The organism is Streptomyces sp. NPDC058246 (assembly GCF_042881985.1).
Taxonomy (GTDB): domain Bacteria; phylum Actinomycetota; class Actinomycetes; order Streptomycetales; family Streptomycetaceae; genus Streptomyces.
Genome location: NZ_JBHVWZ010000015.1, coordinates 154234 through 199843, shown reverse-complemented (window position 1 = coordinate 199843; position 45610 = coordinate 154234). Strand labels below are relative to the sequence as shown.

At 70.5% G+C, this 45610-nt stretch carries 42 protein-coding genes and 1 pseudogene (1 of these 43 cut by a window edge); 21 read left to right on the top strand and 22 right to left on the bottom strand.

Features of this window, described 5'->3' with window-relative positions; genetic code table 11:
* Window positions 1–61 precede the first annotated feature (61 nt).
* From ACFVXA_RS23020 to ACFVXA_RS23005, 4 genes are all read right to left on the bottom strand, one after another.
* Window positions 62–370 (bottom strand): SCO5918 family protein, encoded by a 309-nt coding sequence (locus ACFVXA_RS23020; protein WP_390026263.1) that lies wholly within the window; start codon window positions 368–370, stop codon window positions 62–64.
* A gap of 49 nt (window positions 371–419) precedes the next feature.
* Complete coding sequence (locus ACFVXA_RS23015) at window positions 420–824, bottom strand: CBS domain-containing protein (protein WP_362032047.1); 405 nt, start codon at window positions 822–824, stop codon at window positions 420–422.
* A 45-nt stretch (window positions 825–869) separates the two neighbouring features.
* Complete coding sequence (locus tag ACFVXA_RS23010; protein WP_383740995.1) at window positions 870–2363, bottom strand: DEAD/DEAH box helicase; 1494 nt, start codon at window positions 2361–2363, stop codon at window positions 870–872.
* 338 nt (window positions 2364–2701) lie between these two features.
* On the bottom strand, window positions 2702–2905 hold the full coding sequence (locus tag ACFVXA_RS23005) for a cold-shock protein (RefSeq protein ID WP_181650999.1): 204 nt from the start codon (window positions 2903–2905) through the stop codon (window positions 2702–2704).
* A 474-nt stretch (window positions 2906–3379) separates the two neighbouring features.
* Here ACFVXA_RS23005 and ACFVXA_RS23000 point away from each other — a divergent pair, with 474 nt between their 5' ends.
* Window positions 3380–4159 carry an SDR family NAD(P)-dependent oxidoreductase gene (locus tag ACFVXA_RS23000; RefSeq protein ID WP_383740992.1) on the top strand — a complete coding sequence of 260 codons (780 nt, stop codon included), beginning with the start codon at window positions 3380–3382 and terminating at the stop codon, window positions 4157–4159.
* Window positions 4160–4265: 106 nt separating this feature from the next.
* Here ACFVXA_RS23000 and ACFVXA_RS22995 read toward each other — a convergent pair whose 3' ends face one another.
* From ACFVXA_RS22995 to ACFVXA_RS22980, 4 genes are all read right to left on the bottom strand, one after another.
* Window positions 4266–4823, bottom strand: a complete 558-nt coding sequence (locus tag ACFVXA_RS22995; protein ID WP_383740989.1) for a cysteine hydrolase family protein — start codon at window positions 4821–4823, stop codon at window positions 4266–4268.
* Window positions 4799–6451, bottom strand: a complete 1653-nt coding sequence (locus ACFVXA_RS22990; RefSeq protein ID WP_390026279.1) for an MFS transporter — start codon at window positions 6449–6451, stop codon at window positions 4799–4801. The genes ACFVXA_RS22995 and ACFVXA_RS22990 overlap by 25 nt, the downstream gene beginning before the upstream one ends.
* Window positions 6452–6549: 98 nt before the next feature.
* Window positions 6550–6999, bottom strand: a complete 450-nt coding sequence (locus tag ACFVXA_RS22985) for a MarR family transcriptional regulator (RefSeq protein WP_362032056.1) — start codon at window positions 6997–6999, stop codon at window positions 6550–6552.
* A 160-nt stretch (window positions 7000–7159) separates the two neighbouring features.
* Entirely contained in the window at window positions 7160–7774 is a 615-nt protein-coding gene (locus tag ACFVXA_RS22980; RefSeq protein WP_383740985.1) for a TetR/AcrR family transcriptional regulator, read from the bottom strand.
* A 157-nt stretch (window positions 7775–7931) separates the two neighbouring features.
* Here ACFVXA_RS22980 and ACFVXA_RS22975 point away from each other — a divergent pair, with 157 nt between their 5' ends.
* Genes ACFVXA_RS22975 through ACFVXA_RS22965 form a run of 3 tightly spaced genes read left to right on the top strand, consistent with a single transcriptional unit; the run spans window position 7932 to window position 10640 of the window.
* Window positions 7932–8390: a cupin domain-containing protein gene (locus ACFVXA_RS22975; protein WP_383740982.1), complete on the top strand. Its 459-nt coding sequence runs from the start codon at window positions 7932–7934 to the stop codon at window positions 8388–8390.
* Window positions 8391–8416: 26 nt separating this feature from the next.
* Window positions 8417–9217 carry an alpha/beta fold hydrolase gene (locus tag ACFVXA_RS22970; protein WP_390026260.1) on the top strand — a complete coding sequence of 267 codons (801 nt, stop codon included), beginning with the start codon at window positions 8417–8419 and terminating at the stop codon, window positions 9215–9217.
* Between the two features lie 13 nt (window positions 9218–9230).
* Window positions 9231–10640: a DHA2 family efflux MFS transporter permease subunit gene (locus tag ACFVXA_RS22965; RefSeq protein WP_390026257.1), complete on the top strand. Its 1410-nt coding sequence runs from the start codon at window positions 9231–9233 to the stop codon at window positions 10638–10640.
* On the opposite strand, the gene ACFVXA_RS22960 is transcribed toward ACFVXA_RS22965, so the two are convergent.
* Window positions 10577–11389 carry a hypothetical protein gene (locus ACFVXA_RS22960; protein WP_383905660.1) on the bottom strand — a complete coding sequence of 271 codons (813 nt, stop codon included), beginning with the start codon at window positions 11387–11389 and terminating at the stop codon, window positions 10577–10579. The two genes, ACFVXA_RS22965 and ACFVXA_RS22960, sit on opposite strands and share 64 nt — an antisense overlap.
* Before the next feature lie 479 nt (window positions 11390–11868).
* On the opposite strand from ACFVXA_RS22960, the gene ACFVXA_RS22955 reads away from it, so the two are divergent.
* A complete protein-coding gene (locus ACFVXA_RS22955; protein WP_390026254.1) occupies window positions 11869–12663 on the top strand; it encodes an RNA polymerase sigma factor SigF in 795 nt (264 codons plus the stop codon).
* 195 nt (window positions 12664–12858) lie between these two features.
* Here ACFVXA_RS22955 and ACFVXA_RS22950 read toward each other — a convergent pair whose 3' ends face one another.
* The 3 genes from ACFVXA_RS22950 to ACFVXA_RS22940 form a co-directional block, all read right to left on the bottom strand.
* Window positions 12859–13185, bottom strand: coding sequence for an ANTAR domain-containing protein (locus ACFVXA_RS22950; RefSeq protein ID WP_383740970.1), 327 nt, complete (start codon window positions 13183–13185; stop codon window positions 12859–12861).
* Window positions 13186–13314: 129 nt separating this feature from the next.
* Complete coding sequence (locus ACFVXA_RS22945) at window positions 13315–14625, bottom strand: FtsX-like permease family protein (RefSeq protein WP_390026252.1); 1311 nt, start codon at window positions 14623–14625, stop codon at window positions 13315–13317.
* Window positions 14626–14628: 3 nt separating this feature from the next.
* A complete protein-coding gene (locus ACFVXA_RS22940; RefSeq protein ID WP_383740964.1) occupies window positions 14629–15411 on the bottom strand; it encodes an ABC transporter ATP-binding protein in 783 nt (260 codons plus the stop codon).
* A gap of 186 nt (window positions 15412–15597) precedes the next feature.
* Between ACFVXA_RS22940 and ACFVXA_RS22935 the strand changes: the two genes are divergently transcribed.
* Genes ACFVXA_RS22935 through ACFVXA_RS22925 form a run of 3 tightly spaced genes read left to right on the top strand, consistent with a single transcriptional unit; the run spans window position 15598 to window position 17881 of the window.
* Window positions 15598–16278 (top strand): ABC transporter permease, encoded by a 681-nt coding sequence (locus ACFVXA_RS22935; protein WP_383905651.1) that lies wholly within the window; start codon window positions 15598–15600, stop codon window positions 16276–16278.
* A complete protein-coding gene (locus ACFVXA_RS22930) occupies window positions 16275–16946 on the top strand; it encodes an ABC transporter permease (protein ID WP_384021808.1) in 672 nt (223 codons plus the stop codon). The genes ACFVXA_RS22935 and ACFVXA_RS22930 overlap by 4 nt, the downstream gene beginning before the upstream one ends.
* Entirely contained in the window at window positions 16943–17881 is a 939-nt protein-coding gene (locus tag ACFVXA_RS22925) for an ABC transporter substrate-binding protein (RefSeq protein WP_384021811.1), read from the top strand. The genes ACFVXA_RS22930 and ACFVXA_RS22925 overlap by 4 nt, the downstream gene beginning before the upstream one ends.
* 375 nt (window positions 17882–18256) lie before the next feature.
* Here the strand turns inward: ACFVXA_RS22925 and ACFVXA_RS22920 are convergent, their stop codons facing one another.
* The gene (locus tag ACFVXA_RS22920) at window positions 18257–19411 is read right to left on the bottom strand and encodes an ABC transporter ATP-binding protein (RefSeq protein ID WP_383740955.1); all 1155 of its coding nucleotides are present in this window, start codon (window positions 19409–19411) and stop codon (window positions 18257–18259) included.
* A 363-nt stretch (window positions 19412–19774) separates the two neighbouring features.
* On the opposite strand from ACFVXA_RS22920, the gene ACFVXA_RS22915 reads away from it, so the two are divergent.
* Window positions 19775–22795 (top strand): family 78 glycoside hydrolase catalytic domain, encoded by a 3021-nt coding sequence (locus ACFVXA_RS22915; RefSeq protein ID WP_390026277.1) that lies wholly within the window; start codon window positions 19775–19777, stop codon window positions 22793–22795.
* Here ACFVXA_RS22915 and ACFVXA_RS22910 read toward each other — a convergent pair.
* The 6 genes from ACFVXA_RS22910 to rhaI all read right to left on the bottom strand — a co-directional run bounded on the left by ACFVXA_RS22910 (window position 22768) and on the right by rhaI (window position 30749).
* The gene (locus ACFVXA_RS22910) at window positions 22768–23436 is read right to left on the bottom strand and encodes a lactate utilization protein C (RefSeq protein ID WP_383740952.1); all 669 of its coding nucleotides are present in this window, start codon (window positions 23434–23436) and stop codon (window positions 22768–22770) included. The two genes, ACFVXA_RS22915 and ACFVXA_RS22910, sit on opposite strands and share 28 nt — an antisense overlap.
* Window positions 23433–24908: a LutB/LldF family L-lactate oxidation iron-sulfur protein gene (locus ACFVXA_RS22905; RefSeq protein WP_362032089.1), complete on the bottom strand. Its 1476-nt coding sequence runs from the start codon at window positions 24906–24908 to the stop codon at window positions 23433–23435. Before ACFVXA_RS22905 ends, ACFVXA_RS22910 begins: the two co-directional genes overlap by 4 nt.
* Before the next feature lie 60 nt (window positions 24909–24968).
* Window positions 24969–25724, bottom strand: a complete 756-nt coding sequence (locus ACFVXA_RS22900; RefSeq protein WP_362032091.1) for a (Fe-S)-binding protein — start codon at window positions 25722–25724, stop codon at window positions 24969–24971.
* A 71-nt stretch (window positions 25725–25795) separates the two neighbouring features.
* Window positions 25796–27244, bottom strand: a complete 1449-nt coding sequence (locus ACFVXA_RS22895) for a rhamnulokinase family protein (protein WP_389935825.1) — start codon at window positions 27242–27244, stop codon at window positions 25796–25798.
* Window positions 27241–29280, bottom strand: coding sequence for a bifunctional aldolase/short-chain dehydrogenase (locus ACFVXA_RS22890; RefSeq protein WP_390026248.1), 2040 nt, complete (start codon window positions 29278–29280; stop codon window positions 27241–27243). Before ACFVXA_RS22890 ends, ACFVXA_RS22895 begins: the two co-directional genes overlap by 4 nt.
* A gap of 308 nt (window positions 29281–29588) precedes the next feature.
* Complete coding sequence (gene rhaI, locus ACFVXA_RS22885) at window positions 29589–30749, bottom strand: L-rhamnose isomerase (RefSeq protein ID WP_390026246.1); 1161 nt, start codon at window positions 30747–30749, stop codon at window positions 29589–29591.
* A 317-nt stretch (window positions 30750–31066) separates the two neighbouring features.
* Here rhaI and ACFVXA_RS22880 point away from each other — a divergent pair, with 317 nt between their 5' ends.
* The 9 genes and pseudogenes from ACFVXA_RS22880 (at window position 31067) to sigJ (ending at window position 40490) form a co-directional block, all read left to right on the top strand.
* On the top strand, window positions 31067–32584 hold the full coding sequence (locus ACFVXA_RS22880; RefSeq protein WP_362032099.1) for a sugar ABC transporter ATP-binding protein: 1518 nt from the start codon (window positions 31067–31069) through the stop codon (window positions 32582–32584).
* Window positions 32581–33621, top strand: a complete 1041-nt coding sequence (locus tag ACFVXA_RS22875; RefSeq protein WP_390026243.1) for an ABC transporter permease — start codon at window positions 32581–32583, stop codon at window positions 33619–33621. The genes ACFVXA_RS22880 and ACFVXA_RS22875 overlap by 4 nt, the downstream gene beginning before the upstream one ends.
* Entirely contained in the window at window positions 33614–34591 is a 978-nt protein-coding gene (locus tag ACFVXA_RS22870) for an ABC transporter permease (RefSeq protein ID WP_362032103.1), read from the top strand. Before ACFVXA_RS22875 ends, ACFVXA_RS22870 begins: the two co-directional genes overlap by 8 nt.
* A 134-nt stretch (window positions 34592–34725) precedes the next feature.
* On the top strand, window positions 34726–35808 hold the full coding sequence (gene rhaS / locus ACFVXA_RS22865) for a rhamnose ABC transporter substrate-binding protein (RefSeq protein ID WP_384021829.1): 1083 nt from the start codon (window positions 34726–34728) through the stop codon (window positions 35806–35808).
* 46 nt (window positions 35809–35854) lie between these two features.
* A pseudogene (locus tag ACFVXA_RS22860) lies at window positions 35855–36172 on the top strand (L-rhamnose mutarotase); the annotation flags it as partial.
* Between the two features lie 84 nt (window positions 36173–36256).
* Window positions 36257–37534: a BNR repeat-containing protein gene (locus ACFVXA_RS22855; protein ID WP_390026275.1), complete on the top strand. Its 1278-nt coding sequence runs from the start codon at window positions 36257–36259 to the stop codon at window positions 37532–37534.
* A 76-nt stretch (window positions 37535–37610) separates the two neighbouring features.
* The gene (locus tag ACFVXA_RS22850) at window positions 37611–38636 is read left to right on the top strand and encodes a LacI family DNA-binding transcriptional regulator (RefSeq protein ID WP_362032107.1); all 1026 of its coding nucleotides are present in this window, start codon (window positions 37611–37613) and stop codon (window positions 38634–38636) included.
* 78 nt (window positions 38637–38714) lie between these two features.
* Window positions 38715–39548, top strand: coding sequence for an enoyl-CoA hydratase/isomerase family protein (locus ACFVXA_RS22845; protein ID WP_390026241.1), 834 nt, complete (start codon window positions 38715–38717; stop codon window positions 39546–39548).
* 51 nt (window positions 39549–39599) lie between these two features.
* Window positions 39600–40490: an RNA polymerase sigma factor SigJ gene (sigJ, locus tag ACFVXA_RS22840; protein ID WP_390026239.1), complete on the top strand. Its 891-nt coding sequence runs from the start codon at window positions 39600–39602 to the stop codon at window positions 40488–40490.
* 30 nt (window positions 40491–40520) lie between these two features.
* Here sigJ and ACFVXA_RS22835 read toward each other — a convergent pair whose 3' ends face one another.
* Window positions 40521–41399 (bottom strand): SDR family oxidoreductase, encoded by an 879-nt coding sequence (locus ACFVXA_RS22835; RefSeq protein ID WP_390026237.1) that lies wholly within the window; start codon window positions 41397–41399, stop codon window positions 40521–40523.
* A 195-nt stretch (window positions 41400–41594) separates the two neighbouring features.
* On the opposite strand from ACFVXA_RS22835, the gene ACFVXA_RS22830 reads away from it, so the two are divergent.
* The gene (locus ACFVXA_RS22830) at window positions 41595–42440 is read left to right on the top strand and encodes a pentapeptide repeat-containing protein (RefSeq protein ID WP_390026234.1); all 846 of its coding nucleotides are present in this window, start codon (window positions 41595–41597) and stop codon (window positions 42438–42440) included.
* On the opposite strand, the gene ACFVXA_RS22825 is transcribed toward ACFVXA_RS22830, so the two are convergent.
* On the bottom strand, window positions 42402–43886 hold the full coding sequence (locus ACFVXA_RS22825; protein ID WP_390026232.1) for a cytochrome P450: 1485 nt from the start codon (window positions 43884–43886) through the stop codon (window positions 42402–42404). The two genes, ACFVXA_RS22830 and ACFVXA_RS22825, sit on opposite strands and share 39 nt — an antisense overlap.
* A 108-nt stretch (window positions 43887–43994) precedes the next feature.
* Between ACFVXA_RS22825 and ACFVXA_RS22820 the strand changes: the two genes are divergently transcribed.
* Both ACFVXA_RS22820 and ACFVXA_RS22815 read left to right on the top strand, forming a co-directional pair.
* Window positions 43995–44603, top strand: a complete 609-nt coding sequence (locus tag ACFVXA_RS22820) for a TetR/AcrR family transcriptional regulator (RefSeq protein ID WP_383740915.1) — start codon at window positions 43995–43997, stop codon at window positions 44601–44603.
* Window positions 44604–44720: 117 nt separating this feature from the next.
* Window positions 44721–45446, top strand: a complete 726-nt coding sequence (locus tag ACFVXA_RS22815) for a DUF2470 domain-containing protein (protein WP_389469002.1) — start codon at window positions 44721–44723, stop codon at window positions 45444–45446.
* Here the strand turns inward: ACFVXA_RS22815 and ACFVXA_RS22810 are convergent.
* On the bottom strand, window positions 45414–45610 hold the 3' portion of the coding sequence (locus ACFVXA_RS22810; protein ID WP_389753648.1) for a lactonase family protein. The gene runs 1042 nt beyond the window's last position; 197 of the gene's 1239 nt are visible here — the last part of the coding sequence; the start codon falls outside the window, past its right edge; its stop codon occupies window positions 45414–45416. The two genes, ACFVXA_RS22815 and ACFVXA_RS22810, sit on opposite strands and share 33 nt — an antisense overlap.

Below are 45610 nucleotides of genomic sequence, written 5' to 3'. Positions count from 1 at the left end.
CCCGCCCGCCGCCGGCCCCCACCCTGCTGTTCAGGTGTCGGCTCGTTGCCTGTCCCGTCGGTCAGACAGGCATGGGGGAGCCGAGCATCGCGGAAGCGTGCTGGAGCGAGCTGAGGATGCGTACGGGTGCGGCCTTGGGGAGGGTGCGGCAGGTGAAGCCGAGCTGCGTCATGGCCCGGAGGACTTCGGCGGCGCTGAAGTCACGGCGGTCCTGGCGGGTGATGACCTGGCCGACTTGCTTGACGGGGTAGTGGCGGCGGCCGATGATCACCGATTCGCCGGTGACCGGCTCGGGCTTGATGCCCTTCATCGATTCCAGCACGCCGCTCTTGGTGAGCTCGAAGGGGAAGCGGGCGATGACGCAGCGCATGTGGCCTCACAGAGAGAAGGGGAGAACGGTCCGGCCAGGGTGAGGCGGTTCAGCGGGAGAGGGCGAGGACGCCCAGGGCGCTGCCTTGCTCGTCGACCACCGGCAGGGCACCGAGCCGGCGGGAGCGCATCGCGTGCCCGGCTTCGGCCATCGTGGTCACGGGTGAGGTGAACGACCCGTGGTCGCCGAGGATGTCGCGCAGGCGGACGCGGTCCGTGTAGGCGGAGCTGGCGCGGACGGCGGTGAGTTCGGCCTGGGTGACCAGTCCGGTGCACTGGCCGTCCTGGTCGCAGACGACCAGCCGGCCCGTGCGGGCGGCGGCCATGACGGACAGCGCCACCTCGACGCTCATGTCGTCACAGACCTGCGGTCCGGCCGCGTCCATGACCTCAGCCACCGTCCCGTGCACGGGGTTGGCGACCGCCGGGCGGGGCTGCATCTGAACCAGTGTCAAAGGTGCCTCCTGCAGAGATGGGTCAGCTTCCTGATCACGAAGGTTCTAGGCCGCCGCATCGAAGACGGACTGGCGACCCTGCGCGCGCCGGGTCACCGAAGAGGGGCGACGTCGGCCTCGGGAGGAGGCGCTGCGCTGGGGGCGTTCGACGACCGGTGCGGTGATGACGACCGGGATGCCGGACGGGGCCTGGGCGCCGGTGATCCGGTGCAGGGCCTCGTCGCCCGAGTGGATCTGGGTGGTCTGCGGCCGGATCCCGGCGTCCGACATGAGGCGGACCATGTCGCGGCGCTGGTTCGGTGTGACGAGGGTGACGACGCTGCCGGACTCGCCGGCGCGGGCGGTACGGCCGCCGCGGTGGAGGTAGTCCTTGTGGTCCGTCGGCGGGTCGACGTTGACGACGAGGTCGAGGTTGTCGACGTGGATGCCGCGCGCCGCGACATTGGTCGCCACCAGCACGCTGACGTGCCCCGTCTTGAACTGCGCCAGCGTGCGGGTGCGCTGCGGCTGCGACTTGCCGCCGTGCAGCGCGGCGGCCCGTACCCCGCTGTTGAGCAGGTCCTGGGTGAGCCGGTCGACGGCGTGCTTGGTGTCCAGGAACATGATCACGCGGCCGTCGCGGGCGGCGATCTCGGTCGTGGCGGCGTGCTTGTCGGCGCCGTGAACGTGCAGGACGTGGTGCTCCATCGTCGTGACCGCACCGGCCGACGGGTCGACCGAATGCACGACAGGGTCGGTCAGATAGCGGCGCACCAACAGGTCGACGTTACGGTCCAAGGTGGCGGAGAACAGCATCCGCTGCCCCTCCGGACGCACCTGGTCGAGCAGCGCGGTGACCTGCGGCATGAACCCCATGTCGGCCATCTGGTCGGCCTCGTCCAGCACCGTGACGCTCACCTGGTTCAGCCGGCAGTCGCCACGGTCGATGAGGTCCTTGAGCCGGCCCGGGGTCGCGACGACGACCTCGGCCCCGCCTCGCAGCGCGCCGGCCTGCTTGCCGATCGACATCCCGCCCACCACCGTGGCCAGCCGCAGCCTGACGGAGCGGGCGTACGGAGTGAGCGCATCGGTCACCTGCTGCGCCAGCTCACGCGTCGGTACGAGGATCAGCCCCAGCGGCTGGCGGGGCTCAGCACGCTGTCCGGCGGTCCGGGCGAGCAGAGCGAGGCCGAAGGCGAGGGTCTTGCCGGAACCGGTGCGCCCGCGGCCCAGGACGTCACGGCCTGCCAGGGAGTTCGGCAGCGTCGCGCCCTGGATCGGGAACGGCGCGCTCACGCCCTGCCTGCCGAGTTCGGCCAGCAGCTGCTCGGGCATGGCGAGATCGGCGAAGCCCTCCACGGCAGGCAGCGCGGGGGTGATCGTCCTGGGGAGCGCGAACTCACCCTGCACTGTGGCGGGTCGGCGGCCGTAACCGCCGGAACGGGCCGGGCCGCCGGAACGGCGCGGTGCCGGCGAGCCGAAGCGGCTGCCGACCTTTCCGGCGGCGGTACTGCCATTACGGGTGCGGGTGGAGCGGTCGTTCGTGCGTGTGCGGTTCATGCGGAACCTTCCTCGATGCGGCGCATATCAAGGAATTCCCGCAAGCGATGAGCAGCACGGAATTACAAGTATGGACCGATGTCAAAGCACATCCGGCCGACGGAAATCCGCACGGGCGTAAATGCTGAAATAGGTGATGCAGGGGGAACGTGGAATCCGGGCGTCGAGTCCGGTGCAGCTCTTCAGGATGCGCCTGCATCCCCGAAGGAGGAGTAGCGTGTGATGAGACTGCGGATTCCTCCGAGCCGTCCCGCGGGTGAAACCACTGCGGGAAATGCGTGTAGCTGGGGCCCGCACCCCGAAGGATGCGGGCCCCAGCTACAAAGCGTGCGTCAGCGTCAGGCCGGAACGATATTCTCGGCCGTCAGGCCCTTCAGGCCCTGCGCGATGTCGAAGTTCACCTTCTGGCCTTCGAGCAGCTCACGGAAACCCTGAGCGGCGATGTTCGAGAAGTGGGCGAAAACGTCAGCGCCGCCACCGTCCTGCTCGATGAAGCCGAAACCCTTTTCCGCGTTGAACCACTTCACGGTACCAGCAGCCATGTCATATCTCCTTTGGGGCAGTACACCGGCGCCTGCATTGTGCGAACACCGTGTCGCCGCGATGATTACCCCGCCCGGAAATGACCGGAAATACAAAAGCGTTCCCCACCGGCAAGAGCCGAGTGGAGCCACTTCAAGTTTTGGGAACCACGACTGCAACTGAGATCGACAGTAGCATGCCGCAACGGCCCGCGTCGGTTGAATAATTCCACTCCGCTCATTACGGCAGAAACTCTCTCTGCATCGTCCGTCAAACTCTCACGGAGTGGTCCGTCAAACTCTCACCTCAAGAGCACAGATATTGACTCACTCGCAGTGCAACATTCCAGAAAGGGCGGCATGCAACCCCAGCCGGCAGGGTGCTATGACGTGCGCGGGCGTCCTGAAGATCGCCTTCAACAACGGCTGACACCATGACTCTCTCCCCTTGCGCGCGCAGCCGGTCCCTCGGAATCGATCATCTAGGGTGCGGGCATGACCTCGCGCACCTACCTCTCCGAACTCTTCTCGCTGGACGGCCGGGTCGCCGTGGTGACGGGCGGCAGTTCCGGCATCGGCCGAGCCGTCGCCGGGGCTCTCGCGCGAGCGGGGGCGAGCGTGGTGATCGTGGCACGCAAGGAGTCGGAACTGGCGGCCACGGTCGACGAACTGACGGCGGACGGCTGCCGGGCGGCGTGGGTGAGCGCCGACCTCGGTACCCGCGCCGGGGTGCGCGCGGCGGCTGAGCGGGCAGCCGAGGTGTTCGGCGAGCCCGACATCCTCGTCAACAGCGCCGGGATCAACCTGCGGCCACCGATGGGCGAGCTGGGCGACGACGTGTGGGACGCCACGATGGCGGTGAACCTGGAGGCGCCGTACCTGCTGGGCCAGCGGTTCGGGCCCGGCATGGCCGAGCGGGGCTTCGGGCGGATCATCCACGTCACTTCCCAGCAGGCGCACCGAGCCTTCGTCCAAAGTGGCGCCTACGGTGTCTCCAAGGGGGCGCTGGAGTCGCTGGCCCGCTCTCAGGCCGAGGCCTGGTCGCCGTACGGCGTCACCTGCAACACGCTGGTGCCCGGCTTCGTCATGACCCCGCTCAACGCGCGGTTGTCGTCCGACCCGGAGCGGGTGGCGGCACTGGCCGCGCGCACGATGGTCGGGCGCAACGGCCTGGCCGAGGACTTCGCCGGAGCGGCGGTGTTCCTGGCCGGCCGCGCCTCCGCCTACGTAACCGGGCAGGCGATCTTCGTCGACGGCGGGTTGTCCGTGCACTGAGTCCGACACCGTAGGGAACCGGACCGATCGGGGACCGCGCACACCCCTATCGTGGCCGGCCGCCAGGGCTGCGCGACGGGGGTGTTGAGGTCGCTGCCCGTGGCTCCTACGCCGCGACCGTCTTGACCCATGCCTCGACCGTCAGGACGTCGGCCTGGCGGGGGAACACCTTCTCGGTGAGCACCTGGTGCACCTCGGGGTCCCCGTCCAGGCAGCCGTCGGACAGGACCGTGAGGCCGAAGTCCAGGTCGGCCGCCTGCCGCAGCGTGGACAGGACGACACCGCTGGTGGCGATGCCGGTGAGGACCAGGCTGTCGATGTCGCCCGCCCGGAGGACCATGTCGAGGTCGCTGCCCGCGAACGCGCTGACCCGCTTCTTCGTGACGACGAGATCACCGGGCCGGGGCGCGACGTCCGGGTGGATCTCCGCGTCGCGGTCGCCGTCGGCGAACGCTCCGCCCCGCGAGACCGCGCTGAAGGTCTTGTTGCGGGCGCTGATCTCCGGATGTCCGGTGCGGAATCCGATGACCACATAGATCACCGGGACGCCGGCCGCCCGGGCCGCGTCGACGGCACCGGACAGGCGCGGCAGATAGTCCGGGTCCGGGAAGCGCTCCACGATGCCGCGCTGGACGTCCATCACGAGGAGGGCGCTTTTCGACATGAGCGCTGTCCTTTCGTCGAGCCGGCCGGCTTGTCCGGTCCGGCGGTGTGGTGGCGGCCGCGCAGCGCCGAGGCGAGCGCGGCGACCAGGGCCATCGCCGTGGCCACCCCGAAGACGGTGACGAGCCCGTGGTGGAACGGCCCGGAGACCAGCTCGGGGAAGAAACGCGTCCCGGTCAGGGTCCGCACACTCGACGCGGGCAGGGTGTGCAGGACGCCGCTCGGGCCGAGCAGGTTGCTGATCGGGTTGTTGCCCAGGAAGGTCGCGAACAGCGTGCTCACCGGCGGCAGTCCGGCCACCTGGGCGGCCGTTCCCGCGGGCACCCCCTGTGCCTGCAGACCGCTGTTCAGGGCAGTCGGCAGCGAGCTGGAGAGACCGGAGATCATCAGGGAGAACGACAGCCCGATCGACAGCGCGGTGCCGGAGTTCTGGAACGTGGCACGCATCCCCGACGCCGCCCCGCGCTGCTCCGGCGGCACACTGCCCATGATCGCCGAGGTGTTAGGGGCGGAGAACATCCCTTGTCCGATGCCGCTCAGCAGCAAGAGAGCCGCGAACGCGGGGTACGAGAAGTTCACCGGCAGCACAAGCAGCCCGACGAAGGCGGCGGCCACCAGGACCAGCCCGCCCGTCGAGAAGAGCCGCGCGCCGAAGCGGTCGGACAGATAGCCCGACACCGGCCCGGCCAGCAGGAATCCGACCGTCAGCGGCAGCATGAAGATGCCGGCCCACAGCGGGGTGCGCTCGAAGTCGTACCCGTGCAGCGGCAGCCAGATGCCCTGGAGCCAGATGATCAGCATGAACTGCAGCCCGCCCCGGGCGATCGAGGTGAGCAGCGCCGCCAGGTTCCCCGCGGCGAAGGCCCGTATGCGGAACAGCCCCAGCTGGAACATCGGCTCGGCGATCCGTGTCTCCGCGAGACAGAACACGACGAGCAGCAGCGCCCCCGCGCTCAGACCGCCCAGCACCCAGGGGTTGGTCCAGCCCGTCGGATGGCCGCCGTAGGGCTGGATTCCGTAGGTGATGGCGGCGAGGAGCGCGCCGGCGCCCACGGTGAAGGTGAGGTTGCCGACCCAGTCGATACGTCCCGGCTTGCGGGAGCCGGTCTCGCGCAGACTGCGGTACGACCAGATCGTGCCGACCACTCCCACCGGCACGCTGACCCAGAACACCGCACGCCAGTCGATGCCGGCCAGCAGCCCACCGGCGAGCAGTCCGAGGAACTGGCCCGCCAGTGCGGTGATCTGGTTGACGCCGAGCGCCATTCCGCGTTGCCGGGCGGGGAAGGCGTCCGTGAGTATCGCTGCCGAGTTCGCCGTCAGCATGGACCCGCCGAAGGCCTGCACGACCCGGAAGCCGATCAGCCACAGCGCGCCCGAGCCGCCCTTCAGCGGATCGAGCGAGAGGGCGAGCGAGGCGCAGGCGAAGATCGCGAAGCCCATGTTGTACATCCGGACCCGCCCGAACATGTCGCCGAGCCGGCCCAGCGTGACCACGAGGACCGCGGAGACGAGCAGGTAGCCCAGGATCATCCAGAGCAGATAGCCGATGTTGCCCGGGGCCAGTGGGTCCAGATGGATGCCGCGGAAGATCGCGGGCAGGGAGATGATCACGATGGAGCTGTCCATGGTCGCGATCAGTACGCCCAGCGTCGTGTTGGACAGCGCGATCCACTTGTAGCGCCCGTCCTGCCCGGGCTCCACGGCGGCTGTCGGTGGCCGGGGGGTCACAGTCGCTCCGCGAGGCGGTCGAGCAGCGGCAGCAGCTCGAGCAGTTTCTCCCGCTCGGCGGGGGTGAAATCCCCTTCGAGTACGGCGGCCAGATTCTGTACCGACTCCGAGCGCCGGTCGGCGAGCACCTTGCGGCCCGCGTCCGTCAGCGTCATCACCGCGCGGCGGCGGTCGGCGGGGTCCGGCCGACGGCTCACCAGACCGCGCTCCTCCAGCGAGGCCAGGGTGGTCGCCATCGCCTGCGGCCGTACCCGCTCCAACTCGGCCAATACCCCAGGGGATTCCGCGCCGTCCAGGTCCAGCCGCGCCAGGACGGACCTCTCCGAGAGGGTCAGATCACCCACGGCATGCGCCTGCCGCATCCTCCGGGCGATACGGCCCACGGCGAGCCTGAGTGCCTCCGCGACGTCGGCGGGGTCGTCTGCGGGTCTGCTGAGGTCGCCCATAGATACTTACTATAGGTTAATCAACCAGATGTAACTACCTCGGGCCTGCGCCGGGGGTCACCGACGGGGCGTCGGTCGCTCGCCGGCGAGGTGAGGCGCGGGTGCGCGACCGCGCCTCACCTCGCCGGCGCGGGTGCGCGGCCGTGCGTCCGGTCCCGATTCATCCCCGCCCGGCCGCGCGCACCGCCGCCTCCGTCAGCGTGGTCGCCGTCCGTACGGCACTGGCGACGGCCGTGTCGGCGTCGAGCCCGCACAAGTCGGTGAGTGTGAACAGCGCCTCCGCGCTGACGACCACCGCGAGGTCCCGCTTGAGCTGGGCGAACGCCTCAGGGTCCGCCGCCCCCAGGGTGTGCTCCAGCGGTACGAGCGCGTGGTCGATGAGCCCGAAGCGGATGCCGGGTCTCATGGTCACCGTCTCGGGCCGGGTGATGGTGGCCGCGATCATCGCCCGCACCGCACCCTGGCGCTCGAGTATGCCGCGGAGCAGGAACTCGCAGGCGAAGGCCGTGCGTTCGACGGGGTCGGCGGAGTCCTCGACCGGCCGGAGCGCGTCGGCGGGGGCCGCCCAGACGCCGGCCAGGGCCTCGCCGATCAGTGACGGGAGGTCGGGGAAGTACCGGTAGGCGGTCGCCTCGGAGACCAGGGCCGCGCGGGCGATAGCGGGCATGGTCACCTCGTCGCCGGTGCCGATGAGCTCGCGGGCGGCCTCGACGATCGCCGTACGCGTGCGCTTCTTCTGATTGCTGCGGCCGGTGTCCGTCTGTGCCGTCGTCATCGGTGCGTCCTCATTCCTGCGGGCCGTCCTCCATCCGCCTGCACTTTACCACTGTCAGCTCTCGTTATGAGAGTCCACTTGCATAACGAGAGTCGTCCCCCTAATCTCCTGAGAGCGAGCTCTCACGAAGGGCGCCAAGGACATGAAGGAGGCAGCGGTGAACGAGGTATCCGTGGTCGGCCCGGACGGCGGCGAGACGATCCGGCTCGGCCCGGCCCAGGTGCGCATCCTCGAAGACGGCAGCACCACCGGGCACCGGATCGGGATCGGCGAGATCACCCTCGCCCCGCACACCGAAGGCCCGCCGCAGCACCGGCACGCCCAGCACGACGAGGGCTTCTACGTCGTGTCCGGCACCGTGCACTTCACCATCGGGGAGACCACGCACGTCGCCCCGGCCGGCACCCTCGCGATGATCCCGCCCGGTGCCCCGCACACCTTCGCCAACCCCGGTGACGAGCCCGCAGTGATGCTCAACACCTTCACGCCCGACCTGTATGTGCAGTACTTCCGCGACCTGCGGGACATGATCGCCGGCGGTCAGGAGATGACCGCCGAGTCGACGATCAAGGTCATGAGCCGCTACGCGACCGTTCCCGCCACCGACTTCGCCTGACCGGCCAACTCCCTGAAGGAATCACCATGACCAGCAGCGTCCACACCCTCTCCCTCCCCTTTGGCGACCTCGACGTCACCGTCGACGACCAGGGGCAGGGCCGTCCCTTCCTGCTGCTGCACGGCGGCGGCGGCCCACAGACGGTCGCGCCGTTCGCGGGGCTCCTCGCCGAGCGGCGCAACGCCCGGGTCGTCACCCCCGTCCACCCCGGTTTCGGCGGCACCGTCCGGCCCGACCGGCTGGCCGACGTCGGCACCCTCGCCCAGGCCTACCTGCGGCTGCTCGACGAACTCGGCCTGACGGACGTCACCGTCGTCGGCAACTCCATAGGCGGCTGGATCGCCGCCGAACTGGCCCTGCTGGGCAGCGACCGGATCAGCGGCGTGGTCCTCGTCAACGCCGCCGGCATCCTCGTCCCCGGCCACCCCATCGCGGACACCTTCTCCATCACACCCGCCGAACTCTCGAGGCTCGCCTTCCACGACCCCGCGAAGTTCGCGATCGACCCCGCCGCCCTCCCGGAGGCCGCCCGTGCGGTCATGGCCGCCAACCGGGCCGCCCTCCAGGTCTACTCCGGGCCGTACGTCATGGAAGACCCCACCCTGCGCGAGCGGCTGGCCAAGGTCACGCACCCGGCGCTCGTGGTCTGGGGCGAGAGCGACGAGGTCGTCGACGCCGAGTACGGGCGCGCGTACGCGGCGGCGATACCGGAGGCCCGGTTCGAGCTGCTTCCCCGCGCAGGGCACATGCCCCAGCTGGAGACGCCCGAGCAACTCCTCGCGGTGGTAGGGGACTTCGCCGAAGCGCACACCTCGAACCGGCCATGAAGGGAAGCGTCCCGTGTACCGACCCGACGGCGCACGACGGTCGTTGGTCCTGGCCGTCTGCTGTCTGAGCGTCCTGCTCGTCAGCCTCGACACCACCATCCTCAATGTCGCCCTGCCCGCCATGCGGCGGGACCTCGGCTCCTCGGTCGCCGGCCTGCAGTGGACCCTGGACGCGTACACGATCGTCCTTGCCTCGCTGCTCACGGCGGCCGGTTCCACCGCCGACCGGGTCGGGCGACGACGGATCTTCCAGCTCGGCCTGGTGCTCTTCACCGGCGCCTCGGCACTGTGCGGTCTGGCGCCGAGCACCGGGTGGCTGGTGCTCTTCCGCATGGTGCAGGCCGTCGGCGGCTCCATGCTCACCCCGGTCGCCATGGCCATCCTCGCCAACACCTTCCCGGACCCCCGGGAGCGGGCCCGGGTGATCGGCGTGTGGGGCGGGGTGGTCGGCGTCAGCATGGCGGCCGGCCCGGTCCTCGGCGGCGCCCTGGTGCAGTCGGTCGGATGGCGGTCGGTGTTCTGCCTGAACGTGCCGATCGGCCTTGCCGCACTCGTCCTCACCGCGCTGTTCGTCCCGGAGTCCCGCGCGACACGGGCCCGCCGGGCCGACCCGGTCGGGCAGGTGCTGGTCGTCGTCCTGCTCGGCGCGCTGACGTACGCCATCATCGAGGCGCCCGGAGCGGGCTGGACCTCACCACTGATCGTGGTCTGCCTGATCGCCGCGGCGGGCGCGCTGGGCGGGCTCGTGCCGTACGAGATCCGGCGCGCCGAACCGCTGATCGACCCGCGGCTCTTCCGCAGCGCGTCCTTCAGCGGTGCCACCCTGACCGCGGTCTTCGCGTTCGCCGCCCTCGCCGGTTTCCTCTTCGCCAACGCCCTCTATCTACAAGGGGAGTTGGGCCTGAGTCCGCTGTCGGCCGGGCTGCGCCTGCTGCCGATGGCGGTGCTGTGCCTGGTGTGCCCGCCGCTGTCCGGGCGGCTCGTCGGCAGCCGAGGCCCACGGATCCCGCTGTTGCTCGCCGGGACCGGTATCACCGCCAGCGGCGCACTGACCGTCCTCACCACCCACTCCACCCACCCCTCGTACGCCCAACTGTCGCTGACGTACGCGCTGTTCGGCCTCGGCTTCGGCTTCGTCAACGCACCGATCACCGACACGGCGGTCGCCGGCCTCCCACGCGCCCAGGCCGGGCTGGCCGCCGCCCTCGCCGCGACCAGCCGCCAGGTCGGCTCAGCGCTCGGCGTCGCGGTGATCGGCGCCGCGGTCGCCACCGGGACCAGGGCGACGGCGTGGTGGATCATCACCGGGTGCGGGCTGGCCGTCCTGGTCCTGGCGACGACGACCACCGGCCGCCGCCCCTATACGGCGCCGGGTGTCGAGCCCGCCGTCTCCCGGACGTCGCCCCGGGAGACCGCCAGGTAGGCGACGAAGCCGACGATGGCGACGGTCCAGGAGAGGGTGACGGGGCCCAGCCCCAGCGCGAGGCCGCCGCGGGCGTGGCTGAGCGCCATCCAGTCGGCGACCGACGCGCCGAGCGGGCGCGTGATCACGTACGCCGACCAGAAGGCGGCCACAGCGTTGAGGCCGCCCCAGCGATGCATGACGGCGGGGACGGCGATGGCGACGGCGTACAGGACTGCCGATCCCAGGTAGCCGAGGCCGATCGTGGCGGAGAGGTCCCCGGCGGCCGTGCCGAGCGCGAAGGTGGCCAGCACCGTGGCCCAGTAGAAGATCTCGCGGCGCCGGGTGCGGATGCTGTGGATGGACAGCGTCCGCTCGCACGCGTACCAGATGGTGAACACGACGGCCAGCGCCAGCATGAAGAACGGCGTCGAGATCGCGTACGGGACGCCGAGACCCACGTGCAGGACGTCGGCGGCCATCGTGCCGAACACGCTCACCATGACGATCGCCGTCCAGTAGATCCAGGCGACATAGCGGCGTACGGCGAACTGGACGGCCAGAGAGAGCGCCAGAGCCACCCCGCCGAGGCCGACGGCGGGGACCGGGCCGAGCTTTTGGGCGAGGAAATCCGAGGCCGTCTCGCCCATCCCGGTGGTCAGCACCTTGATCACCCAGAAATAGACGGTGACTTCCGGAACCTTGCTCGCCAGGGCGGTGGCGGAGGGGGCCGCGACGCGGCGGTGACGGGTGAGGTGCTCTGTGCTCATGCCCGCACGATGACATGGCGAACTGGCCTTTCCACAGGGGTCTTTGCCATCGCTTTGGTGCTTCTGGTGCAGGAATTGCCAGGTGCCGCGACGGGCCTGAACGCAACCTGAACGCTTGAACGGAACCCCTGGTCACGGCGTGATCCTGGTGATACGGAGGGCGGTCACTCCGATCACGCCCGGTCGTCTCCCGGCTCGGGGCCGGGCGCGCCGGCGGCTCGCTCCGTGCGTAAATGAAGAAGGTGAATTCCTGGATTTCCGGTCACATTCCAGGATCGACTGATTGCCGAGCGTCACACTGTCTGCGAATTTGTTTTGTGGGGCTCCGGCGAGGGGAATTCAACTTTAGTTAGTGCTTCGGACAGGAGGCACGTCCGTGGGAGCTGGTACGCCAGGCACGGGTGTCGCCGAAAGGTCCGCGCGCGCACTCTCCCATGGTGACTGTCCACTCAGTACCCCTGAGGGAAGTTGTGAGCACCATGCGCGCCACTGTCAAAACGAAGCAACATCCGCATGACGACGCCCCGGACACCGCCGACGCCTTCGCCCGGCTCTCCGCCCTGCCCGTCGGCCCCGAGCGGCAGGCACTGCGTGACGAGATCGTCAGATCCTGGCTGCCCATGGCGGAACGCATAGCGAGCCGGTTCCGCGGCCGGGGCGAGTCCATCGAGGATCTGAGCCAGGTCGCGGCACTGGGCCTGGTCAAGGCCGTGGACCGGTACGACCCGGCGCGGGGAAACGCCTTCGAGAGCTACGCGATCCCGACCATCACGGGCGAGATCAAGCGTCACTTCCGCGACCACATGTGGATTCTGCACGTGCCGCGCCGCGTCCAGGACCTGCGCAACCGGGTGCGTGCCGCCCTGAGGGAGCTGTCCCAGACCATCCCGGGCCGTCGGCCCACCGTCGCCGAGATCGCCGCGTGCGCGCACCTCAGCGAGGATGACGTACGCACCGCCCTGGAGGCGCTGGACAGCTTCGCCGCCCTCTCCCTGGACGCCGAGCTGCCGGGCAGCGACGACGGATACGCGCTGGCGGACGCCCTGGGCGAACTGGATGCCGGCTTCGACCTGGTCGTCGACCGTGAGGCCGTCAAGCCGCTGCTGAGCGCGCTGCCCGAGCGCGAGCGGACCATCCTCTACCTGCGGTTCTTCCGCGGTATGACGCAGAGCTGCATCGCGGAGCAGCTCGGCGTCTCGCAGATGCACGTGTCCCGGCTGATCAGCAATTCCTGCGCCATGGTGCGGGAACAGGCGCTCGCCGACGCGGCGTAGCTGCCGGAACGGCCGGAGGGTGGACCCGGACGCCCGGTCGAGTGTCCTCGGTCCGGGCGGCCGGAGGCGAGCTCACTGCCGAACCCTCCCGGGAAGGGTTGGCCAGCTTCCCGCCTCTTCTCGGCTACCGAAGCCCACCCGATCCAAACCCTTTCGACGCCGCGGAGTGCGGCGAGTGTGCCCAGATGACCGGGGCTACGGAGTGGGCGGAGCGTCATCCGGGATCTGCGCGGGCCCGTATGCGTCGAGGGTTTCCTCGAGGACCGCGCGAATATCGGGCGGCAGATCGTCGTTCTGCCCCCACACAACGATCATCTCGGCGATGGTGCGCAACTTGATGTTCGTGTGCTGGGAAATCTCCCGGAGAACTGTCCACCCTTGATCGGGTGTGACCCGCCCGAGGGCGACCATCATGCCGATCGCCTGGTCCACCACGGCGTGTGAGGTGACGGCTTCCTTCAACTGGTCTATTTCTTCCCGCAACTCGACGATCCGGTCCGGCTCCTGGGCGTCCTCGTTCATCGTCCCCTCCGGGCTCGGGCCGTACCTGCGCGTACATCGTCCGAGTCCATCGTCGCCATTCGAGGGCACGAGTGCCAGCGCGGGCGAAGGGGCACCCGCCCGGGCGGGTGCCCCTGGGTCGCGCGGTCCTCACGCGGCGAGCGTCACCGCCGCCACGGCGGGCGTCCGCAGGGTGCGCCGGGCGGTGACCAGGCTGGTGCCCAGCGTCACCGCCGCCGCCACCGCGACGACGCCGAACCAGATGCCGAGTCCCTGCTCCGGCCACGCCGTGTCCACACGGACCAGGGTGAACGGGACGATTCCCGCGAGACCGGCCACGCTGCCGAGGAACACACCGGTGACCGTCAGGATCACGCCTTCGGCGCCGACCATGCCGAGCACCTGGCCGGGTGTCGCGCCGGCCAGCCGCTGCTGGCCGAACTCCCGGCTGCGGTAGGTCGTCGCCGCGTACAGGGAGTTGATCAGCATGACGCAGCAGAAGACCACGATGATCCCGACGACCACGAGGTTGAGGGTCTCCAGGTTCTTGGCGTCGACGGACTTGGGCACGCCCGAGGCGTCGATCGCGTCGTTCTCGACCGCCTGCATGGACAGCGTCGCCGTCGCCATGCAGGTGAACAGGGTCAGCGACATCAGCACACCGGACAGCTCGTCGGCGCGCCGCCGCAGGTTCCGTACGGCCAGAAACCCGCTCGGGCCCGCCAGCGGGAGCCGGTCCAGCAGGCCTTTCAGCAGCCTGGGGGCGAGCAGCGCGCCCCCCACCGACAGCAGGATCGCGCCGTACGCGGGAGGCGCCATCAGCGCGGCGTCGTCCGCCGAGAACGCGAACGTCGAGCAGACGGCCGCGCCGCCGACGCCGAGGGCCGCGTAGGTGAGGAACTTCCGGGCTCCGCCGTGAGGTCGACGCCGCCGCGTCGCCCGCCGTACCGCGAGGAACGCCGCGCCCGCCGCCGCCGGCACGGTGATCCCGACACCGGACATGAGGGCGATGGGACCGAAGCAGTAGTCCACGGACCGAGCCACCTGACCGCTGTCCTGGAAGACGCTCAGCAGGGCCCGCCCGCCGAGCACGGCCGGGCCGATCGCCAGCACCGAACCCATCAGCGCGACCGCCACCGCCTCGCCGACGACCATCCGCTTCAGCTGCGCCGGAGTCGCTCCGGAGCAGCGCAACAGCTCGATCTCGGCGCCGCGTTGACGGACGTTCACCGTCAGCGTCGAGGCGACCGCGAAGAACACCAGCAGGGTGCCGTAGCCGCCGACGACGCTCGCCGCCGTGGACAGCGACTCCGCGCTCACCGAGTCGACACCGGGCCGTCCGGCCGTGTCGTGCATCGAGTTGAACGTCATGATGATCGCCGCGCCCAGGAACGCGGACAACAGTGTCGCCATGAAGCGCCCGGGGCGCTTGCGAAGAGAACGCAGGGCCAGAGCCAGCATCGCTCACACCCCCAGCAGCGCGTCGTCGCCCAGGTGCGCCAGGCGCTCCGCCACGGCGTCCACCGTCGGCGCCTGCATCCGGCCCGCGAGCCGGCCGTCCGCGAGGAACACGACGGAGTCGGCGTACGAGGCGGCGACCGGGTCGTGCGTCACCATGACCACCGTCCTGCCGTGCACCCGTACCGCCTCCTGGAGCAGGCGCAGCACCTCCCGCGCGCTGCGCGTGTCCAGCGCCCCGGTCGGCTCGTCCGCGAAGATCACCCGTGGTTCGGTGACCAGCGCACGGGCGATCGCCACCCGCTGCCGCTGTCCTCCCGAGAGCTGGTCGGGCAGCTGGCCGAGCCGGTCGCCGAGACCGACGGCCGTCAGGATCTCCCGGGCCCGCGCACGGTCGACGCGCCGCCGGGCGAGCCGGAGCGGCAGCACCGTGTTCTGGGCGACCGTCAGCGTCGGCAGCAGGTTGTACTGCTGGAAGACGAAGCCGATCCGGCTGCGTCGGAACTTCGTCAACTCGGCCTCGTCGCCGCCCGTCATCTCCGTACCGTCCACCATCACGATGCCGCTGTCGGGCCGGTCGAGCCCGGCCGCGCACTGCAGCAGCGTCGACTTGCCGGACCCCGAGGGCCCCATCACCGCGGTGAACGTGCCCCGCGCCAGACTGAGCGTCACCCCGTCCAAAGCGGTCACGGCACTCTCCTTCGTCCCGAACGTCTTGCTGACCTTGACCAGCCGCAGAGCCTCGGGGGCGGGCCCCGTGTCGTGCGTACGTCGCGTTCGGTGAAACATCGTCATCACTCTCCGTCCGGCACGCCCTGTGCCATGGAGACGAAGCTACGGAGACCGGGCCGGGACCACAGGAGGCGCAGAACCCGTATTCCAGGGTGTACTCAACGACACCCCGCTCCTGCGGCAACCGCCCGTACGGGTCATCAGAACGCGCCGACCTGCGGACACTTCCGGTGCAATGGACGGGTGACCGCGCCCCCGGACGACTGCCTCGCGCGCAACGAGTGGATCTGCGGTGAGTATCTGAGCAGCCGCCGCCAGATCCTCCTCGACGCGGTGGTCCAGCACCTTCAGCTGACCGCGGTCTCCGTCCTCATCGGACTGGTCGTCGCCCTGCCGCTGGCGGTCCTGGCGCGCCGCTGGGGCTGGGCCGCCGGACCCGTGCTCGGTGTGACCACGATCCTCTACACCATCCCCTCCCTCGCGATGTTCTCGCTGCTCCTGCCCGTGTACGGACTGTCGGCCGCCCTGGTCGTCGCGGGTCTCGTCCTCTACTCGCTGACCCTCCTGGTACGGAACATCCTTGCGGGGCTGCGCGCCGTCCCCGAGGAGACCCGGCAGGCCGCACGCGGCATGGGGTACGGGCCCGTCCGGCTGCTGCTCACCGTGGAACTGCCGCTCGCCGTGCCCGCCGCCATGGCCGGGCTGCGCATCGCCACCGTCTCCGCCGTCTCCCTGGTCACGGTCGGCGCGATCGTCGGATTCGGAGGGCTCGGCAACCTCATCTACGCGGGAATGAACACCTACTTCAAGGCCCAGGTGCTCACCGCGTCCGTGCTGTGCGTCGTCATCGCCATCGCCGCGGACCTCCTCCTGCTGGGCGTGCAGCGGCTCATCACGCCCTGGACCAGGGCAGCCCGCGGATGAACACCCTGGCCGGCGCCTGGGCCTGGCTCACCGACCCCGCGCACTGGTCGGGCGACGACGGCATCCGGCACCGCCTGGCCCAGCATCTCGTCCTGACCGTCGTCTGCCTGATCATCAGCTGTCTGATCGCCCTGCCCGTCGCCCTCGTCCTCGGCCACCTCGGCAAGGGCGGCGCGCTCGCCGTCAACATCTCCAACATCGGCCGCGCCGTCCCCACCTTCGCCGTCCTGGTCCTGCTGCTCCTGACCCCGCTCGGGAAGTACGGAGAGGGTCCGACCGTCGTCGCCCTGGTCCTGTTCGCCGTGCCACCCCTGCTCACCAACGCGTATGTCGGGATGCGCGAGGTCGACCGCGATGTGGTGCGGGCGGCACGCGGGATGGGGATGACCGGGCGGCAGATGCTGTTTCACGTAGAACTGCCCCTTTCGCTCCCGATGGTGCTGAACGGGGTGCGGATCGCCGCCGTACAGCTCGTCGCGACCGCGACCATCGCCGCGCTCGCGGGCGGCGGCGGACTCGGCCGGATCATCACCGCGGGGTTCAATCTGGCGAGTACGCCCCAGGTCGTCGCCGGGGCCGTGCTGGTCGCCGTGTTCGCGCTGATCGTCGAGGGAGTCTTCGAGATCGTGGAACGGCTGGCCCCGCACTGGACGAGGGCCTCGCGGTGAGCCGGCGTGGTGTCCTCGTGGGCCTGCTGCTGTCGCTCACCGGCTGCACCACCGGCCCGTCTCTGGAGAACCAGGGCGCGGTCACCGCCCCGCCCGGCGACAGCAAGCACCTGACCATCGGCTCGGCCGGTTTCACCGAGAGCGACCTGCTGGCGCAGATGTACGCGCAGCTGCTGAACCAGGCCGGCTACAAGACGTCCATGCTCACCGTGGCCAACCGCGAACTGTACGAACCCGCCCTGGAATCGGGCCAGATCGACGTGGTCCCCGAATACGCGGCCACCTTCGCGGACTGGCTCAACGCCAAGACCAACGGCTCCGTCGCGCCGCCCGTCGGTTCGCCCGACCTGAACGCCACGATGGCCGCCCTGCGCAAACTGGCCACGCCTCGCGGCCTCACCGTCCTCGCCCCCGGCCGGGCCGTCGACCAGAACGCGTTCGCCGTGACCGGGGCGTACGCACGCGAGCATCACCTCAAGACGCTCAGCGACCTGGGACGGTCCGGCCTGAAGGTGCGGCTCGCGGCGGGCGACGAGTGCGTGCAGCGGCCGTACTGCGAACCGGGGCTGAAGAAGACGTACGGCATCGACATCACCGCCGTCGACCCGAAGGGCGTCGGCACCACCCAGGCGAAGCGGGCCGTGCAGCGCGGCCAGGACCAGATGGTGCTGACCACCACGACGGACGCGACCCTGGACGGCTTCGGCCTGGTCCTGCTCGCCGACGACAAGCACCTGCAGAACGCCGACTACATCGTCCCCGTCGTCAACCGGGGCCGTGCGGGCGGCGCGGGCGTCACCAAGGCGCTCGGCAAGCTCAACGACGTACTGACCACCGCCGATCTGGCGTCGATGAACCAGCAGGTGGACAGCTGGCGACGGCTGCCGGCGGACGTGGCGCGGACCTATCTGAAGGAAAAAGGCCTGCTGAAGTGAACGTCCGGTCTGAAGGACAAAGGCCTGCTGAAGTGAACGTCCGGCGCGACCGAGACGTCGTGACCGGACTGATGCGGTGGGGCGGTTCCCACGTCCTCCTGGCGGGCTTCGACGAACGCCGGCCTTCCGACCGCTGGACCGCTCGAACCGGCCCGGAGCGCACCGCACGCTCGAACCGGCCCGGAGCGCACCGCACGCGTGAACCGGCCCGGAGCGCACCGCACGCGTGAACCGGCCCGGAGCGCACCGCACGCGTGAACCGGCCCGGAGCGCACCGCACGCGCGAACCGGCCCGGAGCGCACCGCACGCTCGAACCGGCCCGGAGCGCACCGCACGCGCGAACCGGCCCGGAGCGTGCCGCACGGTCTCACGGATCAGGCGTCCGCCACCGAGTCGAACTCCACCTGACCCCGCGACACCCCGAGCGCGTCCGCGTCCACCGACCGGCGCAGCGCCTCGTGCAGCTTCGCCGGGGTGAGGACGCCGAGGAAGCGCGCCCCGTCCAGCACCGCGACCCAGCCCGCGTCGTGCTGGAGCATCACACCGAAGGCCTGTTTCAGCGGGGCGCCCACGGGCACCCAGGAGTTCATCCGGTGGGCGAGGTCGCCGACACTGCCGCCCGGCGCGAGTTCGTCGACCCCGACCCATCCGTGCAGATCGCCCTGCGTGTCGAGCACGACGGCCCAGCGGGCGCCCTCCGTGTGCAGCCGCGCGGTGGCCTGCGCCGCGGGCTCGTCGAGGCGCGCGATCGGCGGCTGCTCCAGGTCGTCGACCTCGATCGCGGTGACCGACAGCCGTTTCAGGCCGCGGTCGGCGCCCACGAACTCGGCGACGTAGGGCGTGGCGGGCATGCCGAGGACAGCCCCGGGCGTGTCGAACTGCTCGATGCGTCCCTGCCCGTACACCGCGATCCGGTCGCCGAGCCGCACGGCTTCCTCGATGTCGTGCGTGACCAGCAGCACCGTCTTGCGCACGGCCTGCTGCATCCGCAGGAACTCGTCCTGCAACTGCTCCCGCACCACCGGGTCGACGGCCCCGAACGGCTCGTCCATCAGCAGCACCGGCGGGTCGGCGGCCAGCGCCCGCGCCACGCCGACCCGCTGACGCTGGCCGCCCGACAGCTGGTCCGGATAGCGCGAGCCGTACGTCGTCGGATCCAGGCCCACCAGATCGAGCAGCTCGGCGGCGCGCGCCCGGGCCTTCGCCTTCTTCCAGCCGACCAGTGTCGGCACGGTCGCCGTGTTGTCGAGGATCGTGCGGTGCGGGAACAGTCCGACCTGCTGGATGACGTATCCGATGCGCCGCCGCAACTGCACCGGGTCGACGCCGGCGATGTCCTCGCCGTTCACGAAGATCCGGCCCGACGTCGGCTCGATCAGCCGGTTCACCATCATCATGGTCGTCGTCTTGCCGCAGCCCGACGGGCCGACGAGCGTGACGAGTTCGCCCTCGGCGGCCTCGAAGGACAGGCCGTCCACGGCGGTCGTGCCGTCCGGGTAGCGCTTGGTGACCTGCTCGAACCGGATCATCCCCTCACGCTAACCGCGCCGCCGGATCCCCGCTCACCAGCCGCGTCCGCCCTAGCAGGAAGTACGAGCTCCGCTTTTGAAAAGTTTCAATTCGGATGAGGAGGGTGCCGAGATCCGGCTGCTGGATGGTGGCTGCTCGACGGGAAGTTCTGTCTGATTCTGTCTGAGAGTCGCGTTGTTGGGGTGGTGGACATGAGCCCCAGCCGCCACTACCTTCGCAGCCAGTCGGAGTGAAACGTTACAACTCACCTCTCCGGAAGCCGAAGGGATGACGGCGTGAACGAAGCGACACACGGCGAAGGAACCACCAACGTCCGGCGCAGAACGGTGCTCGGCACGGCCTTGGGCGTCGGCGCCGCCGCGATGGCCGCAGGACTCGGCACGGGAGGCACGGCATGGGCGGCGCCGGCCTCCGGCCGGACCTCCGTGACGGGGCTGACGGTGGAACACCGCACGAACCCGCTCGGCGTGGACGCGGACCGGCCGCGCTTCGGCTGGCGCATGACGTCCCCGGTCCGCGGCCGGCGGCAGACGGCGTATCAGATCCTGGTGGCCACCTCGCCCGAACGGCTGACCCGCGCCCGCGCCGACCTGTGGAACAGCGGCCGCGTCGCGTCACCGGACTCGGTGGCGGTGCGCTACGACGGCACCGGGCTGCGCGCCTCGACGCGCTACTTCTGGACCGTGAGCGTGTGGGACGAGGACGGCCACGCCGTCACCGGCGCGCCGGTCGCCCACTTCGAGACCGGTCTGCGCGGCACCGACGGCATCGCGGGCTGGGACGGCGCGAAGTGGATCAGCATGGCCGGCAAGGCCCCGAACAGCGCGGGGGCACCGCTGCTGCGACGACAGGCCGCGCTGAAGGGGACGGTGCGCGAGGCACGGCTCTACCTCTCGGCCCTCGGCGTGTACGACGCCTACGTCAACGGCCACCGGGTGTCGGTGCCCCAGGCGGGCGGCACCACCCAGGAACTGCTCACCCCGGGCTGGACGAACTACGACAGCACGGTCAGCTACCTGAGTTACGACGTCACGGACCTGGTCGCCGGAGAGCGGCGGGTCACTCTCGCCGCCGTGCTGGGCAACGGCTGGTACAACAGCCGGATCTCCGACGGAAGCACCTACTACTCCAAGGACGGCAACCGGCTCGCCCTGAAGGCCAAGCTCCTCGTGCGGTACGCCGACGGAACCTCGCAGTCGGTGGTGACCGAGCCCGGCGACGGCTGGAAGGCGACGGACACGGGCCCCTACCGGGCCGACGACATCTACGACGGGCAGACCTACGACGCCCGCGAGGAGATACCCGGCTGGACGGCGGACGGCTTCGACGACGGAGCCTGGCAGGGAGTCGAGGAGAACGACTTCGTCACCCGGTTCCCCGGCGCGAAGCTGGTGGCCTACCCGGGTGAGACCGCCCGGCTGATGCCCCAGTGGGACCGGACACCGCGGTCCGTCACCGTGTACACCGGGGTGGCCGGGGAGTCGGGCAGCGCCAACGGCAGGGGGCACATCGTCGTCGACGACGCCCGGTCGGTCACCGACCCCGCACGGGCCGCCGGCGCCGCGGTGACGATCGGCGGCGGCGACACCGCCGTCTTCGACCTGGGCCAGAACATGGTCGGCGTGCCCCGCTACTCGGTGCGCGGCCCCGAAGGCGCCCGCGTCACCTTCGCGTTCGGCGAGATGCTCAACGACACGAGCAAGGGCGCCGACGGCCCCGAGGGCTCGGTGTACCGGGCCAATCTGCGCGGCGCCAAGGCGACCAGCACGTACACGCTCAGAGGCGACCCCGCCGGCGAGACCCACCAGGACTCGCTGGCCTTCTACGGATTCCGGTACGTCTCCGTCACGACGTCCGGGCCGGAGGTCACGGTCACCGCCCTGACCGGCAAGGTCGCCACCTCCGCGATCCGCGAGACCGGCACCGTCACGACGAACGACCCCCAGGTCAACCAGCTCATCAGCAACGTGCACTGGGGCCAGCGCGGCAACTACCTGTGGGTGCCCACCGACTGCCCGCAGCGCGACGAGCGCCTCGGCTGGACCGGCGACACCCAGCTGTTCTCCCACACGGGCCTCTACAACGTCGACGCGGTCAACTTCCTCAGCCACTTCGAGGAGAACCTGATCGACTCGCAGCGGATCTACGGTCTGGACGGCGCCCAGTTCACCGCCGTCTCCCCGGGCAACCGCTACAACGCCGCCGCCCCGGTGAGCGGCTGGGCCGACTGCGGCGTGATCGTCCCGTGGACGGTGTGGCAGATGAGCGGGGACCGTACGGTCGTCGACCGGAGCTGGGAGGCGATGACCAAGTACCTGGACTGGATCCACCGGAAGACGGGGGAGACCTACGCAGGTCAGGGCGCCCTCTTCGCCGACTGGCTGGCGCCGCAGAGCACCGGCACCCAACTCGTCAGCGACGTCTACTACGGCTACAGCACCCGGTTGATGGCCCAGATGGCCAAAGCCACCGGACGCACGACAGAGGCCGAGAAGTACGACGAGCTCTTCGCCGGCATCAAGCGTGCCTTCATCGCCAAGTACCTCAGCACCGAAGGCGGAAAGGTGACCGTGCGATCCAGCCTCGGCGGGTCCCCCATCATGGGCGCGGCACCCGAGGACAACAGCCAGACCGCCCTGGTGTGGGTCCTCAAGCTCGGCCTGTACGACACCGAAGCCCAGCGCCGCCAGATCGTCGACCTGCTCGCCGAGAACATCGGGAACGACGCGGCCTACAAGGCGGCCCACCCCGACAGCACCCGCGTGCGGTACGCCGAGAACACCCTGTCCGTCGGCTTCCTCGGCGTGAACGTGCTCGCCCCCGTGCTCACCGACCAGGGCCGCGCCGACCTCGCGTACAAGCTGCTGCTCCAGGACGCCATGCCCTCATGGCTGTACTCGGTGAGGAACGGCGCCACCACCATCTGGGAGCGCTGGAACTCGTACTCGACGGAGGACGGCTTCGGACCGGTCGAGATGAACTCGTTCAACCACTACTCCTATGGCGCGATCATGGAGTGGATGTACGAGGACATGGCCGGCATCGCCAACGACCCGGACCATCCCGGGTTCAGGCAGTTCCTGCTCAAGCCGCACATCGATCCGACGAGGAGGATCACGCATGTGGCCGGTTCGCATGTCTCGCCCTACGGCGAGATCGTCAGCGAATGGACGGTGCAGGGCCGGACGCTGACCTACCGGGCCGTGGTCCCCGCCAACAGCGAAGCGACCCTGCGCCTCCCGGCCACCGATCCCTCCACCGTCCGGGCCGGCCGGACCCCGCTGGCCCAGGTACCCGGCGTCGAGTTCCTGGGCTTCGACGACGGGGCGGCCTCCTACCGGCTCCCGTCCGGCGCTTACGAGGTGACGTCCGCGCTGGACTGATCGCTCACCAGCACCACTTCCAGGGTGCGCGGACCGTGCACCCCCTCGACCCGGTCCAGCTCGATGTCGCTGGTCGCCGACGGCCCGGAGATCCAGGTCAACGGCCGGGTCGGGTCGAGGCGTTCCAGAGCCTGGGGGACGGAGGAGACGACCTGGTCGGGAACGCGGACGACACAGATGTGATGGTCGGGGACGAGGGTGATGCGGCGGCGGCCCTGGTCGGGGCCGCCGTCCAGCACCAGGGTGCCGGTCTCGGCGATGGCCACCGCGCAGCCGGTGACGACGCTCTCCACCTCGTCCAGCTCCTGAGGGGTGCTCAGCGCGCGGTCGTGGACGCGGGTGGGATCGGCAGCCGACATCCACTCCGGTGGCAGCCCTGGCGGAACCAGGACGTACCGCGGGCCACGCTCGGCCAGCAACCGCATGATCAGATACGGCAGTTCCTCGGCATCGGTGCGATGCACGATCGCCCGGTAGTCCGCCAGATTCTCGGCGAGCAGCTCCACCGTCTCCGCGACACCGCGCGCACCGTGCTCGCGCAGATAACTCCGGTCGACGGCCTGCTCGTACGGCGTGTCGTCCTGTCGTACGTCCGCGATCGCGCGCCGCACCCGGCCGAGGACCACATCCCTGCTGCTCACTTCGCGTCCCTTCCACCCTGCGTACGCTGCCACCAGTCGCGGAACGGCTCCGCGGGCACTGTCGGCAGATCACGGCTCTCGCTCCACGCCCTGCCGGGGCCCGGCAGCGTCCGCGGATGGAACCGGCGCGTCCGCGAGGCCAGCCGCTGGCCGGTGCGCAGCGCGCCGGGACGGCTGAACGCCCAGCGCGCGGCACGCATCGCCGCCCGCTCGGCGGCATGTCCCTTGGCGGGCTTGAGCACGACCTTGTTGCCGTCCTTCGTCACCTGACCGCCCTCGGCGACCCGCTCGCGCAGATGGACGAGGACTTCGGGGATGTCGATGGCGACCGGACAGACCTCGTAGCAGGCGCCGCACAGCGAGGAGGCGTAGGGGAGGGAGGCGTCGATCTCGCTCGCGGTGCCCCGGAGCTGGGGGCTGAGGATGGCGCCGATCGGGCCCGGGTAGACCGAGCCGTACGCGTGGCCGCCCGCCCGCTCGTACACCGGGCAGACGTTGAGGCAGGCCGAGCAGCGGATGCAGCGCAGCGCCTGGCGGCCGACCTCGTCGGCGAGCGTGTCGGTGCGGCCGTTGTCGAGGAGGACCAGATGGAAGGTCCGGGGTCCGTCCTCGTCCGTGGTGCCCGTCCACATCGAGGTGTACGGGTTCATGCGCTCGGCCGTCGAGGAGCGGGGGAGGGTCTGGAGGAACACCTCCAGGTCCCGCCAGGTCGGCACGATCTTCTCGATGCCGACGACCGAGATCAGGGTCTCGGGGAGCGTCAGGCACATGCGCCCGTTGCCCTCGGACTCGACGACGACGAGCGTGCCGGTCTCGGCGACCATGAAGTTGGCGCCGGAGACGCCGACCTTGGCGCGCAGGAACTTCTCGCGCAGGTGCAGACGGGCGGCCTCGGCCAGTTCGGCGGGCGTGTCGGTCAGGCCCTCGGGGGCCGGGCGGCCCCACTCGCTCATCTCGCGGACGAAGATGTCGCGGATCTCGCCGCGGTTGCGATGGATCGCGGGGACGAGGATGTGCGACGGGCGGTCCTTGCCCAACTGCACGATGAGTTCGGCGAGATCGGTCTCGTAGGCGTGGATGCCCTCCGCTTCGAGGGCTTCGTTGAGGCCGATCTCCTGCGTGGCCATCGACTTGACCTTGACGACCTCCCTCTCGCCGGTCGCCTCGACCAGTTCCGTGACGATCCGGTTGGCCTCTTCGGCGTCGGCGGCCCAGTGCACGATGCCGCCGGCGGCGGTGACGGACGCCTCCAACTGCACCAGATAGTCGTCCAGATGACGGAGGGTGTGGTCCTTGATCTGCTTCCCGGCCTCGCGCAGCGCCGCCCAGTCGGACACCTCCGCGACCGCCGTGGCGCGCTTGGCGCGGATGGTGTGGGTGGCGTGGCGCAGGTTGCCGCGCAGCGTGGCGTTGTGCACGGCTTCATGCGCCGCTACCGGGAAGGCCGGCATGCCGACGAAGGTCCCGCTCATGTGCTCGGCTCCTCCACTGTGCTTTCGTTCATGCCGACGGCTCCTCCGCTGTGCTTCCGTTCATGCCGACGGCTCCTCTTCCGTGCTCGCCAGGATCTCCGCGATGTGGACGGGCCGCATGCCCGTGTGAAGGCGGCTCATGGTGCCGCCGATGTGCATCAGGCAGGAGTTGTCGGCGGCGCACAGCACCTCGGCGCCCGTCGACTCCGCGTTGCGCACCTTGTCGGCGCCCATCGCCGCCGAGACGTCGGCGTTCTTCACGGCGAAGGTCCCGCCGAAGCCGCAGCACTCGTCGGCTCCGGGCAGCTCGCGCAGCTCAAGACCCTTGACGGCCTGAAGCAGTCGGCGCGGCCGGTCGCCCAGGCCCAGGCTGCGCAGGCCGTGGCAGGTGGGGTGGTAGGTCACCGTGTGCGGGTAGTACGCGCCGACATCGGTCACCCCGAGCACATCCACCAGGAACTCGGTGAGCTCGTACGTCTTCGGTACGACCGGCGCCAGCGTGCGGGCCAGGGTGTCGCCCCGCCCCTCGGCGCGCGCCCGCTCACCCATCCGCGGATACAGCTCCCGCACCATCGCCCCACAGGATCCGGACGGCGTCACGATCGCCTCGTACTCCCCGAATACATCGGAGAAATGCCGGGCGAGCGGCTCGGCCTCATGGCGATACCCGGTGTTGTAGTGCGCCTGCCCGCAGCACGTCTGCCCCATCGGGAAGTCGACGTCCACGCCCAGCCTGGTCAGCAGTTTCACCACGGCACGGCCGGTGTCCGGATACAGCGTGTCGTTGACACAGGTCAGGAACAGAGCGACACGCATCGCAGCTCCTCGTTCTCGATCATCGGATGAGTGCAGCGTACGCGGCGAGGGCGCGCCAGGGGAGTCCCCGCTTACGGACGGGCGAGCCGGTCCTCGGCGGCGCGCCAGGCCGCCGTGTCACCCCGGGGCTCGTACCGCCGCGACGGCTGCGTACGCGCGAGGAGCCGGCGCATCGACGCACGGTCGCCGACCAGCCCGTGGGCGCGGGCCTGGACGAGGACGTTGCCGAGTGCGGCGGCCTCCGCGGGACCCGCCAGGACCGGCAGGCCGCAGGCGTCCGCGGTGAGCTGGCACAGCAGGGGGTTGCGCGTGCCCCCGCCGACGATGTGCACGACGTCGACCGGGTGTTCGGCGAGGGACTGGGCCTCGCCGATCGCCCGGCGATGGGCGAGCGCGAGGGAGTCGAGGATGCAGCGCGTCATCTCGGCCGGCGACTCGGGCACCGGCTGCCCCGACTCCCGGCAGGCGTCGGCGATCCGGGCGGGCATCCGGTCCGGCGCCAGGAACACCGCGTCGCCCGCGTCCACGACGGACCGCAGCGGCGCCACCTCGGCGGCGGCCGTCAGCAGTTCCCCCAGATCGGGACGGCCCCACTCCCGTAGGCACTCCTGGAGCAGCCACAGTCCCATGATGTTGCGGAGATAGCGGACCGTGCCGTCCAGGCCCAGCTCATTGGTGAAGTTGGCCGCCCGGCTCGCCTCGGTCAGTACGGGCGCGTCCAGCTCCAGGCCCGCCAGGGACCAGGTGCCGGTGCAGATGTAGGCGAACCGTTCCCCGGTGGCGGGCACGGCGGCGACCGCGGAGGCGGTGTCGTGCGAACCGACCGTGGTCACGGGGACCGGGCCGGTCAGCCCGGTCTGCGCCAGTACGTGCGGCAGGAGGAGACCGGCCGGGTCCCCGGGCCGCCGCAGCGGCGCGAACAGCCGCAGATCGATGCCGAGCCGCTCGGCGATGTCGTACGACCAGTCGCGGGTGCGCGGGTCGATCAACTGGGTGGTCGAGGCGTTGGTGAGCTCGGTGCCCGGCTCGCCCGTGAGCCAGTACGTCAGCAGATCGGGGATGAGCAACAGCCGTTCGGCCTGGTCGAGTTGGCGCGCGGCGCGGGCCGCCGTCACCTGGTACAGCGTGTTGAACGGCGCGTACTGGATCCCGGTCGCCGCGTACAGCTCGGCGGCGGGCACGGTGGCCCACACCTTCTCCGCGACGCCCACCGTACGGGCGTCGCGGTAGTGCACCGGGTTGCCGAGCAGCGCCCCGTCCGCGTCCAGCAGCCCGTAGTCCACGGCCCAGCTGTCGATGCCGACCGAGTCGACCTGCCCGGCCGCGCGCAGTCCGTCGAGGACGCCCGCGTACAGGGAGAGAATGTCCCAGCGCAGCCCCTCGGGGACGCGGACCGGCCGGTTCTGGAAGCGGTGTGCCTCGGCGAGTTCCAGGGTGTCGGGTCCCACCCGGCCGACCATGACACGTCCGCTGGACGCGCCGAGGTCGACCGCGGCGAAGGCCTTGAGATGCGTGCTCATCGCAGAAATGCCGCCGCGACGCCGGCGTCGACCGGAACGTGCAGACCGGTGGTGTGCGTGAGGTCCCCGCCGGTCAGGGCGAACACGGCGTTCGCGACGTGCTCCGGCAGCACCTCCCGCTTGAGGATGGTCCGCCGGGCGTAGAACTCGCCGAGCTTCGCCTCCTCGATGCCGTACGTCGCCGCCCGCTGAGCGCCCCAGCCGCCCGCGAAGATCCCCGAACCGCGGACCACCCCGTCGGGATTGACGCCGTTGACCCGGATCCCGTGTTCGCCCAACTCGGCTGCCAGCAGCCGTACTTGATGGGCCTGGTCGGCCTTGGTAGCCGAGTAGGCGATGTTGTTCGGTCCGGCGAAGACGGCGTTCTTGGAGGCGATGTAGACGACGTCCCCGCCCAGCCCCTGCGCGATCATCACGCGGGCCGCCTCGCGCGAGACGAGGAAGGAGCCGCGGGCCATGATGTCGTGCTGGAGGTCCCAGTCCTTCGCGGTGGTCTCCAGCAGGGGTTTGGAGATGGAGATGCCCGCGTTGTTGACCACCAGGTCGACCCCGCCGAAGGCCAGCACCGCCGTCGTGAACGCCTCGGCGATCTGCTCCTCGGAGGTCACGTCGACGGCGACGGCCACGGCCCTGTCGGCACCGCCCAGCGCCGAGGCGACGTCGGCCGCGCTCCGCGCGTTCAGGTCCGCTACGACGACGCACGCGCCCTCGGCCACCAGCCGCTCGGCGATCGCCTTGCCGATTCCGCTGCCCGCACCCGTCACCAGTGCCACCCGCGTCGCGAGCGGCTTGGGCTTCGCCATCCGCTGGAGCTTGGCCTCCTCGAGGGCCCAGTACTCGATCCGGAACTTCTCCGCCTCCTCGATCGGCGCGTACGACGAGACGGCCTCCGCCCCGCGCATCACGTTGATCGCGTTGACGTAGAACTCGCCCGCCACGCGCGCGGTCTGTTTGTCCTTGCCGAAGGAGAACATGCCGACACCGGGCACGAGTACGATCGCCGGGTCCGCGCCGCGCATCGCGGGGGAGCCGGGCACGGCGTGCCGCCGGTAGTACGCGGCGTACTCCTCGCGGTACGCGCCGTGCAGCTCCTTCAGGCGCGCGGTCGCGTCCTCGAGTGAAGCGGTCGGCGGCAGATCGAGGACGAGCGGCCTGACCTTGGTCCGCAGGAAGTGGTCCGGGCAGGAGGTGCCGAGAGCCGCGAGTCGCGGGTGCCCGGCGCGGGCGAGGAAGTCAAGGACGACGTCCGTGTCGGTGAAGTGGCCGACCTGCGGCCTGTCCTGGGAGGCGAGGGCCCGTATGTACGGCGCCAGGGCCGCGGCCCGCTCCCGTCGGTCCGCCTCGGACAGGGCTTCGTACCCCTCGACGACCGGCCCGAACGGCTCCGCCTTCCCGCGCTCGGCGAGGAAGGCCTCGGCGGTGCGGATGATGTGCAGCGAGTTGCGCTCGCACTCCTCGGCGGTGGCGCCCCACGCGGTGATCCCATGCCCGCCGAGCACGCACCCGAGGGCCTGCGGGTTGGCCTCCTTGACGGCCGCGATGTCCAGCCCGAGCTGGAACCCGGGCCGCTGCCACGGCACCCACACCACCGTGTCGCCGAAACACTCGGCGGTCAGCTTCTCCCCGTCGGCCGCGCAGGCGAGCGCGATGCCGGAGTCGGGATGGAGGTGGTCGACGTGCGGAGCGTCCACCAGACCGTGCATCGCCGTGTCGATGGACGGCGCGGCCCCGCCCTTGCCGTGCAGGCAGTAGTCGAACGCCGCGACCATCTCGTCCTCGCGCTCGACATCCGGATACACCTCGGTGAGAGCGCGCAGCCGGTCCAGCCGCAGCACGGCCAGCCCCGACTCGCTGAGCGTTCCGAGATCACCGCCCGATCCCTTGACCCACATCAGCTCGACCTCGCCGCCTGTCACGGGATCGATGTCGATGCCCTTCGCGGAGGCGTTGCCGCCCGCGTAGTTGGTGTTCCGGGGATCGGCGCCGAGCCGGTGTGACCGGGCGAGCAGGGCGGCGGCTTCGGGATGGGGTGCCATGTTCCTGATCCTTAAGAAAGGGGGTGTACGTGCAACGGGCTTAGGGGGAACGCACCTTCAGGCGCGCGGGGACGTGACATATGCGGCTCCGCCGCGGGCGCGACCAGCCCAGGGCGGTCCGTGGCCTGCGATGGTCCGAAGCCTGCGACGGTCCGCAGCTTGCGACGGTCAGCAGCTTGCGACGGTCCGAAGGGGGCGACCTGTGACGGTCCGCAGGGGGCCGACGGTCCGAAGGGAGGCGACGGTCCGAGCGAGGCGACGGTCCGGAGGGAAGCGATGGTCCGAAGGGGGCGGGCGAGACCCAGCCCTCACGCCCCCCACCCCGCCTGTTGTCCACCGATCCGCTCCTCCGCGATCTTGGCCGCCCACCCGGAGCGGTGATACGCGGCGACAGGGTCGGCGTCGAGCCCCAGCTCGCCCCGTACCTCGGCCAGCAACGGCCGCACGTCGGTGTTGTACGCATCCATGAGCACGGCGTTGGCGGCGAGCACGTCTCCCGCCCGCTGGGCCGCGGCGAGCGCAGGACGATCGACGAGGAGAGCCTTGGCCGTGGCCTCCTGGACGTTCATGACCGAACGGACGATCGCCGGGATCTTCGCCTCGATGTTGTGGCACTGGTCGAGCATGAACGCGACCTCCGGTGCGAACCCCCCGCCCCGGATCACCTCGTACATGATCCGGAAGAGCTGGAAAGGGTCGGCGGCGCCCACCATCAGGTCGTCGTCGGCGTAGAACCGGGAGTTGAAGTCGAAGCCCCCGAGCTTCCCCTCGCGCAGCAGCGTGGCGACGATGAACTCGATGTTGGTGCCGGGGGCGTGGTGCCCGGTGTCGACGACGACCTGCGCCTTGGGGCCGAGCTTGAGGCAGTGGGCGTACGCCGTGCCCCAGTCGGGGACGTCCGTCGTGTAGAAGGCGGGCTCGAAGAGCTTGTACTCCAGGAGCATCCGCTGGTCGTCACCGAGCCGCTCGTACACGAGCGCCAGCCCCTCGGCGAGCCGGTCCTGACGCTCACGGATGTCGTCCTGGCCGGGATAGTTCGTACCGTCCGCGAACCACAGCTTCAGGTCCTTGGACCCCGTCGCGTCCATGATGTCGACGCACTCGAAAAGATGATCGAGAGCCTTGCGGCGCACCGACGCGTCCGGATGGCAGACGGAGCCCAGCCTGTAGTCGTCGTCCTGGAAGGTGTTGGAGTTGATCGTGCCCAGCTTCAGGCCGCGCTCCTCGGCGTACTTCGCCAGCGCCCCGTAGTCGTCGACCCTGTCCCACGGGATGTGCAGCGCGACGGTCGGGGCCACCCCGGTGAACTCATGCACCTTCGCCGCGTCGTCCAGCTTCTCGCGCGGACCGCGCGGAACTCCCGGCTGCGCGAACACCTTGAACCGGGTCCCCGAATTCCCGTACGCCCACGACGGCGTCTCGACGGCCTGGGTCTTGAGCGCGGTCTTCACCGCGGCGAGTTCGGTCACTTCGGGGCTCCTACGACTTCGGGGCTGAGAGGTCTTCTCGAACGACGACGTGAAGCTCATGCCGACGCAAGGTCTGAAACGATTCAGGAGCCGAAGTTATGAGCCCTCCCGGGGGCTGTCAACCCCCGTGACGCAGACCGTTGAGCGTGACTCTGTCGTGACCTCTTATCCATCGAACGTGACCTCTTGCCCATCGAAGAATTTCGACCGGAACCCATTGACGCGACCTGGGTGACATGTCTAACGTCCCGGCAATCCAATTGAAACCTTTCACGACGCTGTGGGGCCGTCCCGCCGACGTCGTCGAGGAGCCCCTCATGACCCACCCGTCCGATACGGGTCCGGCCCCTGTGCTCGCGCTCAAGGACATCTCCAAGTCCTTCGGTGCCGTACGCGCCCTGCGGGACGTGTCCCTGGAACTGTTTCCCGGCGAGGTGCACGCGCTCGCCGGAGAGAACGGCGCGGGCAAGTCGACCCTCATCAAGACGCTCGCCGGCGTGCACCGACCGGACGCGGGTCAGGTGCTGCTGGACGGCGAACCCACCGTCTTCCACGGTCCCGCCGACGCCCGCGACGCGGGCATCGCCGTGATCTACCAGGAGCCCACGCTCTTCCCCGATCTGTCGATCGCCGAGAACATCTTCATGGGCCGTCAGCCCCGGCGTGCCCTCGGCCGGATCGACCACAAGGCCACCCGTGCCGCGACCGCCGCCCTGATGAAGCGCCTGGGCGTCGGACTCGACCCCGACCGCCCGGCGCGCGGCCTGTCCATCGCCGACCAGCAGATCGTCGAGATCGCCAAGGCCCTGTCCTTCGACGCCCGCGTCCTGATCATGGACGAGCCGACGGCCGCCCTCACCGGCAGCGAGGTGGCCCGACTCTTCGGCGTCGTCCGCACGCTGCGCGAGCAGGGCTCGGCGGTGCTGTTCATCTCGCACCGCCTGGAGGAGATCTTCCGGATCTGCCGGCGAGTGACGACCCTGCGCGACGGCGCCTGGATCTCCAGCGAGCCGCTGGACGGCATGACCGAGGACGACCTGGTACGCCGGATGGTCGGCCGTGACCTCGACGAGCTCTACCCCAAGCAGGACGTCACGCCGGGCGAAGTCGCCCTCAGTGTGCGGCGGCTGACCCGCGAGGGCGTCTTCACCGATGTCTCCTTCGAGGTCCGGCGCGGCGAGATCGTCGGCCTCGCCGGACTGGTCGGCGCCGGGCGTACGGAGGTCGCCCGGGCCGTCTTCGGCGTCGACCGCTGGGACGCCGGGGAGGTCGAGGTCGACGGCAGGGCGCTGACGAACGGAGCGCCCTCCACGGCGATGGCCGCGGGGCTTGCCCTCGTCCCCGAGGACCGGCGCGCCCAGGGCCTGGTGATGGACATGTCCATCGAGCGGAACATCGGCCTGACCGGGCTGCGTACGACGGTCAGGGCGGGCCTGATGGATCGCGGCGCCGAACGCAGTCGCTCCCTCGACTGGGCCGTCAGGCTCCAGGTGAAGTACGCCCGGATCGCCGACACCGTCGCCACGCTCTCCGGCGGCAACCAGCAGAAGGTCGTCCTAGCCAAGTGGCTCGCCACCGGCCCCAAGGTGCTGATCGTCGACGAGCCCACGCGTGGCATCGACGTCGGTACGAAGGCCGAAGTGCACCGACTGCTGAACGAGTTGGCCGCCGACGGTGTGGCAGTCCTGATGATCTCCTCCGATCTGCCCGAGATCCTCGGCATGGCGGACCGCGTGCTGGTGATGCACGAGGGCCGGCTCACCGCCGAGATCCCGCGCTCCGAAGCCACCGAGGAAACGGTGATGGCCGCAGCCACGGGGAGGGCCGCCGCATGACGGTGACCGCGCCCAACCCCGCCCCCGCCGCCGAGGTGCCCAAGTCGAGCGGCACCCGGCTGGTGGACCGCGTCCTCAAGATGCGTGAACTCGCCATCCTGGTCGTCTTCCTGGTGATGATCGCCATCACCCAGACGGGCAACAGTCAGTTCCTGTCGGAGCAGGGAATCAAGGACCTGCTGCTGAACGCGACCATCCTGGTGCTGGTCGCCACCGGGCAGTCACTGGTCGTGATCACCCGCAATGTCGATCTGTCGGTCGGCTCGACGCTCGGCATCAGCGCCTTCGCGGCCGGCACCTATCTGCACGGTGGCGGAAACCCCGTCGTCGCCGTGTTCCTGGCCGTCCTGCTCGGCGTCGGCTGCGGACTGGTCAACGGACTGCTCGTCAGCCTCGGCCAGGTGCCCGCGCTCGTCGTCACCCTCGGCACGCTCTACATCATCCGCGGTATCGACTCCATCTGGGTCGGCTCCCGGCAGATCACCGCGGCCGACCTCCCGGGCGGCTTCGTCGACTTCGGCTCCGGCGGCATCTCGGCGGTGCCCTATCCGGCGCTGATCGCCCTGGCCGTGCTGCTGGTCACCGCGTACTACCTCAAGCACTTCGGCAGCGGGCGCGAGCTGTACGCGCTGGGCTCCAGCCCGGAGGCCGCGCGGCTCGCCGGCATCCCGGTCCGCAAGCGGATCCTGAGCGCGTACGTCGTCTGCGGCGGTCTCGCCGGACTCGCGGGCGCGATGTACCTCGCCCGGTTCGGGAACGTCGACTCCGGCACCGGCACCGGCTATGAACTCACCGTGGTCAGCGCGGTCGTGGTCGGCGGTGTCGTCTTCACCGGCGGCTCCGGCAGCGTCTACGGCGCCGCGCTCGGCGCGCTGCTGCTCACCTCCGTCAACAGCGTGCTGCCCGCCTTCGGGGTCAGCTCCGTATGGGTGCTCGCCATCAACGGCATCCTGCTCATCCTCGCCATCGCCGCCGACCGGGTCGTCGCACTCCGCGTGGCGTCCGCACTGAAGAAGAGGAACGCCCGCCATGGCTGACTCGCCCCTCGCGCGCGCCGTCCGCTGGGACACGGTCGTCGGCGCCCTCCTCATCGTCCTGCTGCTCCTGTCCTTCGGGTTCGTGGACGGCTTCGGCAACGCCCTCAACCTGTCGTTCCTGATCGGCAACACCCTGCCGATCGCGCTGATCGCCCTGCCGATGACCCTGCTGGTGGTGGCCGGGGAGATCGACCTCTCGGTCGCCTCCACGGCCGGACTGTCCGGCGCGGTGATGGGCGCGCTGTGGAACCAGGGCCTGCCGATCGAGACGATCATCCCGCTGTGCCTGCTGCTCGGCGTGGTGTGCGGGCTGCTCAACGGCCTGCTGGTGACCCGGCTCGGGCTGCCCTCCCTCGCCGTCACCATCGGTACGCTCGCCGCCTACCGGGGCATCGCGCAGATCGTGCTCGGCCAGGACTCGGTGACCGACTTCCCCACCCAGTACCTGGACTTCGCGGCCGGACGCCTCGGGAACACCTTCCTCCCGCAGGCCTTCCTGCCCTTCCTGGTGCTCCTCGCCATCGCCGTGGTGGTCCTGCACGCCACTCCGTTCGGACGCTCGGCGTTCGCGGTCGGCGCCAACGCGGAGGCCGCCCGGTTCGCCGGCCTCCGAGTCAAGCGGCAGAAGCTGATCCTCTTCGTCGCCACCGGACTGATGGCCTCGCTCACCGGCGTCTTCTGGGCGCTGCACTACGCCAGCGCCCGCTACGACAACGCCACCGGCCTCGAACTCTCCGTCGTCGCGGCCGTGTTGCTCGGCGGCATCGACTTCGACGGCGGCAAGGGCACGCTCGGCGGCGCGATCGCGGGAGTCTTCCTGCTGGGCGCGCTGCAGAACGTGATGAGCCTCCTGAACGTCTCCGCGCAGTCGCAGATCGTCGTCACCGGCGTGCTGCTCGTCGTCTCCGTACTCGGCCCCCGGGTCGCGCGGCAGATCTCCGTGGCGAGGGCGGCCCGCAGAGCCGCGTGAGCGCCCCGCCGGGCCGGCCCTTCGACAGCAGGAGGCCGTCCGTGGCCGGTCGCGCCCAAGCGGCGGAGCCGCACAGCGATACGTGCCCACGCCCCGTCGGGGCGCACCCACTCACCCCCGTAAAGGACCCCGCCATGCGCAAGTCATCGATCCGTCGCAGCTGCGCGGCGCTCGCCGCCGTCACCTCGCTCGCCCTGGCCGTCACCGCCTGCGGTGGCACCACCAAGAACGACGTCAAGGACTCGGGTGGCTCGGGCGCCGCCGCGGGCAAGGCCGACCCGAACGCGGCCACCAAGAAGGGCCTGACCGTCGGCTTCCTGCCCAAGCAGGTCAACAACCCGTACTTCACCTCCGCCGACAAGGGCGGCGAGAAGGCACTGACCGAACTGGGCTCCACATACAAGGAGGTAGGCCCCAGCAGCGCCACCGACACCTCCGGGCAGGTGAGTTACGTCAACACGCTCACCCAGCAGCGGGTCGACGCGATGGCGGTCTCCGCGCAGGACCCGGGCGCCCTGTGCACCGCGCTCAAGCAGGCGATGACGAACAAGATCAAGGTCGTCACGTACGACTCCGACACCAGGACCGACTGCCGCAACGCCTTCGTCTCGCAGGCCAGTGCGGAGGACCTGGGCCGCACCGAGGTGCAGCTGCTCGCCGAACAGATCGGCTACAAGGGCGAGATCGCGATCCTGTCCGCCGCGCAGACCGCGACGAACCAGAACACCTGGATCGACTTCATGAAGGACGAGCTGAAAAATCCCAAGTACAAGGACATCAAGCTGGTCAAGGTCGCCTACGGCAACGACGACGCCCAGCAGTCCTTCCAGCAGACCCAGGGCCTGCTCCAGGAGCACCCGAACCTCAAGGGGATCATCTCCCCGACCACCGTCGGCATCAAGGCGGCCGCCCAGTATCTGTCCGGCTCGAAGTACAAGGGCAAGGTCAGGCTGACCGGCCTCGGCACACCCGACGACATGCGCAAGTACGTCAAGAACGGCACGGTCGAGGCCTTCGAGCTGTGGGACCCGGCGAAGCTGGGCGAGCTGGCCGCCCGTACCGCGGTGGCGCTGTCCTCCGGGCAGATCACCGGGAAGGAGGGCGAGAACTTCAAGGCCGGTGACATGGGCTCCTTCACCCTCGGCAAGGACGGCGTGATCAACCTGGGCAAGCCGACCGTCTTCGACGCGAAGAACATCGACCAGTTCGACTTCTAGCAGCCGGCTCGACATCCCTTACTGGAGTGGACTGGAGCGGTACTTCATGCAGCGCGTCTGTTTCCTGCTCAAGGTCCGTGCGGACCGCCTCGACGAGTACCGCGAACGGCACGCCTCCGTGTGGCCCGAGATGCTGCAGGCGCTCTCGGCCACCGGCTGGCACAACTACTCGCTCTTCCTGCGTGAGGACGGCCTGCTGGTCGGCTACGTGGAGACCGAGGACTTCGCCGCCGCCCGGGCCGGCATGGCGGCCACCGACGTCAACGCCCGTTGGCAGGCGGAGATGGCGCCGTTCTTCGAGTCACTGGACGGCGCCGGACCCGACGAGGCCATGAAGCCCCTCACCGAGGTCTTCCACCTCGCCGGCGGTACGGCACGCGCGGCCGACCCCGGACCCTCGGTCACCCCCGCCGGCCGTACCCGACTCGACGCCCGGGCCCTGTACTTCGTGTCCTACGACGGCCTGGTCAACAACAACGCGTTCCAGAAGAACGGGCTGTTGACCCACGGGGGCCACCAGTACGCGGCCTGGTACACCGCCGACCGCAGCGCCGTCGTCGGCCGCCGGGCGCTCGGCGCAACCACCTGGTCGACGGTCACCCTCGGCCACACACTGAAGAGCGACGACTCGCACAACGTCATCTGCATGGGTGTGTCCAGGACGGACGGCCGGCTCCACCTGGCCATGGACTCCCACAGCGACGGCTTCTTCTACGTGAAGTCCGTGCCCGGCCTGCTCGACGACGCCGCCTCGACGGCCTGGACCTCCGCCGTCTTCGGCGCCGTACGGACGACCCTCGACGGACTCGCGCTCACCACGCGGTTCACCTACCCGCAGTTCCTCCCGACGCCGGAAGGAAGGCTCCAGCTCAGCTACCGCGTCGGCATCTCCGGCAACGGCCGCAACGCCCTGGCGGAGTACGACGGTTCGTCCTGGACCGCGCTCGGCGAGTGGTCCGGCTCGACCGGGACGTTCACCACCTCGCACGGCTCCAGCACCGCCCGCAACATGTATCTGCATGGCATCGACTACGACGTCAACGGCCGACTGCACGCGTTCTTCACCTGGCGCGAGCAGAACGACGCCGTGATGTCCGTTCGCGGCGGCCTCACCAACCACGACACGGGCTACGTCCACTCCACCGACCGGGGCCGCACCTGGCGCAACGACGCGGGCACGGTCGTCGGCACCACGGGTGGCCCCGACCCGGTCGCCGTCACCGACGGCGGACTCGTCATCGACTCCCTCGACCCCGGCCACTGCTTGATGAACCAGGAGAGCCAGGCCACCGACTCCACCGGCCTGCCGCACGCGATCATCAGCTACGTACCCGGCCGTTTCGGCCCGTGCACCACCGACCACGTCACCGACCGGACGAACAACGCCCGCGCCTTCCACGTCCGCAAGGACGCCTCGGGCACCTGGACCAAGACCGAGATCCCGATCGCCCTGAACTCCAGCCGGCGCACCGGACTGGTCCTCGACCGGTACGACAACGCCTACGCGATCATGCCGTTCGGCCGGATCGCCGGCGCCTCGAAGTCCTCCGGGTACGCCGACTGGACGCTCCTGTACGACGGCGGCGGCCTCAACGCGTTCGGCGAGGTCGTGATCGACGAGACGCGCGTCTCGCAGGACGGGATCCTGTCGTTCCTGTACCAGGAGAAGTCCAGCGGTACGACACCGTCCGCGCTCCACGTCGTCGACTTCCGGCTGCCCTCATGACCTCCGGTTTCGGCCCGTGCGCGGGTAATGTGAGGGCCTGCCCGCCGCTTCTCGTCTCCCTGGAGGTTCCCGCCTGATGGCCCAGTCGGTGGGTATCAAGGACGTCGCCCGGGCCGCGGGAGTCTCCGTCGGCACGGTCTCCAACGTGATCAACCGTCCCGACACGGTCGCCTCCGAGACCCGGGCCCGCGTGCTGTCCGCGATCGACCGGCTCGGCTACGTCCGCAGCGAGTCCGCGCGTCAGCTGCGGGCCGGACGCAGCCGGATCATGGGCCTGCTCGTCCTCGACATGGGCAACCCGTTCTTCGTGGACGTCGCGCGCGGCGCCGAGCGGGCCGCGCGGGACGCCGGACTCGGCGTGATGGTCTGCAACAGCGCGCAGAGCCCGAGCGAGGAGGCCGACTATCTGTCTCTCTTCGCCGAGCAGCGGGTGCGCGGCGTGCTGCTGACGCCCACCGACGCGAGCGGGCGCAACATCGAGGCGTTCCGCCGCAACGGCATCCCGTTCGTGCTGGTCGACCGGGTCGCCGACGGCACCACCGAGTGTTCGGTCTCGGTCGACGACGTGGCGGGCGGCGCGCTGGCCGTCCGACACCTCGTGGACGCCGGCCACCGCTCCGTCGCGTACGTCAGCGGGCCGCCCGGACTCAACCAGGTCAGGGACCGCCGCACGGGCGCGCTGAACGCCCTGGCCGAGGCCGGACTCGGCCCGGACAGCCTGCGCGAACTGCCCACCGAGCGCCTCGACGTGGCCGCGGGACGCGACGCCGGGGCCCGGCTGCTCGGACTCGCCGAACGCCCGACCGCCGTCTTCTGCGCAAACGACCTGCTCGCCCTCGGTCTCCTGCAGGCCATGTACGCGGCCGGCGTCGGCGTCCCCGACGACCTCGCGATCGTCGGCTACGACGACATCGAGTTCGCCGCCGCCGCTGCCGTCCCGCTCACCTCGGTGCGTCAGCCCGCCGTCACCATGGGCGCCCTCGCCGCCGAGCTGCTCCTCGAGGAGATCGAGACGGAGACCGCGCCGACGCCGCACGAGCACCGGCGGGTCGTGCTCCAGCCGGAGCTGGTGGTGCGCCGCTCCAGCCTGTCGGCGCGCTGAGCACCCCCTGTGCAGCGCGCTACGCCCGTCCTAGGATTCTGATGGTTCGTCAGATCACCAGTTTCCCGGGGAGTTCGGATGATCGACACCACGCGGACGGACATTTCCGCCGGCGAGGAGCGGCTGCGCCTCGACGTCGAGGACGGCATCGGCGTACTCACCCTGTGCCGCCCGGCGAACCTCAACGCGTGGAGCTGGGAGTCCACCCGACAACTAGGCCTGTTCGCCGACCGGATCCGCTTCGACGAGTCGATCCGGGTGGTCCTGCTGCGGGCCGAGGGACGCGCCTTCTGCGCGGGGATCGACGTCACGGCGCCGGGCGGCGCGATCACCGGCCGGTCCGACGCCGAGCGCGCCCGCAACTACTACGAGGGCATCCGCTGGGCGCACGAACGGTTCGCGGCCTTCGGGCGGCTGCCGCAGCCGGTCGTCGCGGCGGTACGGGGCTACTGCCTGGGCTTCGGCTTCGAACTCGCGCTGATGGCGGACATCCGGGTCGCGGCCGACGACGCCGTGTTCGCGCTGCCGGAGGCACAGCTCGGGCTCGCCGTCGACGCGGGCGGTGATCTGCGCATCGCCCGCGAGGCGGGCGCCGGCTGGGCCAAGCTCCTCGCGCTGACGGGGCGCCGACTGGACGCGAGCACGGCCGAGCGCCGCCACCTCGTCCAACTCGTCACGGCACCGGACGAGTTGGAGAGGGCGGCACGTGAAGTCGCCACGGAGATCGCGGCGAACGGCCCGCTGGCCGTGCAGAGCGTCAAGCGCGACATCGACGCGTATGTGGACGCCGGGCTCGCCGCGGCCCTCGACCGCACGGCCATGTCGGCGGCCCTCACCCTGACCTCGGACGACTCGCGCGAGGGGTATGCGGCGAAGGGCGCCCGTCGCGTGCCGCGATTCGAGGGCAAGTGACCGGCATGTTTTGATCGACTCCTGTTCTGCACCACGGAGGATGGGGGACCGATGCACGACAGTGAACTGCTCACGGACCGGTTCGAGGCGCACCGCGGCCGTCTGAGAGCGGTGGCCTACCGGATGCTCGGCTCGCTCAGCGAGGCGGACGACGCCGTGCAGGAGGCCTGGCTGAAACTCAGCCGCACCGAGGCCGATGAGATCAGGAACCTCGGGGGCTGGCTGACCACCGTGGTCGGCCGGGTCTGCCTGGACATGCTGCGCTCCCGCACCGCGCGCCGCGAGGAGCCGATGGACACCCACCTGCCCGACCCGGTCGTCAGTCCGCTGGAGCGGATCGACCCCGAGCAGGAGGTGCTGCTGGCCGACTCGGTCGGGCTCGCCCTCCTCGTCGTCCTGGAGACGCTGGACCCCGCCGAAAGGCTCGCGTTCGTCCTGCACGACATGTTCGCGGTGCCCTTCGACGACATCGCCCCGATCGTGGGCCGGTCCTCGGCCGCGATCCGACAGCTCGCCAGCCGGGCGCGCCGCCGGGTGCGAGGAGCCGCTCCGGAACCCGAGCCGGACCTCACCCGGCAGAGGAAGGTCCTCGACGCTTTCCTCGCGGCCTCGCGCGCGGGCGACTTCGAGGCGCTCCTCTGCGTGCTCGACCCCGACGTCGTGCTACGCGCCGACTCGGGCCCGCTGGTCGGCGGTGCGGCGGCCTCCAAGCTGGTCCGCGGCGCGGGGGCCGTGGCCCGCCAGGCGCTCACGTTCGCGCGGTTCGCGGCGTCCTCGCGGCTCGTGCTCGTCAACGGCGAGGTGGGTGTCGTCGCGATCCTCGACGGCCGGCCGATGTCGGTCATGGGCGTCACCGTCACCGACGGGAAGATCGTCGCCCTGCATATCCTGGCCGACCCGGAGCGGCTCGCGCGTCTCGACTTCGGGGGGCTGGACGACTGAGGGTCAGCCGGTGGCAGGGCCGATCCACGGTCAGCCGGTGAAGGGTCCCCGGCCCATCTGCTCCCGCACCGGTACCACCGGCGGGCTGACGAGCCCCCTGCGCTGCCAGTTGGCACCGTCCACCACCAGCGTGTGGCCCGTGATGAACCGGGCGTACGGGGACGCCAGAAAGGTGGCGGCCCAGCCGAGTTCGCGCGGCGCGCCGACCCGGAGGGCGGGCTGGCGCGAGTCGTGCGCTTCGGCACGGTCCAGGTTGCCGCGGATGTCGTCGGTCATGTCGTCGTGCGGCATCAGCCCGGGCACCAGCCCGTTGACCTGGATGCCGTACGGCCCCCACTCCACGGCCAGTGTCCGCACCAGGCTCTGCACACCCGCCTTGGCCGCCGCGCTGTGCGCGAAACCGGGGCCGCCCGTCCAGGCGTACGACGCACCGACGTCGATGATCGAACCGGGCGTGCCCGCGGCCAGGTGCCGGCGCCCGAACTCGCGCGTCATCAGGAACGTCCCGGTGAGCGTGATGTCGACGACGGTGCGCCAGGCGTTGGGGGACATGTCCTCGGTGGGCACGGGGAAGTTGCCGGCCGCGTTGTTGACCAGCACGACGGGGAGCCCGCAGGTGTCGAAGACCTCGGCGATGCGCTCCGGATCCCGGACGTCGCACACGGCCGTCGTCACCCGCCGGCCCAGCTTGGCCAACTCCGTCCGAGCGGGCGCGAGATGCTCCTCGCGGCGACTGGCGATCACCAGATCGGCGCCCAGCCGCGCGAACTCCGCCGCGATCGCCTTGCCGAGGCCGGTTCCGCCGCCGGTGACCAGGACGAGCGAGCCGTCGTACGTCCCGGCGGGCAGCGCGCTCGCGCCCAGCGGGGGAGGGACCGGCAGACCGGGAAACGGGGTGTCGTCGTCCATGACCGCCTCGATACCCGGAGTGCCTGCAAACTTCCAGGGGCAGGGGGAGATCGCGTGGGTGTTTTCGCCCCACCGCCCCTGCCCGTCCCGTACCGGGGGCGCCGCCCCGGGACCCCCGCTCCTCGAACGCCGGAGGGGCCGGATCTCTCAGTAGGGGCGGAGGGGGCGAAAGGATCTGGCCAGTACGCTGGGCGTATGCAAGAAGACAGCGGAGCAGTCCAGGACCGGCGGCTCGAACTGCGGGCGGACTGCGAGCGGTGTTTCGGGCTGTGCTGTGTCGCGCTGCCGTTCGCGCGCTCGGCGGACTTCGCCCTCGACAAGGACGCCGGGAAGCCCTGCCCGAATCTGGAGACCGACTTCCGGTGCGGTATCCACACCCAGCTGCGGCAGAAGGGCTTCACGGGCTGCACGGTGTACGACTGCTTCGGTGCCGGGCAGAAGGTCTCCCAGGTCACCTTCGGCGGCACGGACTGGCGCTCGGGACCGCGGGAGCGGGCTCAGCGGATGTTCGACGTGTTCCCGGTCGTCCGCCAGCTCCACGAACTGCTCTGGTATCTCGACGAGGCCCTGACCCTCCCCGCAGCCCGTCCGGTGCACGCGGACGTCCGCCGCCTGCTGGACGAGACCGAGCGGCTGACCCGGCAAACCCCCGAGGAACTGGGGAAGTTGGACGTGGGCGCCCATCGGCAGGACGTCAATGTGCTGCTCCTGCGGACCAGTGAACTCGTGCGGGCCGGTCTCGGCCGGGGCAAGAAGAAGGACCGTCGGGGCGCCGATCTGATGGGCGCCCGCCTCAAGGGAACCGATCTGCGCGGCGCCGACCTGCGCGGCGCCTACCTCATCGCCGCCGACCTGACCGGTGCCGATCTGCGCGGCGCGGACCTGATCGGCGCCGACCTGCGCGACACCGACCTCACGGACGCCGATCTCACCGGCGCGTTCTTCCTGACTCAGCCCCAGCTGAACGCGGCCCGCGGCAGCCTCGGCACCCGGCTCCCGGGGTCAGTCACCCGCCCGGGCCACTGGGCGGCCCGGCACTGAGTCCAGGGCGGGCGCGCGGCGGTCGAGGTGCAGGCGCAGCCCCTGCGGCATCAGCGTCAGGCGCTCGGCCACGCGCAGCCGGTACTCCGGGTCGGCCCGCAGCTCGTAGCGGCGCAGCAGCAGCCCGAGGACCAGCGTCGCCTCGTGCAGCGCGAACTGGCGGCCGATGCAGGCGCGCGCCCCGGTGCCGAACGGCTTGAAGGTGTGCGCGGGCCGGGCACGTACCGCCCGCGCGTCGAAGCGACCCGGGTCGAACCGCTCGGCGTCGTCGCCCCACACGTCCGGGTCCCGGTGCAGCATCGCCGTCAGGACCAGCGTCCAGGCGCCCTGCCGCATCGGGTGCACGTCGCCCAGCACCGTGTCCCGGCGGGCCTCGCGCGCGAAGGCCGGCGCCGTCGGCCACAGGCGCAGCGACTCGTCGAGGACCCGGCGGACGTAGCGCAGCTTGGCGACCTGGTCGTAACCGGGCCGCTCCGTGTCGCCCCAGACGCGGTCGACCTCGGCCCGGGCGCGCGCGGCGACGTCGGGATGACGGGACAGGTAGTGCAGGGCGAAGGAGAGCGCCCCCGACGTGGTCTCATGGCCCGCCACCAGGAAGGTGATGACCTGACGCCGGATGTTCTCCGGCGCCAGCCGTTCCCCGGTCTCCGGGTGGGCGGTCTCCAGCATCCGGTCGAGCAGGTCGCCTTCCCCGCTGGAGGAACGGCGGGCGGCGATCAGCGAGTCGACGGTGCGGTTGAGATACGCGATGTCCGCCTCGTTGCGGCGCAGGGCGCCGCGCAGCAGCAGCGGGGCGAGCGGTGCGGGGACGGCGTTGAGGCGCTGCGCGTAGGTGAGGGTGCCCACCATCGCGAGGATGAAGGGGTGCGGCCTGGCGCGTTCGAAGGAACCGAAGTCATGGCCGAAACCGGTCCGGGCGATCGTCTCGAGCGTCAGCTTCGTCATGTCGCCGGGCACGTCCACGCTGCGTCCCGCGGCCCGCTCCCGGTCCCAGTGGTCGGTCAGCCGCTCGGTCACGGCCAGCATCATCGGGTGGTAGGCCTCCATGGCCTCACGGCTGAAGCCGGGCGCCAGGACGTCGTGTGCCAGCTGCCAGTTGGGCTCGTGGTTGTACGCCGTGAACAGGCCGTCCCCGGCCACCGGCCGCAGATTGGCGACCCCCAGGCCCACATGCTTCGCGAACCGCGACTCGTCCGCCAGCTCGGCCGCGAGCTCCGCGCCCCAGACGAAGACGATCTCCTTGCCGAAGGCCTTGCGCCGGAAGATCGGCCCGAGCAGGCGCCCGAAGCGCATCGAGTCCTGCAGGGGTGAGCGGACGCTCGCGCCCAGCACATCGCCGATCAGCGGGACACGGCGCGGCGGATGCGGAATGCGGTGCAGCTCGGGCCAGCCCAGCTCCGCGCTGCGGAACCCCTTGGCCGACGCGGTTCCCGTCGTCTCCGCCATGACGCCATCTCCCTTGTGCCCGGTGCGAGTCGAGTCTGTTGTACGCGGGTTCAATAGCGCAATGCAGTCTGATCCCCTTGTTGAACCGACGTCAAGTAAAGTGCGGGCATGTCCGGGAAGCAGGGGGAGCGCGCGCGTCGCCGGCTCAGCACCGAGGAGCGCAGGGAACAGCTCCTGTCGGTCGGGGCCTGCCTGTTCTCGGAGAGCCCGTACGACGACGTGTGGATCGAGCGGGTCGCCGAGATCGCCGGGGTCTCGCGCGGTCTGCTGTACCACTACTTCCCGACGAAACGGGACTTCTTCGCGGCCGTCGTCGAGCGTGAGAGCCGGCGGATGCTGCGGATGACGGCCGCCGTGCCCGGAATCCCGGTGCGCGAGCAGCTCGGCGCGGGCCTCGACACCTTCCTCGGATACGTCGAGCAGCACGCGCACGGCTTCCGCGCCTTCCATCGCGCCGACGCGGCGGGCGACCAGGCCGTACGCAAGGTCTACCAACGGGCGCTGGCCGCGCAGGAGCGGCAGATCCTGGAGGCGCTCGCCGCGGACCCCGAACTCGGCTGGGCGCCGGAAGACCGCCCCGAACTGCGGATCGCCGTCCGAGGGTGGCTGGCCTTCACCACGGCGGTGTGTCTGGAGTGGCTCAGAGGGGCGGAGCTGACCCGCGAGCAGGTGCGCGATCTGTGCGCGCGAGCACTGCTGGGCGCGATCACCCCTTAGCCCGGTCGCGTTCGGCGGGAGCGTGGCCCGGACAGGGGGCTCACAGGATGGCGAGGCGTGGTTGGCGTACACCCGGAACTTCGATAGGTTAGGCAAGCCTTACCTAAGGAGGAACTGATGGGTGACCGTCACACCTGGACGGCCGCGCCCGCCGCGGCGGAACACGCCCGCTCGACTCTCGCCGCGGCCTGGTCCTGCGCGGTGACCGCCGAGGGCGGCCGGGAGGAGTTCGTCGGCGCGCACACCGTCGCCGCCGACGGCCGGGTGCTCCTGCGCGCACCGGAGGACAGCGCGCTCCTCACGGCCGCGATCTGCGCGCCGCGCGGCGAGCCGTCCGCCGTCCTGGAGTTCGCCGACGTCGCACCCGTCCCGCTGCGCAACCGGATCCGCGCCCGCTTGTGGCTCGCCGGCTGGTTCGTCCCCGAGGACGGTCACCTCGCGTTCCGGCCGAGCCGTGCCGTGCTGCGCCGGCCGTCCGGGACGGTCGTGCTCGACCTGGACGAATTCGCCGACGCCGAGCCCGACCCGCTCGCCCTGGCCGAGGCCCAGCTGCTCGCGCATCTCGCCGACGCCCACCCGGACGCCGTCGAGCGGCTCACCCGGCTCGTCGAGCCGGACAGCCTGCACGGTGCGGTGCGGGTCCAGCCGCTCGCCGTCGACCGGCACGGACTCACCCTGCGGATCGAACGGGCCCGCGGCGACGGCGACGTACGCCTGCCCTTCCACGCGCCCGCCGACGATGTCGCCGCGCTCACGGAACGCATGCACGCCCTGCTCACCCAGGCGAGCGCCGTGTCCTGCCCCCGCGCGCTACAGCGGCAGCGCACAGACGGCGACCGGTGAGGCGAACGGCTCGCCCGCGGGCCGGAGTTCGCCGCTCCCACCGTCGACGTGGAAGACGCTGACGCTGCCCGACTTCTGGTTCGCCGCGAACAGCAGCCGCTCGTCCGGCGAGAACGCGATCTGGCGCGGGAAGTCGCCGCCCACCGGCACGGTGTCCAGGAGCC

What these genes read in the sequence shown, in the direction of transcription:
- ACFVXA_RS22990 (WP_390026279.1), bottom strand. Translation starts at nt 6,451, where the DNA reads ATGGACAGCTCCATCGTGATCATCTCCCTGCCCGCGATCTTCCGCGGC.
- ACFVXA_RS22950 (WP_383740970.1), bottom strand. Translation starts at nt 13,185, where the DNA reads ATGAACGAGGACGCCCAGGAGCCGGACCGGATCGTCGAGTTGCGGGAA.
- ACFVXA_RS22905 (WP_362032089.1), bottom strand. Translation starts at nt 24,908, where the DNA reads ATGAGCGGGACCTTCGTCGGCATGCCGGCCTTCCCGGTAGCGGCGCAT.
- ACFVXA_RS22930 (WP_384021808.1), top strand. Translation starts at nt 16,275, where the DNA reads ATGAACACCCTGGCCGGCGCCTGGGCCTGGCTCACCGACCCCGCGCAC.
- ACFVXA_RS22985 (WP_362032056.1), bottom strand. Translation starts at nt 6,999, where the DNA reads ATGGGCGACCTCAGCAGACCCGCAGACGACCCCGCCGACGTCGCGGAG.
- ACFVXA_RS22845 (WP_390026241.1), top strand. Translation starts at nt 38,715, where the DNA reads ATGATCGACACCACGCGGACGGACATTTCCGCCGGCGAGGAGCGGCTG.
- ACFVXA_RS22875 (WP_390026243.1), top strand. Translation starts at nt 32,581, where the DNA reads ATGACGGTGACCGCGCCCAACCCCGCCCCCGCCGCCGAGGTGCCCAAG.
- ACFVXA_RS22955 (WP_390026254.1), top strand. Translation starts at nt 11,869, where the DNA reads ATGCGCGCCACTGTCAAAACGAAGCAACATCCGCATGACGACGCCCCG.
- ACFVXA_RS22825 (WP_390026232.1), bottom strand. Translation starts at nt 43,886, where the DNA reads ATGGCGGAGACGACGGGAACCGCGTCGGCCAAGGGGTTCCGCAGCGCG.
- ACFVXA_RS22940 (WP_383740964.1), bottom strand. Translation starts at nt 15,411, where the DNA reads ATGTTTCACCGAACGCGACGTACGCACGACACGGGGCCCGCCCCCGAG.
- ACFVXA_RS22895 (WP_389935825.1), bottom strand. Translation starts at nt 27,244, where the DNA reads ATGAGCACGCATCTCAAGGCCTTCGCCGCGGTCGACCTCGGCGCGTCC.
- ACFVXA_RS23010 (WP_383740995.1), bottom strand. Translation starts at nt 2,363, where the DNA reads ATGAACCGCACACGCACGAACGACCGCTCCACCCGCACCCGTAATGGC.
- ACFVXA_RS22820 (WP_383740915.1), top strand. Translation starts at nt 43,995, where the DNA reads ATGTCCGGGAAGCAGGGGGAGCGCGCGCGTCGCCGGCTCAGCACCGAG.
- ACFVXA_RS23005 (WP_181650999.1), bottom strand. Translation starts at nt 2,905, where the DNA reads ATGGCTGCTGGTACCGTGAAGTGGTTCAACGCGGAAAAGGGTTTCGGC.
- ACFVXA_RS22980 (WP_383740985.1), bottom strand. Translation starts at nt 7,774, where the DNA reads ATGACGACGGCACAGACGGACACCGGCCGCAGCAATCAGAAGAAGCGC.
- rhaS (WP_384021829.1), top strand. Translation starts at nt 34,726, where the DNA reads ATGCGCAAGTCATCGATCCGTCGCAGCTGCGCGGCGCTCGCCGCCGTC.
- ACFVXA_RS22915 (WP_390026277.1), top strand. Translation starts at nt 19,775, where the DNA reads ATGGCCGCAGGACTCGGCACGGGAGGCACGGCATGGGCGGCGCCGGCC.
- ACFVXA_RS22900 (WP_362032091.1), bottom strand. Translation starts at nt 25,724, where the DNA reads ATGCGTGTCGCTCTGTTCCTGACCTGTGTCAACGACACGCTGTATCCG.
- ACFVXA_RS22890 (WP_390026248.1), bottom strand. Translation starts at nt 29,280, where the DNA reads ATGGCACCCCATCCCGAAGCCGCCGCCCTGCTCGCCCGGTCACACCGG.
- ACFVXA_RS22945 (WP_390026252.1), bottom strand. Translation starts at nt 14,625, where the DNA reads ATGCTGGCTCTGGCCCTGCGTTCTCTTCGCAAGCGCCCCGGGCGCTTC.
- ACFVXA_RS22920 (WP_383740955.1), bottom strand. Translation starts at nt 19,411, where the DNA reads ATGATCCGGTTCGAGCAGGTCACCAAGCGCTACCCGGACGGCACGACC.
- ACFVXA_RS22995 (WP_383740989.1), bottom strand. Translation starts at nt 4,823, where the DNA reads ATGTCGAAAAGCGCCCTCCTCGTGATGGACGTCCAGCGCGGCATCGTG.
- ACFVXA_RS22880 (WP_362032099.1), top strand. Translation starts at nt 31,067, where the DNA reads ATGACCCACCCGTCCGATACGGGTCCGGCCCCTGTGCTCGCGCTCAAG.
- ACFVXA_RS22850 (WP_362032107.1), top strand. Translation starts at nt 37,611, where the DNA reads ATGGCCCAGTCGGTGGGTATCAAGGACGTCGCCCGGGCCGCGGGAGTC.
- ACFVXA_RS22870 (WP_362032103.1), top strand. Translation starts at nt 33,614, where the DNA reads ATGGCTGACTCGCCCCTCGCGCGCGCCGTCCGCTGGGACACGGTCGTC.
- ACFVXA_RS22960 (WP_383905660.1), bottom strand. Translation starts at nt 11,389, where the DNA reads ATGAGCACAGAGCACCTCACCCGTCACCGCCGCGTCGCGGCCCCCTCC.
- ACFVXA_RS23000 (WP_383740992.1), top strand. Translation starts at nt 3,380, where the DNA reads ATGACCTCGCGCACCTACCTCTCCGAACTCTTCTCGCTGGACGGCCGG.
- ACFVXA_RS22830 (WP_390026234.1), top strand. Translation starts at nt 41,595, where the DNA reads ATGCAAGAAGACAGCGGAGCAGTCCAGGACCGGCGGCTCGAACTGCGG.
- ACFVXA_RS22815 (WP_389469002.1), top strand. Translation starts at nt 44,721, where the DNA reads ATGGGTGACCGTCACACCTGGACGGCCGCGCCCGCCGCGGCGGAACAC.
- ACFVXA_RS22835 (WP_390026237.1), bottom strand. Translation starts at nt 41,399, where the DNA reads ATGGACGACGACACCCCGTTTCCCGGTCTGCCGGTCCCTCCCCCGCTG.
- ACFVXA_RS23020 (WP_390026263.1), bottom strand. Translation starts at nt 370, where the DNA reads ATGCGCTGCGTCATCGCCCGCTTCCCCTTCGAGCTCACCAAGAGCGGC.
- ACFVXA_RS22970 (WP_390026260.1), top strand. Translation starts at nt 8,417, where the DNA reads ATGACCAGCAGCGTCCACACCCTCTCCCTCCCCTTTGGCGACCTCGAC.
- sigJ (WP_390026239.1), top strand. Translation starts at nt 39,600, where the DNA reads ATGCACGACAGTGAACTGCTCACGGACCGGTTCGAGGCGCACCGCGGC.